Source organism: Vibrio sp. 10N.261.55.F4, assembly GCF_041470465.1.
Classification (GTDB): domain Bacteria; phylum Pseudomonadota; class Gammaproteobacteria; order Enterobacterales; family Vibrionaceae; genus Vibrio; species Vibrio crassostreae_C.
The window spans coordinates 115344-157303 of record NZ_JBFRMM010000014.1 but is presented as its reverse complement, the minus strand read 5'-3'; the positions used below and the strand labels follow the sequence as shown (position 1 = coordinate 157303).

Below are 41960 nucleotides of genomic sequence, written 5' to 3'. Positions count from 1 at the left end.
GCCACAGGAGCGACCGCGGACGTGGTGTTCAGCTACACCGCAAGCGATGGCACGGTCAACCAAACCAATACCTTAACCATTACCGTGACAGGCACCAACGATGCGCCTCAGTTAACCGCCGATGTGGGCGAGGTGAATGAAGACGCGACCTTAACGGTCAGTGCAGAAGACGGCGTGTTGGCCAATGACAGCGATGTCGATGGCGACTCATTGAACGTCACGGGTATTTTGAACGGTACTACGGGCACCGCAACCGCCGTGGCAGACAGTGGCGACACAGTGATAAGCAATGATTACGGCACATTGACCATTCGTGGCGATGGCAGCTACAGCTTTGTGGCGGACGGCAGCGATTCTCAAGCGTTGGCCACAGGAGCGACCGCGGACGTGGTGTTCACCTACACCGCAAGCGATGGCACGGTCAATCAAACCAATACCTTAACCATTACCGTGACAGGCACCAACGACGGTCCAGTAGCGATTGATGACACATATGAAACTCATAGTGAGACGCTGCTCTTCTCTGAGTCCTTTGAAAACATGACAAACACAGGTCGTTGGACTGTAGTAACTGGCGACGAACTAGATGATTGGGAAGCAACAAATGGTCTAGAGATTCAGCGTGACGGTCTCATAGCTGAAGCGACAGACGGTGACTACCTCGCTGAGCTTGATGCTCATCAAAACACCGCGATCACAACAAATATTAATACGTCAGACCAAGATAGCGTGCGTGTTGAATTTAATTACAACCCTCGACGAGACGGTAATTCATCTTCTGACATGACGTTTAAAGTCGGTGACACGTTAGTTACTGTTCACGCAGATGGATCTCTATCGGGTGCCGACGGACTTAATGTCCAAATAGGGCAACCTGACGCAAATGGTTGGTATAAGATCACGGCTGAGTTCGAAGTCCAAGGGGACGTTACGGACCTTACATTTGCAGGCGCTGGAGCTTCAGATAGCTACGGTGCGTTGTTAGATAACATTACAGTGACAGGTATTAATCAATCTAAACTTGTTACTGCTGAAGACACGTCTATCACGATTTCTTTTGATGAATTGTTAGCGAATGATACTGACATTGATGGTGATGAGCTCTCAATTGTTGTGGGTTCAATTACCTCCGCGACTAATGGTGAGCTGTTTGTCGACTACACAAACAATACAATTATATTCACACCGGATACCGACTATAACGGGGAGGCAACTTTTAAATATAAAGTGACCGATGGGAACGGTGGGGAAGACGAAGCAGAAGTTACGCTTAATATTACTCCTGTGAACGATGCACCAGTGCTGACAGGCGATCTGTTGGGTGAAGTGGATGAAGAAGGCAGCTATACCATTACGGCTGAGGATCTGGGCTACACGGACGTTGATGATACTGTCACAGGTGTGAACTTCACTGTCGGCAACGCGAGCAACGGCACAATTTTAGTCGGCGGTGTTCCGTCGAACCATTTCACTGTGGCGCAGTTGGCGGCGGGTGAAGTGACGTTCAAACATGACGGCAGCGAAACCAAGTCGGCGTCGTTCGATGTGAATGTTGAAGACGGCAACGAAGATGGTAGCACACCGGTAGACAGCACTTTCAACTTGACGGTGACGCCAGTGAATGATGCGCCGGAGCTGACAGGCGATCTGGCGGCGGAAGTGGACGAGGCAGGCAGCTACACGATCTCGGCAGCTGACTTGGGTTATACAGACGTTGACGATACAGACACAGGCGTGACCTTCACGGTCGGCAACGCGAGCAACGGCACAATCTTAGTGAACGGCGTCGCGTCAAGCAGCTTCACGGTGGCGCAGTTGGCGGCGGGTAAAGTGACGTTTAAACATGACGGCAGCGAAACCACGTCGGCGTCTTTCGATATTAACGTTGAAGACGGCAACGAAGATGGCAGCACACCGGTAGACAGCACGTTCAACTTGACGGTGACGCCAGTCAACGATGCGCCTGTAGCCATCAGTGATTCTTACAAAAACGTTCAAGAAACCATATTGCTCACTGAGTCATTCGAAAATATGGCAAACCCAGCGGGTTGGACGGTTGTTTCTAAAGACCCATCAGAGGTATGGGACTTTACTAATGGTATAGAGATTGAGCGAGACGGCTTAATTGTTGATGCTACCGACGGTGATTTTTACGCAGAGCTAGACCCACATAAAAACACGGTGATGACGACATCAATTGATACGTCGGATCAAGACTCTTTGAGGGTAGAGTTCGATTATAACCCTCGCCAAGACGGCAACTCGTCGTCTGATATGACTTTTACTGTTGGGAATACAACTATTACGCTGCATGCGGATGGAACAGTGACTGCTCCAGAAGGCATTTCTGTAACACTAGATGGTCCGGATAACAAAGGTTGGTATCAAGCAAATGCTGAGTTTGATGTTAGTAGTGATGCTACTTTAATCGCTTTTGCTGGTGCGGGTAAATCTGATTCGCTTGGTGCGTTCATCGATAACATTACAGTTACCGGGATAGATGCACCCAAACTCATAACGGAAGAAGATCAGGCTCTTACTATTAGTGGTAGTGAGCTGCTAGCCAATGATTTCGATGTTGATGGGGATGACATAACCATTTTTTCTGTCAACGCAACCGATGCTACAAACGGTTCTGTTCAGCTGATAGATGGCAATGTCGTGTTTGAACCTAACCAAGACTTCAATGGTGAAGCGACTTTCGAATACACCATTGTTGATACTCATGGTGAAAAAAGCACTACGACAGTGACCGTTAATGTAACACCAGTAAATGATGACCCTATCGCGAACGATGATTCAAGAGAATTAGGTGATAACCTGATCGTCAATGGTAGCTTTGAAGACTATGAATCGGTATCAAATGCCGGTTGGGGTTCTCGAATCGACCAACTAGATGGTTGGTCCTACGATGCAAGAACTGGTGCTTTAGATTCAGTTCAAGAAGGCTATGCTGTTGATGAAACAGACGGCGATCGTATGATTGATATGGAAGGTAATGGTGACAATGTAACCCTTACTCAACAAATTCAAGGTGTAGAAAGCGGTACCTTATACCAACTGTCTTTTGATACGGCAATGTACGAAAGATTGCCGAGTGCTGAGCTTGAGGTCATTTGGAACGGCGAAGTTGTTGCTACGATCACCCCTGAAAGTAACATAATGCAAACCCAGTTATTGGAATTATTAGGTGGGAGTGGAGATGGTTCAAATACCCTTTCATTTAGAGAAGTTGGCACTGAAGGCGACAAGAGTGGGACTTATCTAGACAATATCAAATTTCAAGAAGTGATTAAAAATCTTCAGACACAAGAAGATGTAACTCTCGATATACCTAGTAGCGAGTTACTTTCGAATGACTCTGATGTTGATGGTGATACGTTAATCATTTTAGATAGTTTAGTGATTGATCCAACATACGGTCAGGTTGAGTTAGTTGAGCTACAAGATGGTTCTCAGACCGTTCGTTACACTCCAGCGGATGACTTCAATGGTATCGCTACGTTTACTTACACAGTTTCTGACGGTAAAGGTGGTACTGATTCCGCCGTGGTTACGATTAATGTCACTCCAGAAAATGATGCTCCAATATTTGTCAAAGATGGAGTGCCGATTGGCGATACTGATCAAATAAGTGTATCGACTAAAGAGGATAACTCTGTATCTGGTAAGGTTACTGCAACCGATATTGACGACACTGACCTGACTTACACGGTGAGCCAACCTACAAACGGTAGTGTTGAGATCGACCCTGAAACGGGCGAGTGGAAGTACACTCCGAACAACGAGTTTGATGGAGATGATTCATTTGTTGTTGCCGTGTCGGACGGTAACGGTGGTACAGATACGGTTGTAGTGAATGTTGATGTATTACCTGTTGCTGAGCTAACAGTTACTGCTGGCCAACCAGTGACAGAAGCAGAAGATGCTTTCTTATCATTTGAAATCAACCTAGATGAGCTTGTCTCTGAGAACGTTGGTCTTGCTCTTACACTAGGGTCGGCAGGGGATACTGCAACTAAAGGTGTCGATTACGAAGACAAGATCTACGTTAAAGATGGACAAGATTATAAAGCGCTTTCAGATCAGGAGCTTGCCGATCTTATTATTGCTAGCGGCTCTGATAGCTTAGAAGTCTTCATCAAGGTTCTTGATGATAAATTGCTTGAGGGTGAAGAGACTGTAACTCTAAATGCTAGCTCAACTAGTGAGTTTGTTGAAAATGACAAACAGGACTCAGGTACAGCTAAGATTGTCGATGAGACAGACACAAACGACAAAGATACCGTTACAGTTGGGCTGACTGGTCCCGATTCAGTTATTGAGGGTGATAAGACAAGCCCATTTACGATTACGCTAAGTGAGCAAGTGCCTGAAGATAGTGTGGTTACTCTTCAGTACTCTTACACAAACGCGAGCAATGAAGATATTGTTGAAGTTATAACTGTAAACGTAGACGCAAATACAAATACAGCGACCTTTGAGATTCAAACTGAACAAGACAACGAATACGAAGTCGGACAAGAGTTTAACGTTAGTGTTGTATCCGTAACTCAAGATGGTACCGATGTATTTGAGAAGCTAGATACGTCTAGCGCTGATAAAAATGTAGCTATTGACGACAGCCATGATAACCCGCCAAAAGCTGAAGACTTCTCTATTTCTCTCAATGCAGATGGCTCTTCGCAAGTTATTTTCGATACCGGAATGGGAGCTATCGAAGGAGATGGTACAGACCATATTTCTGATGACGAAGATGATAACGATAATGACGCAGATACAAATCTCGGTGTGATCATCACAGAGCTACCTGATTCAGGAACTCTTTACTATGTCGATGGTAATAACAAGGTTGAAGTGGTAGTTGGGCAGACGTATGCAGATCCTAACAACATCGTTTATGAAGATGACCAAGAATCAACAGGCTTCTTCTTAGGTGTTGATGATACATCCACATTAGATAAAGGCCCTCATAGCACTGCAGAGTTTCATAGCTGGGGTGATGAAGTAGATGCGTATACTCGCGAACTGAAGTTTGATAATGGTGATGTCGTCACCATTACCTCGGAAGGTCGAAATAACGTTGACGCCAAGCCTTTAGTACAGAACAACAGCCAGCAAGGCCATATGGGTTTCGGTATTGCATCGACTAATCGCGGTATTCACCAAGATGAGGTAATCAACATTGATTTCTCTTCTCGTCCAGCGGACTCAGTAACGGTTGGTCTAAGCGGTTTGGGTGGCTGGTTTGCCCCAAATGCTGATGATAGTGTTCAATCAAGAGCCGAGATTACAGTCACCTTTGATTATGGTAATGGTGTCACAGAAGACAAAACCTTCCTTTATGATGACACCCACAATAATCAAAATGTCACGATTGTCGCTCCTGAAGGTGCTGAGATTGTTTCGGTGGAAGCAAGCACACAAGGACCAGGTAACTGGGAGCTGACTTCTCTTGAAGCTAAGGCGTCAGATTCATTCGAATATAAAGCGGTAGACAGTGATGGTAACGAAAGTGAAGTTAAGACAGTTACTATCGATAAGTCTGGTGACCTGAATGCGAATAACGATCCGCAAGGCTTCGAAGTTAAACTGGGTGAGTTCAGTGAAGACAACGACTCTCCATGGTCGGCTGAAGGTGCTGAGCTGAGTGCCAGCTTCAATGGCCAAGATAAAGACTTTGCACACAGCGGTATTAAGATTGGTGTTGCCGGCAAAGTGGGTGGATTGGGTGCTCAGATTGAATATGATCGTGCAGAACAGCAATCTGAGAAGTTTGAAATCAATTTAGATAGCCCTGCGACTCAGTTTACATTTTCAGTATCTAACTTGTTTAAAAACGAAGGTAATGACGGTGATTTCACTGATAACCATGAACAAGGCAGTTGGGTAGCGTACCTCAATGGCGTAGCGGTTGCAGGTGATACGTTTATTGCTGAAGACGGTAACAATAAAGGTACTTACGAAATAACACCGCTTACTCCTGATGGTACGCCAATCGCATTTGATACTGTGGTATTTGAAGCAACTGAGTATTCCAACCAAGCAACGCATGATAATGATGCGTCAGATTACTTCCTAACTGGTTTTAAAGCCTCTAGTGAAGGCGCATATGCAGTGAATCAAGGCGGCATTCTTGAGATTCCAACATCGAAGCTTGCTGGCATTATCGGTTCTGAGCTTCTAAATAACGATATCGATTCAGATGGCGACAATCTACGTATTACCTATGTATACGGTGAAACGGAAGGTAATGCGTATATCAAAGACGGCATCGTATACTTTGATTTAACTGGCGATGATTTTGTCGGTGAAACAACGTTTAAATATCAGGTTACTGATGATAATGGCCAAATCGCGAGTGCTGAAGTTAATGTTATCGTCAACCCTTTACCGACTCCTTCTAGTGTTGCGTCTGTAGACCTGCTAGCAGACTCAGTAGTTGAAGGTGATGAACTTGGCTTTAAAGTCACTTTGGATTCAAGTGCACTTGTTGAATCTGCGTTGGACGTTACTTTTGGTAAGAACACGGATGCTGCGAATGATTCGGGTGAAGAAAAAGATCTCGACTTGAGTCAGGTTCGTTTTACTAATGGCGTCACCTATGATCAGCAAAGTGGAAAACTGATTGTCCCAATTGGAGTGAAGGACTTTGCAATCTTGATTCCGACAATTGATGACAGTCTCCATGAGATCGCTGAAACCTACACCGTGACTGTTGATGGTGAATCTGCAGTGGGCAGCATTACTGATAACGATGAAGCTCCAACTATCGATACAGTGAGCAACGCGGTTAATCCAAATAATGAACAAGTAATTGAAGGCGATGTAGCTGTCTTCACCGTGAACCTAGTTAGCACAAGCAGTCAAGAGACTCGATTTGATTGGTCGTTAAACTCCGGTTCAGCTGAGCTCGGTGATAACAAAGATTTCACCAACAACGTAGAGTTCACTGAGGGCGTGACGCTTGTTAATGGTCAGCTTGTTGTGCCTGCGGGAGTAACGTCGTTTGACATCAAGGTACCAACTAACGATGACGGCATTGATGAGTTAAATGAGAGTTTCACGCTCGAAGTGGGTGGCAAGCAAGGTATTGCAACGATCATCGATAATGATGAAGCACCGCAAGCACAGGACTCACATGTCATTGGCGATGAGGCACAAGCCCAAGGTTCATCGATTACGTTTGAGTGGGCCGATTTCAACGTTTCTGATGCAGATTCTAGTGAATTGTCGATTGTTATCACTAGTGCTCCAGGCGCGGGTGATATGTATCTGTACAACGAATCTACTGATGAATGGGCTCTGTTAAATACTGAAACGATTGGCACAGGAGTATCAGTAAGCCAAGAGCAGGTTGAACAAGGTTTCTTGATATTCAACCCAGTAAGCTATGAATCTAGTACGTCAATGTCTGATGAAGAGAATGTAGTAACTGGTAATAATCAACAAGATTATGCTGAGTTTAACTACCACAGTTCGGACGGCATCAACACCAGCTCTAGCACGACGATGTCGATTGATATTCGCCCTGATACGACGCTTGCCAAGTTAGTAGTAGATACACCAAATGTAGATTTAGATGAAGGTTTTAAGTTAGAGCAATGGGAGAACCTAGACTTTGATTACAACAATGGTAGCGGTGTCGCTCCGGACGTTGTTGAACAAGCTATCGAGTCTGCAGGTGCTGCCAACACTTCAGAAGTCACACAGACGCCAGACTTTGGCACTCAGAACTCTCCAGCTATCGAAAACATTTCGAGCAAACTTACTGGTTTGGTATTCCTAGTTGCTGGTGAGTCATACGTGTTTAGTGGTCATGCAGATGATTCATTTAGACTTGAAGTCGGTGGTGAAACCATGGCCTCTCAAACTTGGGGTGGAGGTGGTACCTATGAGTCTTCAGCCTTTGTACCATCGGCATCAGGTTGGTACACAATTACTGCATTCCACGACAACGAGGCTGGTCCAGGTAATGCCACTATCAGTGTCGCAGTTGGTGGCAATGAACCCGTAGACTTTAACACGGACAACTTTGATATTGTTCCTGATGTAAGTTCGCTTGAGGATAAAGTTAATATCGGGACACAGGTTGAACATGAATCCTTAGAGGGTGGTTATTACCCAGCGTTCGATATTAATGAAGGGCTGGAAGATACCTTTATCAATGTCTCTAAGATCACTACGCAGCTTGTTGATACCGATGGTTCAGAGACGTTGAGACTCGTCGTGTCTGGTTTACCTGAAGGTTCAATTGTTAAACTTGGAGATCAGGAGCTTGTTGTTAATGCTGATGGTGAAGTTGATATATCTGCTTGGTTAACATCAAATGGTACTGCCGAAACAGTGCTCGCTGATCTGATGATTCAGGTTGATGAGCCAGGCACTTATAGCGTTAAGGTTGAAGCTATTTCAGACGAGATTGTCGGCGATACCAGTGAGATTTCGAATGGGGCCTTCGAGCTAATTGTCCATCCAGTACCTGTTGGACCAGATGCTGAAAGTAAGGAAGCCTTTGGACAGGAAGATACTATTTTAGTGCTATCGATTGATGATTTTGGGATTGAGTCTGGCAACGATGTAGTGATAACTCATCAACCACTCGATGGAGCGTTGGTGATTAACCTTGGCACTGATCAAGAGCCAAATTGGCAGCCACTAAACTCGAATCAGATTACATCGGCTCAATTAACTTCAGGCGTGATTGGCTTTAATCCGGATATTAACGAATCTGGTTATGACGGCTTTAATGTTGATGGTGTAGGCAATAAATCGAATGACTACGCTGAAATTAAGTTCAAGGCTGTAAACGAGAATGGTACGTCAGAAGAACATACGCTTACGGTAGATATTACGCCTGTGGCTGATGCTCCTGTTGTTACTATTACTATTGGTGATTTGAAAACAATTCGAGTGGAACCTAGCTTCGATACATCTGACGAACAGGCCGTTAAAGATCTATTTAATAATGGCACTCTACTAGAAATGGGTAACACGGGTAATATTGTTGAGGGACTCACCTCAAGTGGAGACGTGATTAATAACGCTGATACTACTGATGATCGTACTGACAAAGATGATTTGTTTATAGCGAAAGATCAGCGCAATCCAGATGATGTAGCATTGTCTCCTGTCCACTTTGTCGGTGATGTATCGGCGGGTACACAGGGAAGTGATACATTTATAGGAAGCGCTTATAACGACCACTTTGACGGAGGTATAGGCTCGATCGATGATCTTAACCAAGTAGACAGTGTTATTTATACAGGGGACATATCAGACTACGTTTTACGTTGGTTCCCTGCTGATGATCATAGTGAAGTTCCATATTGGATTGTCGAAGACAAACGTTTCATTGATACGGCCGACCAAGTAGGTGCTAGTGATAAAGAAGCTGGTGATCACCTTTATGAGATAGAGCAGATTGTATTCAAAGATACTATCGTGAGTTTGGACAATGAATCTGGCACTTATCAAATTCTAGAAGAGCAAGTTCTACCGATTGATGTGTCAGTTGCGCTTGTTGATGTCGATGGAAGCGAGACCTTAAGCGACAAAGTTGAACTAACCGGGATTCCTTCAGGGTTGAAGCTAGAAATAGATGGAGAGGCTGTAGAGCCAGTCTCATCTGAGAATGGTGTTGCAACTTATGAGTTAGATATTGATGCTGCAGGTAACGTTCTTGGAGATGTACAGATTCGAGTACCTTCTGATTATCAAGGCGACCTAGACTTTGAACTTAAGGCTACAGCAACTTCGGTTGAAGTGGATGGTACTTCACAGGACAGTTATGCCACATCTTCTGCATCAGTCCGCAATCACAGTATATTAATGGGTGAGAGTGGATCTGATAACATCATTACTGATGAAAACAGTAACATTGTCATCGGCGATACATCAGGCTTGCAAATTATCCCAGGGCAGGATTACAACATCGCGTTTATTTTCGACACTTCCGGTAGTATGAAGGGTACGATTGCCGACGCTAAGCCTGAATTGCAGGCGGCATTTGATAAGTTAGTTGAAAGTGCAGGCGGTGAAAACTCAGGTACTGTGAACGTGCTGCTAACACAATTTGAAACTAATGCGTCTCATGTCATTAGTATCGATTTGAGTTCAGCTCACCCTAAAACTCAGTTTGAGAACGCCCTCAACACGATAATTGATGACAACTCAGGACGAACCAACTATGAGGCTGGCTTCGATTCTGCGATAGACTGGTTTAATTCACTACCAGATAATGACGCGACTAATCATTCGTTCTTTATCACTGATGGTGAAATTAACCAAGCAACACAGGATGATTTGGACGATGATGAACTTGATCAGTTCTGGATGTATGCGGATAAATCTAAGGGTGAAGCTCTAAGCTTACAAGATATCCTTGGTTCCGATTTTGACTTAGCATCTTTACAGCCATCAGGAAGCATAGAAGTAAATGGTGTTAAGGTTGTTGAATATGACAATGGTCATGGCCATAACCATGCGCACGTATATTCACCTTATCTAGATAACAATGGTAATCGTGTTAGGCTTGGTAAGTTGAAAATTGATGGTAATGAGCTTGTATTTAGGGATAAATACAGCGCTTCCGATACAGGCAGCAATAAGGTGACCCCACAAGCCGTTCACATGTTTAATATTTTAGCTGGCTTGTCTGCGGTACAGGCTATTGGCCTTGGTGGTAATGTCGACAAAGACACGTTAGAAATGTTTGATACAGACAAAGTGGTTGACCACAACATCAAAGTAGAAGACCTTGCTGAAGCAATCGCTGGTGATACGGTACAGGCTGTTCCAGGAGAAGATACGATAACCGCACAAAGTGGTGATGACATATTGTTTGGTGATCAGCCAGTGCTGTTTGCTGATGACGGTTTGACAGAGCTAACGCTCCAAGAATACGTAGCTCAAAAACTCAGTTCGGGTTTAGCTGACGTTGATGCTAAGACGATTCATGATTACGTCACTAGTCACAAAGAAGAGTTCGGTACTGCTTCAGAAAACGATGCTGATGATGAATTGTCAGGTGGTGAGGGTAACGATATCTTGTATGGTCAAGGTGGAGATGACACTTTAGATGGTGGCTTGGGTGACGACTTCTTATTTGGCGGAGAAGGCAGCGATACATTGACCGGTGGGGAAGGAGCAGATTTATTCGCCTGGTTAGACGGAGACTTAGATGGAAGCGCTGATGTCATCAAAGATTTTGATGTGAATGAAGGCGATAAAATTGACCTTTCTGAACTATTTGAAGAGTTAGACTCAAGTGAAATCGATTCTCTTTTAGGTGATATTAAAGACTCAGTCTCATCTAATGGTAATGGTGGTTCTGTTGTTACCGTTACTAAAGGTGGTGATTCAGTATCGATTGAGTTTGAGGGAGTAGCGACGGATGACCTAGCCAACTACTTGTTTGACCAAAGTGGTCTAAAGTATACCGATGGGTAAATGAAAAGACCGAAGCATAAGCTTCGGTCTCTTGTCCAAACATAAACCACCTTTATATAAGGTGGTTTTATTTTTTGTGGCTATTATAAAACCTTACAAGCAAAGCCTTTCAGGTAGAAACCTTCTGGGTAGGCTGTGTCTGTTAGGTGGTCGGCTGCTTGCTCGAAGCGTTCTACGAACTTAACAGTGCGGCCTGCATCTAATGCTGCATCAGCAATGATTTTTTGGAACAAATCAGTACCCATTAAGCCAGAGCAAGAGTAGGTGAGTAGAGTGCCGCCTGGTTTCAGGATTTGCATCGCAAGCATGTTAACGTCTTTGTAGCCGTTAGCGCCTGAAGTTAGGTTATTCTTGCTTGAAACAAATTTTGGCGGATCCATGATCACGACGTCAAACTTAGTGCCTTGGTCACGATACTCTCGAAGCAGTTTGAAAACGTCAGCGTTTAGGAATACAGCGCGCTTTTTCGATATATCAAACTCGTTAAGTTCAGCGTTGAATTTAGCTGTATCAAGAGCTAGTTGAGATACGTCAGCGTTGATAACACGCTTCGCGTCGCCTTTAAGTGCGTAAAGGCCAAAACCACCTGTGTACGAGAAACAGTTAAGGACATCTTTGCCTTTAACGTACTTCATCGATTCTTTTCGGCTATCACGTTGGTCCATGTAGAAGCCCGTTTTGTGGCCTTCCATAATGTTCACGCTGATTTTGACGCCATTCTCTTCAATCACAATTGATTTAGGTGGCTCTTCACCATGAAGTACGCCCACAACTTGTTCTAGACCTTCTTTTTTACGAACCGCTACGTCTGAACGCTCGTAGATGTTGCAGTCAGGGAAGCACTCGATTAACGCTTCTACCAATACGCTTTTGTTAAATTCAGCGCCAGCACTTAGCAGTTGGCAAACAAGGAAATCTTGATATTTGTCGATTGTGATACCTGGCAGGCCATCAGACTCTGCTGCGGTAAGGCGGTAGCCCGTTAGACCATCACGTTCGATAATGTCCTCACGTAAAGACTGTGCGTCTTGAATTCGTTTTACGAAGAACGCCTTGTTGATCTCTTCTTTTTCAAATGTCCAAACACGAGCTCGAATTTGAGATTCTGGTGAGTAAGCCGCTTTTGCAAGCCACTGACCATTTTGAGCATATACGTCTACAGTTTCACCTTGTTTTGGTTCGCCTTCGACCTTATCGATACCGCGTGAAAATACCCAAGGGTGTTTGCGGCGTAGTGATTTATCTCGGCCTTTAGCTAGATGAATTGAAGGAGTCATAATTTACTCTGTTTGTTGAATTTGAAGGAGGGGTATTGTCGGGGAAGTACAGGTGAAAAGCAAATAAGAAAGGGCTGCAGAAGCAGCCCTAGTAATGATTAATCAACACATTGTGGTTGGAGAACAGTATTAAGCTTTAAGACCTGTCAGCAAACCTTCCATCGTATCGCTTTGTTTACGAAGTTGGTCAACATTGGAATTACTCTTACTGATCATCTCGCAGATGCTGTCTGATTGATGACGAATCTCTTCAACACTCTGTGCAATGTTGTCAGCGACTGCGCCTTGTTCTTCAGCCGCGGTAGCAATTTGAGTGCTGCTATCTGAAATAGACTGGTTCTTTTCCGCTAATGAACCGATCTCGACGTTCACTTCTGACATCAGTGTTTGGCCTTCGTTAGCATTGTTCACTGTGACTTCCATCAGCTTGGTCAGCGATTGACTGTTACGTTGTAATGATTCAATCATGCTTTGGATTTCAACCGTTGCTTTCTGAGTACGACCGGCAAGGGCACGAACTTCATCGGCAACAACAGCAAATCCACGACCTTGCTCGCCAGCACGTGCGGCTTCGATAGCGGCGTTCAACGCTAACAGGTTAGTCTGTTCAGAAATACCGTTGATGGTTGTGACTACTTCATCGATCTGCGCCGCGTTGGCATCCAGTTCTTCTACTGCTTGTGAAGCGGACTGGATCTCTTGAGATAGGCTAGAGATAGACTCCAGTGTATTTGAAACCTTGACTTGACCGCTCTGAGTAACGCCGCGAGCGTCCATCGTTTGTGAACTAGACGCATGAGCAAGGGTAGCGACTTCGCGAATGGTAGCCGCCATTTGTTCCGTTGCACTTGCTAAGCTATTCAGGTGTTCTTGTTGGTTACCTGAGATGTCTGAACTTTGTTGTGTTGACTGGTTCAAGTCCGAGCTGATCTGCTGCATGAGAGCGACAGACTCTTGGATTGATAGAACCATGTTTTGTTCACGCTCCGCAACTTTATCGATTGTAATCGCGATTTCACTGAACTCGTCACGAACTAAGAAGTAGTTCATGCGGCAAGTTAAGTCGCCATTCGCAAGCGTGTTCAGAGCTTTGTTCATAGAGAACATCGCGCCGCCAATAAAGGTCATGATGTAGTAAACACCTAGTGCGATAAGCGTTAGGGTTACAGCGATGATAGAAACCTGAGTCGTCGATAGAGCAGACCAAAGGTTTTGGTCATGGTTAGCAACTAGGCTGAACGCTCCATTCATCACTGAAACAGAACCAGCACCGTAGCCTAAAGAGATGGTTTCAGAGCTGCTGACAAGCTGAGCTACTTGATCTTTAGTGAGTTGACCCGCTTCGATAAGCCCTTTCATCAAGAGCATTTCTTCTTGATAAAGGTGAGCAAGTAAAGAGTCCGCGGCACTATCTAAAACGAGAGTTAATATAACCAGGGCGAGAAGAGGCAATAAGAAGAGTAGATAGAACTTTTCTTGGATTTTTAGGTGAATGAGATATTTGTCAATCCAACGAAATGGGATTTCTTTCATAATCGTTATACTCGAAGTAAGTCCACCAATAAGCGGTGAATGAATAGAAAATCGACTATATCATTCATATAATTTATGAGGCAACGTTATGGAAAGTTCACAATATATTTTTGTCGTGTCAGGCGTAGTTCAATGTGTTGGGTTCCGTTACCACACCAGTAGGCAGGCGCAAGCTATGGGTCTCTCAGGTTATGCAAAGAACTTAAATGATGGTCGAGTTGAAGTGTTAGTTGTCGGAGAGAGTCAGCAAATTGAGAAGTTACATGCTTGGCTCTATATTGGCCCTTCGAGCGCAACAGTAGACAACGTTGTGATGCATCAAGTTAAAGATAGTGAGCGCCAGGACGTACGCATAGGGGCGTTTAAAATACTGTAGTTGTAGCACTACAGTATTTTATATTGAACGTAACTTAATGACCTAAAGCGGGTTAGGTTTTACAAGCACTTTGCTGGTTTAGGTAAACCGGCGAGCTTGGTCGCTTGTTTTGCAGGGCCTTTTTTGAATAACTTGAAAAGGTACTTACTATTGCCTTTTTCTGGGCCGTGAGCTTTTTCCATTGCTTTAACGAGCATGCGAACCGCTGGTGAGGTGTTGAACTCTTCGTAAAAGCTCCTTACAAAATGTACGACTTCTAAGTGTGCATCTGTAAGTTCAATCGCCTCGTCTTGAGCAAGAATTTCAATCATGCCTTCTTCCCATTGCGTGTAATCCAATAGGTAGCCTTGAGCGTCGGTTTCGATTTGCTTGCCGTTATATTCAAACATGTTTAATCCAGAATCCAATTAACTATGCGGATAGGGTACATGACCAAGTTTGTCTTTCTCAACAGAAATTGTAGCTATCCAATGAAATATCGTACTTATAGATACAAAAAAGCCCAAGAGGTAGGCTCTTGGGCTAGATATTCTTCAATGATGGGAACGATTAGTCGTCGCTGCCCATGATGCCTAGGATGCTTAGTAGGCTGATGAAGATGTTGTAGATCGATACGTACAAGCTGATCGTTGCAGAGATGTAGTTTGTTTCACCGCCACGAATGATGTTTTGCGTTGTAAGCAAGATAACACCAGTCGAGAACAGGATGAACATACCGCTCATTGCCAATGATAGTAGAGGCATTTGTAGGAAGATGTTTGCAACCATACCTACAAGTAGTACTACGAAACCAGCTAATAGCATGCCATTAAGGAACGACAGGTCACGCTTAGTTGTTAGTGCGTAAGCTGATGCGCCCATAAACGCCAGTGCTGTACCGCCAAGTGCAGTTAGGATGACATCACCCATGCCTGCGCCAACGTACATGTTTAAGATTGGACCGATGGTGTAGCCTAAGAAACCTGTAAATAGGAATGTGAAGACTAGACCCATGCTGTTGTCACGGTTCTTTTCTGTTAGGAAAAGTAGGCCGTAGAAGCCAACTAGCATGATAATAAGACCCGGGCGAGGAAGGTTCATCGCCATGGATACGCCTGCTACAACAGCAGACCAAAGTAGTGTCATAGACAGTAATGCGTAGGTGTTACGCAACACTTTATTGGTTTGCAGAGCACTTTCTTGAGATGCTGTGCGTGAAAACATAGGGCTGTTCATAATCTTCCTCGTAAGGTGACTTTAATAGTTATTAGTACATTTATGGGGGTGAAAGTTCGAAAAATCAAGTCTCTCATTCCTCTTGTATACGTAAAATAATAATCAAAATAGTCGGTTAAGTGTTTCTGAAGGTGTAACAAAGTATTTCTTAAAGTGCAGTTAAGGTTCGTTGTTCAATTTTAATCGCACTGAATCGCTGTTTATAATCTTGAAAAACTAATTATAACACTGAAAACAAAGAGGCGACCTAAGCCGCCTCTGTAGTTTATGCATCATAACACATTAGTGGTGTAAGATTTGGCTTAAGAAGTTCTGCGTTCTGTCTGATTGTGGGTTTTCAAAGAAATCGACAGGGTTGTTCTCTTCTATGATTTCACCGGCATCCATGAAGATAACGCGATCCGCGACCTCTTTAGCAAAGCCCATCTCGTGCGTTACACAAAGCATCGTCATGCCTTCTTCTGCAAGCTCAACCATTACGTCTAACACCTCACGAACCATTTCTGGATCGAGCGCCGACGTTGGCTCATCAAACAGCATCACTTGAGGGTTCATACACAAAGAGCGAGCGATAGCTACACGCTGCTGTTGACCACCTGAAAGCTGACCTGGGAACTTGTCCGCTTGCTCAGGGATTTTTACGCGCTCTAGGTACTTCATTGCAATCGCTTCGGCTTCTTCTTTTGGCATCTTTTTGACCCAGATTGGAGCCAGAGTACAGTTCTCTAATACCGTCAGATGTGGAAACAGATTGAAGTGTTGGAAACACATGCCGACATCTCTACGCACGGCTTCGATGTTCTTTAGGTCTTCCGTTAATTCATTACCTGAAACGAAGATATGACCTTTTTGGTGCTCTTCTAATCGGTTGATGCAGCGGATCATCGTTGATTTACCAGAGCCTGAAGGGCCACAGATAACGATTTTCTCGCCTTTTTTAACTTCTAAATTGATGTTCTTAAGTACGTGGAATTCACCGTACCACTTGTTCATGTCTTTCAACTCGATCATAAGACCTTGAGAGTTGTTTTCTGTCTGCTGCGTCATAATACGTCCTTGATCTTGTTAATTATCGTTTGTGACCGGTGTGAAGTCTGTTTTCTAGCCATATCGAATATCTCGACATGCCAAAACAAAACACCCAGAACACTAACGCGACAAATACATAACTTTCTGTTGAATACCCAAGCCATTCAGGGTCGGTATTCGCGGCTTGGCCAATTCCTAGTACATCAAACATACCAATAATCAAAACAAGACTGGTATCTTTAAACAAACCAATGAAGGTGTTCACAATTGAAGGAATCGTGATTTTAAGAGCTTGAGGTAGAATGATAAGCCCGGTCTTTTTCCAGTAGCTTAACCCCAGAGCATCAGCTGCTTCGTATTGGCCTTTTGGTATTGCTTGTAGACCACCTCGAATTACTTCGGCCATGTAGGCTGCACTGAATAGAACTACCCCTACAAGTGCTCGAATGAGCTTATCGGTTTCTGTCCCTTCTGATAAAAAGAGTGGCAGCATTACTGAAGCCATGAATAGAACTGTAATGAGCGGTACGCCACGCCAAATTTCGATGTATACGGTACACATACTGCGAATGATCGGCATCTCTGAGCGACGCCCAAGAGCAAGTGCAACACCAATAGGGAGTGACACTACAATACCAACAAGTGCGATGACCAGTGTAACCAATAGGCCGCCCCATTTATGGGTATCAACAACTTCTAACCCAAAGACGCCACCGTATAGCAAGCCGGCAATGATAAATGGGTAGATGTTGACGAAGAACAACCAAATCCACGTACGTTTAGGTGTTTTTTCATAAGCCAGTAAGGCTACAAAAATGGCCAACGTTGCGTAGAAGAGGCGAGGTCGCCACAGTTCAGCTTCTGGGTAGAAGCCATACATGAATTGGTCCCAACGAACGCTGATAAAAACCCAACAAGCGCCTTCGCTAGTACAGGCATCGCGTGTGGTTCCTATCCAGTCTGCACTGATGAATGCCCAATCCGCTATTGCCCATAATAGGGTGAAAGCAAAGTAAGCAAGAATCACAGTGACGACGCTGTTAATAGGTCCATTAAATAGATTTTTTCTTAACCAACCGACTGGCCCAACGGTATTCGCTGGAGGCGGAAGATCAGGTTGAAATTGATGTGTACTCATCTTATCTCTCCACCAACGCTACTTTGCGGTTGTATATGTTCATTAGAGCGGACGTTAATAGGCTCAAGGTTAGGTAGACGCCCATTGTCATCGCGATTACTTCGATAGCTTGTCCAGTTTGGTTAAGTGTTGTTCCTGCAAATACAGAGACAAGATCAGGATAACCAATGGCCATCGCAAGTGATGAGTTTTTGGTCAGGTTTAGATACTGACTGGTTAGTGGTGGGATAATGATTCTTAATGCTTGTGGAATAATGACAAGCTTTAGAGTTCTAGAACGTGGGATGCCTAGAGACATCGCAGCCTCAGTTTGCCCATGGTTTACCGCGTTAATACCTGAACGAACAATCTCAGCAATGAACGCTGCTGTATAGATACTTAAAGCGAGCATCAATGCAGCAAGCTCAGGGATTATCGTAACACCACCCTTGAAGTTAAACCCTTTCAACACAGGGTAATCTGCAGAGATAGGCATGCCCATAACAAAGTAAGTTATCAACGGTAAGCCTAAAATCAACGCAGCTGCAATTCGCAACATCGGTGTTTGTTGGCCGGTCAGTTTCTGTCTGTTCTTAGCCCAGATGTTGATAATAAACGTAGCGATAATACCGACAATCAATGATGCGATGACAATGCTACTGCCTTGCTCAAAGACTGGAGCAGGGAAGTACAACCCGCGTACGTTCAAGAAAATTGCTTCACCTAGACTCATACTTTGACGAGCAGAAGGCAAGGCTTGTAGAACGGCGAAATACCAGAAAAAGATTTGTAATAGCAGAGGGATATTTCGGAATATCTCAATGTAGACAGCTGCAAATCGGCTAACTAGCCAGTTTGAAGAGAGTCTAGCGATACCCATACTAAAGCCCAGCACTGTCGCTAGCATGATGCCGAGTACTGAAACCAAAGCGGTATTGAGAAGACCGATAAAGAATGTACGACCGTATGAGTAGGTCTCGTCGTATTCAATCAGTGTTAAGCCGATACCAAAACCAGCTTCTTGTGAGAGAAAATCAAAACCAGTGGTGATACCACGGGAATCTAAGTTTGTGAGTGCATTATTTACAATCGTGTAAAAGAAAGCACAAAGCGCCCCGACGGCGATAATTTGGAAAATGATGGAGCGAAAAGTGGGGTTGTAAAATAAGTTGGCACTTTTGGGCTGTGGCTTTGCCTGAGCTGGAGAAATAGTTTCATTAGGTTTCATACTACTATAACCTCAAATCCATTTAATAAATAGGGCGGAAAACTCCGCCCTAATTGATGCTTGAAAATTTATTAACGGATTGGTGGAGCGTACATAAAGCCGCCCGCATTCCATAATGCATTTACACCACGAGAGATTTGAAGTGGAGAACCTGTACCAACAGTACGCTCAAAACTCTCACCGTAGTTACCAACTTGCTTAATTACTTGGTAACCCCAGTCGTCGCGAATGCCAAGGCCTTTACCTTTAGGACCGTCTACACCAAGAATACGTTTGATGTTTGGATCTTTTGACTTAAGCATTTCGTCTGCATTTTTAGAAGAGATGCCGTATTCTTCCGCGTTAATCATTGCTGAAAGTGTCCACTTAGCAACGTTAAACCATTGATCATCATCCTGACGAACAACAGGGCCTAGAGGCTCTTTAGAGATGATTTCAGGAAGTACTTCTGCAGATTTAGGATCAGCTAGGTTTAGGCGAAGTGCGTATAGACCAGATTGGTCAGTTGTTAGTACGTCACAACGACCTGCGTCGAAACCTTTCGATGTTTGTGCTGCCGTATCGAATACCACTGGCTTGTAAGACATGCCACTGTTACGGAAGTAATCGGCTAGGTTAAGTTCAGTTGTTGTACCTGATTGAACACATACAGAAGCGCCATCAAGCTCTTGAGCACTTGTTAGGCCAAGTTCTTTCTTAACCATGAAGCCTTGACCATCGTAGTAGTTAACGCCTACGAAGTTCAGACCTAGAGCAGTGTCACGATGTAATGTCCATGTTGTGTTACGAGATAGTACGTCGATTTCGCCAGATTGAAGCGCAGTAAAACGCTCTTTTGCTGTTAGAGGTACATACTTAACTTTAGTCTTGTCACCGAGTACAGCCGCTGCAAGAGCTTGACAATACTCAACATCAATTCCTTCCCATTCACCTTTTGAGTTAGGGTTAGAGAACCCTGGAAGACCGGTACTTACACCACAAGTTAGAAAACCTTGAGATGTGACTTTGTCCAGAGTGCTTTCTGCCGCTGATGCCGATGTTGCCATCATCGCAGTTGATGCAGCTACTACTGAAGCAAGAAGTGTTAGTTTATTTGTCATTTGTATCCTTCCTTGTTAACCAGGTGACACCTGATACTCGTGCTCGTTTGAGTTTCTCTTATGTGTTGCGTTTTCTATGACCTTGTTGTTCAAATTAAACGAGTTGCATTTTGCAAATGAAACTGTGTGCGATTTAAACAACTGTTTATAAGGTTAGGAAAGGATCCGTAGTTTCACAAATGTATAATTTAAAAAGAATTTTGAATGAAATCACAAATCCGAACACAATTAGAATGACCAAATGTTAAGTGAATGTAAATAGTGCAACGGTTCACACTGTTGGTGCAACGAGATTTAGATTTTTATATTGATAATCGACTAGATAAATATTCTGAATAAACATCACAATGATGAAATATTAAACTTAAGAAATGTTGAAATTTGGTCAATAAATATTTTTATTACACTTCGATAGTTATGAATATGCTCCAAATTTGGTAGCATGGCTGAATAGTTATTGAAGTAGTCTCAAGGAAGAACATGCGTTATTTCCCAATGTTTTTGGATGTAGAAAATAAGCCAATCTTAGTGGTTGGTGGGGGTGAGGTTGCTTGCCGTAAAGTCGATAGCTTACTACGAGCGGGAGCGGATGTGACTTTGGTGTCTCCCAAGGTAGCGCCTTACTTAAAGCAGCTTGTGGACGAGAACAAGCTTCACTGGGTTCAAAACTTTTACTCGTCACAGATCATATCGAAAAATTACTTGCAGGTTTGGGCCACAACAGACAACCCAAGCTTGAATCACCAAGTGTATAATGATGCGAAAAAACTGGGCATTTTAGTCAATGTGGTTGACGATCTTCCTTACTGCGACTTCATCACACCTTCGATGATAAATCGCGGCAGAATCCAAATTGCCATCTCTAGTGGCGGGGCATCACCTGTTTTAGTAAGAAATATCAGAGAAAAACTCGAAACGGTATTGCCACAAAACATAGGTTTGATAGCAGACTTCGGTGCATCAAAACGCAATTCAATCAAAGAGTCATTCCCAACCGTCGACGAGCGTCGTAAATTTTGGGAGCGTTTCTTGTCATCCAGCTTTATCGAGCAGGTGAATGACAGAGAGCAGTTAGAGTCTTACTACCAGCAAGCGCTAACCGAAGGCATTGATAGCGAAGGGCAGGTCACTTGGATTGAATTCGAGCAAGATGTCGAGCTGTTGTCTATGAAGGCTTTACGTTTGATGCAGGAGGCAGAGCTCGTACTTTCACCGAGCGATTGTCCATTTGAATTTATCGACCTGTGCCGCCGAGATGCAGAAAGAGAGAGCTACGCCAACAGCGGAGAGCTATCAACAAAGCTTGAGCAAGCAAGAGCAGAGAAATTACGAGTGTGTGTGTTTATTCCACCAGCAAGCGTAGAGTTTAATCTGTTGGTCGGCAAAGACCTAAAATTGTCAGCAGCCCAAGTACTCAGTTGAGGTAATTGCTTCTAGTTGAAATGAGAGCTTTCTGGTTGTTTGAAATCGGCTAGAGGCTCGGAATAAAACTAAAGCTGGACCAGATAAATAAAAAGCCACTTCAAAAGAAGTGGCTTTTTGCTATTTCAAACACGACATTGTGCTGATGAATGAGCAACCCAAATAGGCGGTCACTCAAACTCAAAAATTAGTCGCGGAAGTTGTCAAACTGGAAAGGTTGACCAAGTTCACCGCCGCGAACTAGAGCCATAACAGCTTGTAGGTCATCACGCTTCTTACCAGTAACACGAACTTTGTCGCCTTGGATAGAAGCTTGAACTTTAACTTTGTTGTCTTTGATTAGCTTAACGATCTTCTTAGCGACATCAGTTTCAATGCCTTGCTTAAAGATAACCGTTTGGTGCCAAGTGCGACCTGTTTGGTCTGCCGCTTTCGCTTCCATCGCGTTAGGATCAACATTACGCTTCGTTAGGTTGCTGCGAAGGATATCGCGCATTTGCTTCAGTTGAAAATCGTCTTGAGCAGTCAATTTTACTGATTCATCTTTGTAATCAAAGCTTGCGTCAACGCCGCGGAAATCGAAACGAGTCGATAGTTCACGGTTTGCGTTGTCTACTGCGTTACGCAGTTCTACTGCTTCTACTTCAGAGATAATGTCAAATGATGGCATTGTGTTGTTTCCTTAAGCTAAGTTTCTATCTTTAATTGCTGTTGCAAGCATGTCTAGCATTGTTGCAGTATCTTCCCAGCTTAGGCATGAGTCAGTAATCGACTTGCCATATTCTAGGTTGTTAATGTCTGTCATTGGCTGGTTGCCTTCAATAATGAAGCTCTCTGCCATAATGCCTGCAATTTGGTTCTTGTTAGATTTAATTTGCTCACAAATGTCTTGTGCAACTTCTAACTGCTTACGGTGTTGCTTCTGACAGTTAGCGTGGCTAAAGTCTACAACCAAACGTTGAGGTAGATCGAATTCAGCCAGTTGCTTACATGCAGTATCTACAGATTCAGCGTCGAAGTTAGGGCCTTTATCACCACCACGTAGAATAACGTGACCGTATGGGTTGCCAGAAGTACGGTAAACCGTCATGCGGCCGTTCTTATCTGGAGAGTAGAAGTAGTGTGAAGCATGTGCTGCACGAATTGCATCGATAGCAATCTTGATGTTGCCGTTGGTCGCGTTCTTGAAGCCAACAGGGCAAGACAGTGCAGAAGCCATTTCACGGTGAATCTGAGATTCAGTTGTACGAGCGCCAATCGCACCCCAAGTGATAAGGTCTGCAATGTACTGACCTGTGATCATATCAAGGAATTCAGTCGCGGTAGCTAGGCCAAGCTTGTTGATATCTAGCAGAAGCTTACGAGCTTTGTTCAAGCCTGTTTCAAGTGCGTATGAACCATCAAGGTTAGGATCTGTAATCAAACCCTTCCAACCTACAACAGTACGAGGCTTCTCGAAGTAGGTTCTCATTACAACGAACAGTTCATCTTTGTACTGGTCTTGAATTTTGCTTAGGCGCTCAGCGTAATCAAGTGCCGCATCTGTATCGTGAACAGAGCAAGGGCCTACGATAACTAATAGGCGGTTATCACGACCAGTTAGGATATCTTCGATTTGGCGGCGAGAATTTTTAATGCGCTCAGCAACGTCGTCAGTAATAGGGTGTGCATTGCCTAGTTCGGCAGGAGTTGGCATAGGACCCAGAGCTTGGGTTCTCAACTCATCAGTTTTTAATGGCATGTGATAGCTTTTTTATTCTATTGCGAAGTGGTTAAGATAACGGAATTGAACAGAGGAATAAACTCTATTGAGTCAAAGTTATCTCAGTTATTGCTAATATTCTTATTTTTATCAGCAGGCCAGCGTCAAATAAGGGATTTTCACTTGTATTAACAGGCAGCTATCGGTATTTTCGTTTGAACACAACATAAAAATGCTGGAGCAGCAATGACTCAAGAAAATCAAAGCACTTTGCACCCAGAACTCGTCTTAGGTGATGTGCTGCCTTCTTACAACGATAATAATAATTCTAACCACTTATACGTTTCATTATCAGAATTAGTGATGGATCGTGTCTTCTACCACCCAAGTATCGAGAGTCACTTAGATACTTTGACTGATATTGAAAAAACGTCTTTAGAAGCGATCCTTGGCGATAAAACAGTCGATGAGCATTTTGTTTCGACCTTAGTGATTGCCATTCAAGCTGCCGTTCAGCCAAATCACACTTCTGTTCGTATCGCATTAAGCAGTGCAGACAGCTATGGATTCCGTTCGCTGCTTGGCGGGAACTGTGAAGCAGAAGAGATTAACCCTGCACTAGGTGTTCGTGGCGTTGCTCGTTACGCGACACCAGAATACAGCAAGGCTTTCGCTTTAGAATGTCAGGTTATTAAGGCATTACGTGAGCAGGGCATCAACGTTGAAGTAGTTGTGCCTTACGTTCGTGCGTTAAGCGATGCCGCTAAGATTATTGACCTGCTTGCCGAGCAAGGGCTACCACGCGGCCTTAACGGTTTGAAAGTACTGTTCTCGTGCGATGTGCCGTCTGCAGTGCTACTGAGCGAACGTTTACTGCATTACTTCGATGGTGTAGTGGTAAACGTTGATAGCTTAGCGTCTTTCACTTTAGGCGTAGACAAACACAATGAAGCTCAGCAACACGCTTTTGATCCACAAAATGAGGCGGTCATTACTTTGTTGGATATGATTGTTAAAGCAACCCTGAACGCGAAGAAGCCAGTGCTGCTAGTAACTCAAGGCTTAGTGGATTACCCACGTCTACAAGGTTACATAGCTGATCTTGAAGGCGTAGAAACGGTCGTGACTGCATAAATCGGTTTGTTGTCTTAGTAAGTCAACTGGCTCTATCCGTTTATTTGAAGCGCTAAAGCTTTGAGAATGAAAGAGATATCATTATGCGATGATATCTCTTTTTTGTAACATTTTTTTGACATCTCTATCGCTAATCGATTAACTGGTCTGATGACTGATTTGACTAGGTAATCCGAATGTTGACCCCTCTACAAAAAGCAAATTTCTACTTAAGCATGTTTGGCTTTTTCAAAGTCCCACTTATCTGGTTGTGCCGACCAAAACTACTCGCGTTGGACAACCAACATGTTGAAGTGAAAATCCCGCTTAGAAGGCGTACTAAGAATCACCTTAACAGTATGTACTTTGGCGTTTTGGCTGTAGGTGCGGATGTCGCGGGTGGGTTTCTTGCGATGAGCAAATCTCAGCAGCAAGGTGAAAAGATCTCGTTGGCTTTTAAAGAGGTGACGGGTAACTTTTTGAAGCGCCCTGAAGGTGATGTGCATTTCACTTGTAACGACGGTGAGCTGATCAACACTATGCTGGCAGAAACCATGTCGACCGGAGAACGGGTCAATCAACCCGTAACCATTATCGCGACTTGCCCATCTTTACATGGTGACGAGCCGATGGCGGAGTTCACGCTTACGCTTTCAATTAAGAAAGTCCCTTCAAGAAAATAGCGATTAAATAATAGATTTTGGTTTAGAAGTCATGGGTAACGTTGAAGAGATAAAACAACGGTATGTGAATGGTTTCCACATACCGTTATAGAGAACTTTATAACGGCTCTATGACTCTTGAGTGATCTGCTCAATATCAACTATTTTTGAACGGTTCATAACGATCTTCCAACGGTAGTAGGTTGGTTCGTTATCATGGTTGTTCTCTTTAATGATCAGGTTGAGAAGATGACGCTTTTCTACTGATTCGCGGCTCACTTGTCCTTCATTCAAGCGGTAGATCTTGTTTGAGCCTTTATCCATCAACCGTGTCAGCGCTCTGAGGCTGATCGATAACGTTTCACGAGTCTCCTCATAACCACTCATAAAGGTCGATGTCGACATCTCAGTATGAGAGCGGTAATGCAAGATTTGCTCTTCACGTTGTACCACACGCTTTTTACGGATCGACTGAATGCGATCTGCAAGCTTAGAAAAATTTGCGTAGTCCAACCATTCCAGTTTATGGCCTACTGACTTGTTGGTCGTTGGATCATAGTAACGACGCTTCCATTTTGGCTTGCCTTTACGCAGCCAGCGCCAAAGGATGTCTCTCAAGTCATCTTTAAAGATCTCACGCAGTGCGTAAATGAAAGACATTGCCACGATGAAAGAGGCGGTAATCTCACCAAGAAAGTCACGAGCCAAGATCACAGTAGTGGTCACGACAACCATCACCAAACCGGTCGCGATGCCTTTCACGGCACGCTTAACGTTCTTACCCATCGACGTTGTCTTTTCTTTAAGCACGATAGGGTGTTCAATCAAACGACGCAGCAAACGCATCTTGTTACTCAAGCGGGTAACGTCCTCTCGAACTCTTGCTGAGTTGTAGCGGTTCAGTTTACGGTGCGCGGTCTCTTTATCACAAAGCGTTAAGAGTCGTTCTTTAATCGTTGAATACTCACTACCTCGTGGCATGTGTGAAACTAGCGATAGGAACTTTTGCTCGGTATACCAAGATAGGTAGTTATCGATATTAGCGTAGTAGCGCTTGAGATTTTCTTCGTAAGGGATGCTTCGGCGTAGCTTCTTCAAGATATCTAAAGCCAATTCAATGACTTCATCTACTTCATCAGCCGTTACGTCGTCACTATCAGTTTTATTTAAGCTGCTGACTGCTTTATCTAACGCGATAACATATTGGTAGGCAAACAGACTCAAACTGACACGATACTGTGTTGTAGATAAGCGTCCACGTTTTGCCAAGCGACTGTGTACCAAAGGTAAAAGTGTTTTGTCACTATAGTAGGCACGTTTTTGAGTGATTGAGCTGTAGAAAAAGGCACTTTCAGAAAGCACTTCAGGAGTCAGTCCAAGTTCACCGGGAATGAATAGATAAACGTCCATGTCGAGCTTTTTTGTCTTAGCCATGGCATGGTTAATTTTAAGTGTTATCGCATCTTGTTTATCAACGGTGATCAACGATGTCTCCTAGAATGTAAAAATATGAATGAAACTAGCGAAAGCATATCAGAGATCACGTATAATCTCCGCCAAATTTAAAGTAGAGACAACCTTGATGATTAATATTGGTCAAATAAACAACTTAGAAGTAGTAAAACAAGCAGACTTCGGTGTATTCCTTGACGCGAGCGACTATGGAACCGTGTTGCTGCCGAAACGATTTACTCCTGAAGGTGTTGAAATTGGTCAAAAGCTAGATGTTTTCTTATACATAGATTCTGACAACCAGATCGCTGCAACGACTGAAAAACCAATAGCTCAAGTAGGCCAGTTTGGTTTGATGACGGTTGAAGGTGTTAACAGCACTGGTGCATTCATGAGCTGGGGCGTGAAAGGTAAAGACCTTCTTGTTCCTTTCAGCGAGCAGCGTGGCCGTTTAAACGAAGGTCAGTCAATCTTAGTATATGTGTATATCGATAAAGCATCGAGCCGTATCGTTGGTACAACGAAGTTCAACAAATGGTTAGACAACACGCCTGCGACTTATAAGCAAAATGAGCAAGTCGATCTCATTATCGCTGAGCGCAGCCAGTTAGGTTACAAAGCGATCGTGAACGGTGAACACTGGGGTATGATTTTCCCATCTGACATCATCGGTAAGCTGTTCATTGGTAAAACACTAAAAGGCTACATTAAAAACGTTCGTGAAGAAGACGGTAAGATTGATTTGTCTCTTCAGAAGGTTGGTGTGGCTAAGATGGATGACCTAAGCACTAAGGTTCTTGACCTGCTTGAGAAGAAAGGCGGTTACCTGCCTTTGAATGATAAGTCTTCTCCTGAAGTTATTTTCTCTGCATTCAGAACCAGCAAAGGTACGTTCAAGAAGACAATTGGTGGTCTATACAAATCTGGCAAGATCACTATCGACAAAGAAGGTATCAGCTTAGTTAAGTAAGCGGTCCTTTCGGTCAAAAAAAAAGCCCAAACCTTCCTGTTTGGGCTTAGGGGAAAGGGCTCCGAAGAGCCTACGCTAATCGTTTTAATCTTTTGACTGTTAGATTGAAGTCTAGTTTAGATTCTCTAAAGTGCGATTTTTCTTTTTGGAAATAGTGACTTGAATTGATATTTATATAATTAGCTGTTGATTTACAAGCGCTTGCACACTGACTTATATGGCCGATAGAATAGAAAAAGCCCAAACAATTAACGTTGTTTGGGCTTTTTGTTTATTAAGGTGTATTCAGTGCGAACGCTTTTAGAAAAGGTTCTTATCGCGCACGAGTTCGCGTGGTAAACCGTTCTTCACTCGGTTGCCAACCCACTTACCAAGGCCGATGATTGCACCATTGTACTTCACTAGTACTTCACCTTTTCCTGACAAGTTTTCAGGGCGAACATCGCGGCCCATGAACCATTCACGAGCATCTTCAATACTAAGCTCTACAACATTAGCTTCATTACCTGTTGCGAGCGTTGTCGCTACTTGGTGCTGCCAGCGGTAACCTTTTTTATGGGTTTCAGCGATCTTGATTCCCATGCGAGAAAAACGGAACTCACCGATCATCGGCTCTAGCGCTTCTGGGAATAGCCAAACGTCTTTGTCGCGAATCCAAACCTGAGTATCGCTTGGCAATTCGATATCGAGAGTACTCATTAGTTGTTCAGCGACTTCTTGCTGAGTTTTCTTTGATGCTTTTTCAAATGGGAATTTACCCATACGTTTTTTAACTTCTGGTGGAGTAACAGACGCTAGTTTACGGATACGTGCAACAAAGAAACCTTCAGAGTCATAGACCTGTGGGAAGATGTGAAGAAAGCCTTCTTCTGTCGTGGTTGCTTTTGCGTTGTCGAATAGTGATTCCAGAGATTCGAATTCAACCGCATCACCAAAGGTTTCTTTTAGGTGATGACACACTTGTTGGTTCTCTTCGGTGCTAAGCGTACACGTTGAGTAAACCAAAACACCATTAGGTTTAAGAGCATGGAATGCACTTTCAATCAGATCTTTTTGCGTGTCGGCAATGTCGACCACTGATTGATACGTCCAGTTCTTCATCGCATCGGCATCTTTACGAATGGTGCCTTCGCCAGAGCAGGGTGCGTCTAGCAACACAGCATCAAACTGTTCTGGTAACCAACCACCAAAAACTCGACCGTCAAAGTTACTTAGAGCGGCATTACGAACGCCACAACGTTCGATGTTAGCGTGAAGGACTTTCACACGGCTTGCTGCATACTCATTGGCAACCAATACACCGCGATTATTCATTAGCGCAGCGATTTGCGTTGTTTTAGAGCCGGGTGCAGCCGCAGTGTCTAGCACCGCTTGGTAATCGGCTTCACCTTGGAAAAGTGCCGAAGGTGGCATCATCGAGCTTGCTTCTTGGATGTAGAAAAGACCAGACATGTGTTCTGCCGTATTACCTAGTGGAGCTTCACTTTCATCAGCTGTAATCCAAAAGCCCGTTTCGCACCAAGGTACAGGTTCCAGTTCCCAGCCTTTCTCTTTTGCTCGTACTAGGAAATCTTCAACACTGATTTTCAATGTATTGACTCGAATACTTTTACGAAGTGGTTTTTGGCATGACGCAACAAAAGAAGCCATATCTAGGTGACTAGGCATGATTGCTTCGATGTGCGTTAGGAATTCTTCAGGAATATATACGTTAGCGTGCAAAAGAGTATCTCGATTTATTGCATTAATGCGGGGAGTTTAAAGCAAAATGAGGCCGTCCTAAACCATATTTGCAGCAAACAACAAAAATGCAGCCTAATGGCTGCATTTTGATGAAGAATTAATCTTCTTGAAACGTCAGGGGATTCTCTCTATGGGCGAGGAATCGCGGTTCTCCATGATTTCCACTCTTCTTCGGCTTGAGGATAGAGATAGAAAGACTGATCTTCGCTTGCCACCGGTTGAAGTTCATTCGTCGGCGGAGTTGAGAATGTAATCCCACCTCTTAACAAGCTGTCTACCGTTCCGGCTTTGATGTTGGCGCCAGACAGACCGATAGAAACATCGACACCCGACACGTTCCAGAACACAGTATTTGCACGGATTAGATACGCGTAGTCTGGTTCTATTTGAATCGTAGAGATGATGCGGTCAGCAAACTCGCCTAACTGAACATCAATAACACTGCCGATTTCTAGCTCACGGAATAGGATAGGCGTGCCTTCAGATACCGAGCCTCGCGTTTCGCTTTGTAGCTGGAATATCTTGCCTTCAGGCTGCACAGGTCCCTTACTAAGCTCAAATTTCGTGTTTCTTTCACCTTTGCCCGGATCTACGTTGATGTGTTTAGAGAGGAGCGCAGAGACGTTTTTGATGCCGTTAAGGCCAATCTCAGGTTCTGCCAACCAGAAGTGACTGTTCGTTACGGCAATCTTGTCGACGTACTCAGGTAAAATACGCGCAGTAATCTCAATACCGCCTTTGTTGAAGTTCGGAATCACCAAAGTAACCTCACCAACAGTGACACCTTGATATTTGATCGCCATACCCTTGCTGACTTCTTGATCGCCAAAAGAGGTGATAGTAATCGCGCGGCCAAATTTTCGAGCGGATTTCGAATCTTTATAAAGCTTCCACACATCGCCGAGTTTGTTGTCGATTCCTGGCAGAGAGTCAAAAGCAATACCGCCTTGGATAAGAGTTTTAACTGGCGCCGCTTTAATGCTGATACCCGATAGCGACGCATCAACCTCAACGCCTGAACGGTTCCAGAAAACAGTGTGCTTGTTGAGTAAGTGCGTGTAACGATTTTCGATTGTGACTTTGATTCTTACGCCACCGTCTGCAAGCTGATAATCAGAAATATTACCCACTTGTAGGTTGCGGTAGAGGAGTGGGCTGCCTTTAGAAATTGAAGGTAACTCACTGGCAAACAAAGAAAGTGTCTTTGAACCAGACTGATTAAACTTAGCAATTTCTGCTAACGATTTACTTTGGAAAAGTTGGTAGTCCGTTCGAGCTTCAGATTTACCTTCACTCACAAAGCTAATCGAGCCGGTAAGAAGCTGTTTTGCTGGTGGGACCGTAACACTCAAGCCTGATTCGGTTAGCTCTGCAGTCGCACTACCTGTCACAAAGAAACGGTTGTGGCTTTTGATAAGGTGCGCGTACTCATTATCGATAAGTGCATCCATGAAGACTTCGTGTTTATCAGAGCCCGTACCAACACCATCAACTAATCCCACATGGATGATAGAGCCAACGGCAATGCCTTTGTAGAGAAGTTGTGTACCGACATCTAACCCGAACGAATTGTTCGACGTTAAGCGAATCGCAACGGATTTCTCTTGTTCCTGACTGAATTCATTTTTGCGGATTGCAGTAAATCGACGCGCCTTTTCACCTTCACCCGGTACCAAGGTTAAAAAGTTACCTGTCACTAAATTGGCAATGTTTTTCATGCCAGTAAGCGACAATTCAGCCTCTTCTAGAACGAATTTACTGCCGCTGTTTAAAAAGTCACTGAATGCCGGTTGGATAGCGGCAGATGCAACGACGTTTTCACGCCCTTCACTTAGCGATAAATCAGTGATTTGACCGATTTCAATGCCGCGATACATGATCGGAGCACCCGTTGCACTGATTTTATTATCATCGGGAACGGCAATCTTGATAGAGATACCTCGACCCGCTGTTTTCAGATCTGGGTAGAGTTTGAACTTAGTATTCATCTCAACCGGTTGGCCTTCTCCTGGAGAGTCGACCGCAATTGAACCGCCAAGCAATGCACTTAGGCTCTCTAAGCGAACATCAACACCAGAAAAGCCAATACTGGCACCTAAGCCACTTACATTCCAAAAACGGCTTTGATCGGTAATGATATGGCTGTATTCATCTTTAATTGACGCTTGAATGGTTACGGATTTAGCGTTGTCGTTTAGCTGGTAGTTGTAAACCTCACCAATGGGGATTTTACGATAAACGATTTGAGAGCCAACAGACACACCACCCAGATCTTTGGTCGTCAGTGAAATATTCAAACCTTCAGAAGCCAGCAAATCAGAAGGGGACGACTCTAAAGCCTGAAAAACGGTTTCTGGCTCTTCTTTAGTTTCGCTAGGGTGTATAGCGATATAGTTACCTGAAACAAGTGCATCTAACCCAGAGATACCAGACAAACTGGCCGTTGGCTTTACGAGCCAAAAACGTGTGCCTTTTGATAGTAGTTTCTTCGCTTCTGGGTAGATGTCAGCATCGACATAGATGCTCGATAGATCTTTGGATAAGGTGATGTCGCGCACCATACCCACCTCTAAGCCTTGGTAACGAATCGTTGTTCGACCTGCGACTAAACCTGCGGCATCTGAAAAGTATATCTGAACACGTTGGCCTGCATCGTGGATCGATTTCATGACCAACCAACCGGCTAATGCGACGGTTAATATCGGCAGAATCCACAAAGGTGAGATGCCTTTGTTTTTCCTTACTTCTGGTGAATATGACGTTTGTGATTGGTTATCGTTGTTCATTCACTGACTCATCTTTAGAGGTGTAGTTATCCCAAATTAGCCTAGGATCTAAGCTTTCCGCTGCTAGCATCGTGAGAACAACCACGACGCCAAAAGCGACTGCACCATAACCTGGTGTAAAGTTTAAAATTTGTCCGCGGTCGACCAAGGTCATCATGATCGAAATAACGAATAGATCCATAACCGACCATTTTCCCACCCATTTCACGATGAAATAGATGGTCATACGTTGTCTGTGGTAAATCGTACGCTTCATCTTGATACAGATTAAGATGTACGCGAGGCCCAGTATTTTCGCGACGGGAACGACGATACTGGCAATGAAAATGATCGCTGCAATGCCATACATATCGCTATTTATTAGCGACGCGACACCGGAAATTATTGTGTCTTCTAGCCTTTGTCCGTTGGTGATAAGGATAGAAATCGGAATGACGTTGGCTGGCACAATAGCCACTGATGCGGCAAACAACAGTGCCCATGTCTTCTGTATAGAGTAGGGCTTGCGGTGGTATAAGTCATGGTGACAACGCACGCAAGTATGCCCATCCGGTTGAGATAGGTGGCAGTTGTGACAGTGTACGTTCTTACTTTCAGTAAATGAGTAGTCAGATTCTTTTGTCCAAGCTTCCCAGTAGCGACGCACGCTGATGCGGCTTACCAACAATACACTGAAAAGCTGCAGAAGAATGAGGCCAACCAATCCAGGGCCGACAAAAATATCTGAGTAATCTTGCAGTTTGAAACATGAGACCGCCAAACTTACCAGAAACACATCCAACATCATCCAATGTTTTAATGTCTGGATGATGGCTAACGCATACCTAAATGGTGTAAAAAATTTGAATCGCAATGATAAATGGGTAATGAGTACCGATGTACACACGAGCAACGGAGCGATCGAACTGCAGAACAGGATCAGTAAGCCAAGCAGAGGGAAGCCTTCACCCATTAAAGTAAAGACGCCGGATGGTAATGTAGCAGGTATCATGACACCAATCAGGCGAATACTGATGAATTCAAAAAAGTGCGAGGGGATAAACAGCAATAAGCAGGTAATCGCAATTGCTAGGTTTCCAGAGAGGCTAGGGGTCCCGCCTCTATAAAGCTGAGTACCACACCTTGGACAGTAAGCAGATTTCCCCAAAGGGATGTCCATTTTATCTACGGGAAGCTCGCAGCCCTGACAAAGACGCACTGAGCTGCTATCGCATTGATGCTTCGTTGATAAAAGGGTGGTAACGGATGGGGAGGTCACGCGACCTCCCAAGTTGAAACGTTAGTCAGACTCGATGCCCGACTTAAAGACTCAGAACTATAAACATCAGGCGTGCGATTGCACACTGCCGTAGAGTGTTTGATAAAGTCCTTGTTGTTCAACCAATTCACCATGTGTTCCCGTCTGTGTGACTTGCCCATCTTCTAAAACATAGATTAGATCGGCTTGTTTCACCGCTGATAATCGATGAGCCACTATCAAAGTTGTGCGATCTTTCAAAAACTCGCTCAACGCTTTATGCAGTGCTGACTCTGTTGCTGTATCGAGTGCAGATGTCGCTTCATCAAGAATAACAAACTTAGGATTGCTCAGCACCATACGAGCTATTGCTAAGCGTTGTCGTTGACCACCAGACAGTCGAACGCCATTCCTACCAATTTGTGTATCTAAGCCATTGCTCAGTTGCTTGATGACATCTTGCATTTGAGCGACTTCAAGCGCACGCCACAACGACATTTCGTCGTATTCAGCACCAAGGGTCAGATTATGCCTTAATGTATCGTTAAAGAGTATAGGTTGTTGTAAAACAACGGCAATTTGATTGCGTATTACATCAAAGCTGATGTCATCGGTTGTTTCACCGTTATAGCGAATGCAACCTGAGTCTGCTTGGTAAACCCCAATCAGCAACTGGATTAACGTAGATTTACCCCCTCCACTCGCACCGACCAAAGCGACCTTTTTACCTGCAGGGATGTGCAGCGATAGCCTATTTAAAACAGTGTTTTCTAATGTGTAAGAGAATGTAACGTCTTCGATGTCAACTGTCACTTCTTGATCTTCAGTAAATGGGTTCACTTTACTGATAGGGCGCTTCTCTTCTTCTAACTGAAGAAGATCGTTGATGCGTTGCAGTGCCGCTTTCGCGCTATACCAAGAGAATTGAATCCCTAGTAGCTCTTGGACCGGGCCTAACATGAACCACAAGTAGCCAAATACCGCGAAAATCTGACCAATGGTTAAGTCACTGAATAACACCATTAGCATAGCGACGGCACGGAAAAGCTCGAAACCTAGTAAGAACAGCAGAAACGAAACACGGCCAGCAGCTTCAGATTGCCAAGCGTATTTGTCGGCATCGATTCTTACTTGGTTTGCTTGAACCTTAAGCTCATCGAGAAAGATACGCTCTTTATTCGCCGCGCGCAGTTGGTAAATGCCATCTAAGGTTTCCACCAAACGGTTTTGAAAGCGCTCAAAAGATTGGTTTTCGTATTTCTTAAGGTGTTTGACCCTGCTGCCTAGTTTACGGGAGAAATAAATCACAACAGGATTGACCAGTAAAATGAACAACCCTAAACGCCACTCTAGCCACAACAGCACGATCGCTGTACCGAACACGGTCAGGAAGCTGATGATAAATTTAGAAAGAGTCGAGCCAATGAACTTATCTATTGTCTCTATGTCTGTTATTAGGTGGGCGTTGATACCGCCGCTGCCTTTGGTTTCGTATTGTCTAATACTGATGCGACCAAGCTTATCTATCATCTTGCTGCGCATTTGATAGGTAATTGTTTTGGACACAAGCGTAAACTGACGCCCTTGCAGAATGTTCAACGCTTGGCTAACGGAGCGCATGATAATCACTAACAACAAAGTTAGTGCTATATAGCCAGTCGGTGTTTGTAATGAAGATGGAAGTAGGTGGTTCATCATCTCTAAGCCTGAAGCGGGCTTATCGAGTAATACTTCATCAACCATTAATGGCATGAGCAACGGGATAGGGACACTAATGAGAGTTGCAAATATGGCAATAATGTTAGCAAACAGTAATTTGGACTTGTGTTTTTTTACTTGAGTTATTAACCAAGAACGGCTAATAGTGTCTTCTGAATTGTTCATTGTAATGAGAATAAGTCCTATTTAGTTTGATGGCCGCATTCTACTGCGTTCTCTTGATAATGGAAGTCTCAATTTAATTGGAAGTTAATATGAAAATAGAACATTACCAACGCTTAACCAAACAAGCCGTTGCATTAATTGAATCAGAAACCGATCTAACTGCTAATCTTGCTAATATCAGTTCATTATTATTCATGGAATTGGATGACTTGAATTGGGCGGGTTTCTATTTAATGAAGCAGGATTTAGCTAAGGAAAAAGACGAACTTGTACTGGGCCCTTTCCAAGGTCAACCTGCTTGTGTTCGAATTCCGGTCGGGCGTGGTGTGTGTGGAACTGCGGTTGCGACGAATACAGTTCAGCGCATTCATGATGTTCATGAGTTCGAAGGTCACATCGCTTGTGACGCTGCAAGTAACTCAGAAATCGTTATTCCGTTCTCGATTGGCGGAAAAATCGCGGGCGTTCTTGATATTGATAGCCCAAATGTTGGTCGTTTTTCTCAAATTGACGAGGACGGATTGACATTTTTCATGGCAGAAGTGGAAAAGCTGCTTAATTCGCACGCGAACAAGGCATAAATTATTCTCTTACTGTGGTTTTTCCCAAGCATCTCTCTATAATACGTAAAAATATTTTCTTAATGCTCGCGGAAAACCGCAAAAACCAGGAACCCACATGGAAAACACTGAAAAGTTAAAAAACAGCAAAGAAGTTATCGCATATATTGCTGAATGTTTCCCTAAATGCTTTACTCTAGAAGGTGAAGCGAAGCCACTTAAAATTGGTATTTTTCAAGATCTTGCTGAACGTCTAAATGAAGACGAAAAAGTAAGTAAGACTCAGCTTCGTGCAGCGTTAAGACAGTACACATCATCATGGCGTTACCTGCACGGCGTAAAAGCTGGCGCAGAACGTGTTGACCTAGACGGCAACGCGTGTGGCACACTAGAAGAAGAGCACGTTGAACACGCTAAAGCTACACTTGCAGAAAGCAAAGCGAAAGTTCAGGCTCGTCGTAAAGAACAAGCACAAAAAGCTCGTGAAGAAGGCAAAGCGAAACCTAAGGCGAAGAAAGCTCAACAGCCTCGTCGTCAAGCGCCTAAAGCACCAAAAGTAGAAAAGCCTGTAGAAACACGCGCTTTGAACGCTGACGAATTCATCGCTGGCAAAGAAGTAAATGTGAACATGGGTAAAGGAAACATGGCTGCGACCATTGTTGAAATCAATAAGGAAGATGTGCGTGTTCAGTTAGCAAACGGCCTACAAATGGTTGTTAAAGCGGAGCACTTGCGCGCTTAAAGGAGATACTCCTACGCATGAAATGCCGTTCAAAATTGACACTGATTGCTGCTAGCTTTTGGCTAGCAGCTTCAGCTCAGGCTCTTGAAGCCAAATTAGATCAGGACGATTTACCTCTACTCGCTCCTGAGGTCCAACACGAAACTGCTAGTAAACGTGTTACTTCTCGATTTACTCGTTCTCACTATAAACACTTCAATCTCAACGATGATTTCTCTCAAGCTATCTTTAATCGTTACTTAGAGATGCTGGATTATAATCGTAATATCTTCACTCAAGCTGATATTGAATCTTTCGCTGCGTCATCTACACAAATTGATGATCAACTGAAAGCAGGCAATAACCAGATTGCATTCGATGTTTATAATTTGTCTATGCAGAAGCGTTTTGAACGTTTTCAATATGCATTGTCTTTGCTAGATACAGAGATTAAGTTTGATACCGATGAAAGTATTGAGCTCAATCGTAGTGAAGCGGAATGGCCAAAAGATATCGCTGAAGTGAATGAGCTTTGGAGAAAACGCGTTAAATACGATGCGTTGAATCTAAAACTTACTGGTAAAGAGTGGCCAGAGATTCAAGAAGTTTTGGAAAAGCGTTACAACAATGCGATGAAGCGTATTACGCAATCGCACAACGAAGATGCTTTCCAAATCTACATGAACGCATTCGCGCGTGAAGTTGATCCGCACACCAGTTACCTTTCTCCAAGAAATGCAGAACAATTCCAATCTGAGATGAATCTATCTCTAGAAGGTATTGGCGCTGTACTTCAGATGACAGACGACTACACCGTTATTCGTTCTTTAGTGGCTGGTGGCCCTGCTTCAAATAGCAAACAATTGAGCGATGGCGACCGTATTGTTGGCGTTGGTCAAGATGGCGAAGAGATTGTTGATGTTATCGGCTGGCGTTTAGACGATGTAGTGCAATTAATTAAAGGACCGAAAGGGACTAAAGTTAAGCTACAGATCTTGCCAGACGGTAAAGATGCAAAAAGTCACGTTGTCACAATTGTACGCGATAAGATTCGTTTAGAAGACCGCGCTGTTAAATCAGAAGTTATCGAGAAAGATGGCAAGAAGATTGGTGTACTCGAAGTACCTAGTTTCTATGTTGGTCTTTCTAAAGATACCGATAAACTGATCACCGAGCTTAAAGAGCAAGGTGTTGAAGGTATTATTGTTGATCTGCGAAACAATGGCGGTGGTGCACTAACGGAAGCAACCGAACTCTCTGGTTTATTTATCAAAGAGGGGCCTGTTGTTCAGGTTCGTGATAGCTACGGTCGTGTCAAAGTGAACAGCGATACTGATGGTGAAATCAGTTACCAAGGTCCGTTAACGGTATTGGTGAATCGCTACAGTGCTTCGGCATCTGAGATCTTTGCAGCAGCGATGCAGGATTACGGTCGTGCAATCATCCTAGGTGAAAACTCTTTCGGTAAAGGTACGGTACAACAACATCGTTCTTTGAATCATATCTATGATTTGTTCGATAAAGAGTTGGGCTACGTTCAATACACAATCCAGAAATTCTACCGAATCAATGGTGGCAGTACGCAAAACAAAGGTGTAGTACCTGATATTGCTTACCCAACGCCAATAGACCCGGCAGATACTGGTGAAAGTGTTGAAGACAATGCTCTACCTTGGGACAGCATTGATAAAGCAAACTACTCAGTGTTACAGCGTAACGATGAGCAAATTGCTGCTTTAACAGCTCAACACCAAGCTCGTATTGCGACAGACATGGAATTTGGCTTTATCGCGCAAGATATTGAAAAATATAAGGCAGATAAAGACGATAACGACCTTTCTTTGAATGAAAAGGTACGTCAGCAAGAGAGCGATGATGCGGATGCGCTTCGTCTAGATCGTATCAATCAACGTCAAAAAGCCGCTAAGTTAGAGGCATTTAAAACGTTGGATGATATTCCAAAAGACTACGAAACCCCGGATGCTTATCTTGATGAATCAGTTGCTATCATGCTGGATATGATCAAGAAATAAACAAAATACCTGTTATAAGGTGATTGTTTAAAGACGTACTATTTGAAAAGCGAGCTTAGGCTCGCTTTTTTTGTACCTGTGTTCTTGCCTCGAATAATGTCATGTTAACGGCATGCTTCCTCGCTTTTTAACTTGCTGCAGAACCACTGTTATTTGATTTTCGGCTGTGAAGTACACTGTAAAAATAACTAAACTTAAGTATTTTTTTTCGAGTGATAATGACATTTAAGTTACTTCGCACTTAAAATTTAGTGACTTAGATCATATTTTTTCGCTTTCTATTCATTACGTGCCTAAGCTTAAAGAAAACGAGGGGACGCTTATGAAATGGATTCTACTATTTTTATCTTGTTTAAGTTTTGTGGCTTTTGGGAGCGAGGTCGCTTCTAGCAGCCAACAATCAAAAAGTGATAGTAATCTATCTCATTTTGACCTTCCTCTGTTGCTTGGTGATTGGTATTTGATGAATCCAGATCCTGAGCAAGGTACTGAAAACTTTAGAGCAATCAAACTTACTCTCGATTCAAATTACTCATTCACTATCGATATCCAAAAGAAAGACTACAGTGTGGATCATTGGGAAGGTTTGTATAACGCCAATGAAGACACGATTATTTTGGGTTTGAATACTTCTGAGCCTCAGGTTTACGCGTACAGTAGTAATCATAATATGCTGAATCTTAACGGTGTTATGTTCACCAAAGCCTTGCCTAACGCCCTAGCTGGAATATGGTCAAGCGCCGAACTGTCTGGAAGCGATTTGCGTGCCAGCAACATTCAAAAAATGGATTTAGTGCTTCAACCAGATTTTATCTTCATGTTCCGAGTGTCCGATGAAGAAGGCGGAGAAGTCATTCGTCGCGGTGTGTATTACACAGAAGGCGATCAACTAGTGTTACTTTATGAGAACGGTGAACACGGCACTCGATATACACTGAACAGCGATGTGTTAACGCTGCAAGGTGAAGAGGGAGATATGTTTGCGGTACTCAATCGCATTCGATAATCGTGAGTTTTAGCAGTAACGGCGTACTCGTTGATAATATTGTGCACAGTTCATTTCTTAGGCGTTCCTGTCTGATTTGATTGATAAAATAGCAAAACATGGAGGCATTTTCTTACAATGCCTCCTTTTTTTAATATTCCCCTTGTTTTATTGGCGCTCAACCTTTAGATATATACAGTTAAAAAATAATTACGTATAACGATCAAAAGGAACCCGTCATGGCACATACACCTCAAGCCAAGTATCGTAAAGATTATCAATCACCATCTCACACGATTTCTGAAATCGATCTTACTTTCGATTTGTACGACTCAGCATCCATTGTTACGGCTGTTTCTAGTGTTAAGCAGGAGAAAGACAGCACGACATTAGTACTTGATGGTGAAGGCTTGAAGTTGGTTTCTGTTTTGGTTGAAGGCAACGAATGGACTCAGTACGAGCAGTCTGAAACTCAACTTACGCTGAATGACCTTCCAAAAGAATTTACTCTAACCATCGTTACCGAAGTTAACCCTGAAGGGAACAGTGCACTTGAAGGCTTGTACAAGTCGGGTGGCGCGTTCTGTACTCAATGTGAAGCTGAAGGTTTCCGCCGTATCACTTACTACATGGATCGCCCAGATGTGTTGGCGAAATTCACTACAACGGTAATTGCAGATAAAGCCGAAAACCCATTCTTATTAAGTAATGGTAACCGTGTAGATGAAGGCGAAGCTGAAAATGGTCGTCACTGGGTGAAATGGCAAGACCCACATCCAAAACCAGCGTACTTGTTTGCTTTAGTTGCGGGTGACTTCGATGTACTTCGTGACGCATACACCACACAATCAGGTCGTAATGTTGACCTAGAAATATTTGTCGACAAAGGCAACCTCGATCGCGCAAACCATGCGATGGTTTCTTTGATTAATTCAATGAAGTGGGATGAAGAACGTTTCAATCTTGAGTATGACTTAGACATCTACATGATCGTAGCCGTTGATTTCTTCAACATGGGTGCGATGGAAAACAAAGGCTTGAACGTATTCAATTCGAAGTTCGTTCTAGCAAACGACCAAACTGCAACGGATACAGATTACCTAGGTATTGAAGCAGTAATCGGCCATGAATATTTCCATAACTGGACCGGTAACCGAGTGACTTGTCGCGATTGGTTCCAGCTGAGCTTGAAAGAAGGCTTAACCGTATTCCGCGACCAAGAGTTCTCATCTGATCTTGGCTCTCGCGCAGTAAACCGAATCAACAATGTTCGTATTATTCGCGGGCCACAATTCGCTGAAGACGCAAGTCCGATGTCTCACCCAATTCGTCCAGAAAAAGTGATAGAAATGAATAACTTCTACACATTGACTGTGTACGAAAAGGGCAGTGAAGTGATCCGAATGATCCACACATTGTTGGGTGAAGACGGTTTCCAAAAAGGCATGACGCTTTACTTCGAACGTCACGATGGTACGGCTGCAACATGTGAAGACTTCGTCGCGGCAATGGAAGATGCGTCGGGCGTTGACTTATCTCAGTTCCGCTTATGGTACAGCCAGTCTGGTACGCCGACGCTGTCTGTTGAAAGTAAGTACGACGCAGAGAAGAAACAGTACACGTTAACAACTCGCCAAGTAACAGCGCCAACTCATGAGCAAACGGAAAAGCAGGCTCTGCATATTCCTCTTGATATCGAGCTGTACACAGCTGCGGGTGAAGTTGTTGAGTTACAATGTAACGGTAAGCCAGTTCATAATGTATTAGATGTGAAAGAAGCAGAGCAAACGTTCGTGTTTGAAAACGTTTCTGAGCAACCGATCCCATCATTACTTCGTGAATTTTCTGCGCCAGTGAAATTGGAATATGACTACTCAGATGAAGAACTGATCTTCTTGATGGTGAATGCTCGCAATGAATTCTCTCGTTGGGATGCGGGTCAAATGCTATTAGCGAAGTACATCCGCAGTAACGTGGAGAAAGTTCAGCAGGGTCAAGCGTTTGAGCTTTCTGATTCTGTTGTTGATGCATTCCGTGGCGTACTGCTGAGTGATTCACTAGAGCCTGCGTTTATTGCAGAAATGCTTTCTCTACCAAGCCACAATGAAGTATCGGGTTGGTACGAGCGCGTTGATATTGATGCGGTCGCATCGGTTCTTAACTCAATGAAAGTCACACTAGCTGCAGAACTTGAAGACGAGTTAGCGGCGGTTTATCACAGCCACGCACTAACAGAATACACGGTCGATCACGATTCGATTGGTAAGCGTACTCTACGTAAAGTTTGCTTAAGTTACTTAGCTCATACTGGGCAGGGTAATGACTTGGTTGTTGCGATGTATCAACAAGCGAATAACATGACAG

Annotated in this window: 26 protein-coding genes (1 of these 26 only partly in view); 11 read left to right on the top strand and 15 right to left on the bottom strand. The window is 43.7% G+C overall.

What is annotated here, in order from left to right:
- Positions 1-21: 21 nt before the first annotated feature.
- The gene (locus tag AB4249_RS08340; protein WP_372102816.1) at positions 22-11451 is read left to right on the top strand and encodes a tandem-95 repeat protein; all 11430 of its coding nucleotides are present in this window, start codon (positions 22-24) and stop codon (positions 11449-11451) included.
- Positions 11452-11534: 83 nt separating this feature from the next.
- Here AB4249_RS08340 and AB4249_RS08335 read toward each other — a convergent pair whose 3' ends face one another.
- Positions 11535-12728 (bottom strand): class I SAM-dependent methyltransferase, encoded by a 1194-nt coding sequence (locus AB4249_RS08335; protein ID WP_017059708.1) that lies wholly within the window; start codon positions 12726-12728, stop codon positions 11535-11537.
- 129 nt (positions 12729-12857) lie between these two features.
- Positions 12858-14261: a methyl-accepting chemotaxis protein gene (locus AB4249_RS08330; RefSeq protein WP_372102814.1), complete on the bottom strand. Its 1404-nt coding sequence runs from the start codon at positions 14259-14261 to the stop codon at positions 12858-12860.
- An 88-nt stretch (positions 14262-14349) separates the two neighbouring features.
- On the opposite strand from AB4249_RS08330, the gene yccX reads away from it, so the two are divergent.
- The gene (yccX, locus tag AB4249_RS08325) at positions 14350-14637 is read left to right on the top strand and encodes an acylphosphatase (protein WP_017059706.1); all 288 of its coding nucleotides are present in this window, start codon (positions 14350-14352) and stop codon (positions 14635-14637) included.
- A 59-nt stretch (positions 14638-14696) separates the two neighbouring features.
- Here yccX and AB4249_RS08320 read toward each other — a convergent pair whose 3' ends face one another.
- The 6 genes from AB4249_RS08320 to AB4249_RS08295 all read right to left on the bottom strand — a co-directional run bounded on the left by AB4249_RS08320 (position 14697) and on the right by AB4249_RS08295 (position 20326).
- Positions 14697-15026, bottom strand: a complete 330-nt coding sequence (locus tag AB4249_RS08320) for a TusE/DsrC/DsvC family sulfur relay protein (protein WP_017057205.1) — start codon at positions 15024-15026, stop codon at positions 14697-14699.
- Positions 15027-15186: 160 nt separating this feature from the next.
- Positions 15187-15852 carry a Bax inhibitor-1/YccA family protein gene (locus AB4249_RS08315; RefSeq protein WP_017057206.1) on the bottom strand — a complete coding sequence of 222 codons (666 nt, stop codon included), beginning with the start codon at positions 15850-15852 and terminating at the stop codon, positions 15187-15189.
- 282 nt (positions 15853-16134) lie between these two features.
- A complete protein-coding gene (locus AB4249_RS08310) occupies positions 16135-16899 on the bottom strand; it encodes an amino acid ABC transporter ATP-binding protein (RefSeq protein ID WP_017059704.1) in 765 nt (254 codons plus the stop codon).
- 22 nt (positions 16900-16921) lie between these two features.
- Positions 16922-18019, bottom strand: coding sequence for an amino acid ABC transporter permease (locus tag AB4249_RS08305; RefSeq protein WP_017059703.1), 1098 nt, complete (start codon positions 18017-18019; stop codon positions 16922-16924).
- Between the two features lies 1 nt (position 18020).
- Positions 18021-19226, bottom strand: a complete 1206-nt coding sequence (locus AB4249_RS08300; RefSeq protein ID WP_017063829.1) for an amino acid ABC transporter permease — start codon at positions 19224-19226, stop codon at positions 18021-18023.
- Between the two features lie 71 nt (positions 19227-19297).
- A complete protein-coding gene (locus tag AB4249_RS08295; protein ID WP_017059701.1) occupies positions 19298-20326 on the bottom strand; it encodes an amino acid ABC transporter substrate-binding protein in 1029 nt (342 codons plus the stop codon).
- A gap of 480 nt (positions 20327-20806) precedes the next feature.
- Between AB4249_RS08295 and AB4249_RS08290 the strand changes: the two genes are divergently transcribed.
- Positions 20807-21748, top strand: a complete 942-nt coding sequence (locus tag AB4249_RS08290; protein ID WP_017059700.1) for a bifunctional precorrin-2 dehydrogenase/sirohydrochlorin ferrochelatase — start codon at positions 20807-20809, stop codon at positions 21746-21748.
- 187 nt (positions 21749-21935) lie between these two features.
- Here the strand turns inward: AB4249_RS08290 and AB4249_RS08285 are convergent, their stop codons facing one another.
- Entirely contained in the window at positions 21936-22418 is a 483-nt protein-coding gene (locus tag AB4249_RS08285; protein WP_017063832.1) for a YajQ family cyclic di-GMP-binding protein, read from the bottom strand.
- A gap of 12 nt (positions 22419-22430) precedes the next feature.
- Complete coding sequence (locus AB4249_RS08280) at positions 22431-23489, bottom strand: 3-deoxy-7-phosphoheptulonate synthase (RefSeq protein WP_372102812.1); 1059 nt, start codon at positions 23487-23489, stop codon at positions 22431-22433.
- A gap of 207 nt (positions 23490-23696) precedes the next feature.
- Between AB4249_RS08280 and AB4249_RS08275 the strand changes: the two genes are divergently transcribed.
- Both AB4249_RS08275 and AB4249_RS08270 read left to right on the top strand, forming a co-directional pair.
- Positions 23697-24584, top strand: coding sequence for a putative PEP-binding protein (locus tag AB4249_RS08275; protein WP_017059697.1), 888 nt, complete (start codon positions 23697-23699; stop codon positions 24582-24584).
- Between the two features lie 176 nt (positions 24585-24760).
- On the top strand, positions 24761-25246 hold the full coding sequence (locus AB4249_RS08270) for a PaaI family thioesterase (RefSeq protein ID WP_017059696.1): 486 nt from the start codon (positions 24761-24763) through the stop codon (positions 25244-25246).
- Between the two features lie 108 nt (positions 25247-25354).
- Here AB4249_RS08270 and AB4249_RS08265 read toward each other — a convergent pair whose 3' ends face one another.
- Complete coding sequence (locus AB4249_RS08265; protein WP_017063834.1) at positions 25355-26710, bottom strand: hypothetical protein; 1356 nt, start codon at positions 26708-26710, stop codon at positions 25355-25357.
- 28 nt (positions 26711-26738) lie between these two features.
- On the opposite strand from AB4249_RS08265, the gene AB4249_RS08260 reads away from it, so the two are divergent.
- Entirely contained in the window at positions 26739-27647 is a 909-nt protein-coding gene (locus AB4249_RS08260; protein WP_017059694.1) for a S1 RNA-binding domain-containing protein, read from the top strand.
- A gap of 300 nt (positions 27648-27947) precedes the next feature.
- On the opposite strand, the gene rsmF is transcribed toward AB4249_RS08260, so the two are convergent.
- From rsmF to AB4249_RS08240, 4 genes are all read right to left on the bottom strand, one after another.
- A complete protein-coding gene (gene rsmF / locus AB4249_RS08255) occupies positions 27948-29369 on the bottom strand; it encodes a 16S rRNA (cytosine(1407)-C(5))-methyltransferase RsmF (RefSeq protein ID WP_372102810.1) in 1422 nt (473 codons plus the stop codon).
- A gap of 149 nt (positions 29370-29518) precedes the next feature.
- Complete coding sequence (locus AB4249_RS08250; protein WP_372102808.1) at positions 29519-32176, bottom strand: MlaD family protein; 2658 nt, start codon at positions 32174-32176, stop codon at positions 29519-29521.
- A complete protein-coding gene (locus AB4249_RS08245; protein WP_372102806.1) occupies positions 32163-33446 on the bottom strand; it encodes a PqiA/YebS family transporter subunit in 1284 nt (427 codons plus the stop codon). The genes AB4249_RS08250 and AB4249_RS08245 overlap by 14 nt, the downstream gene beginning before the upstream one ends.
- A 54-nt stretch (positions 33447-33500) precedes the next feature.
- Positions 33501-35297, bottom strand: coding sequence for an ABC transporter ATP-binding protein (locus AB4249_RS08240; protein ID WP_017059690.1), 1797 nt, complete (start codon positions 35295-35297; stop codon positions 33501-33503).
- A gap of 89 nt (positions 35298-35386) precedes the next feature.
- Between AB4249_RS08240 and AB4249_RS08235 the strand changes: the two genes are divergently transcribed.
- The 5 genes from AB4249_RS08235 to pepN all read left to right on the top strand — a co-directional run.
- On the top strand, positions 35387-35878 hold the full coding sequence (locus AB4249_RS08235; RefSeq protein ID WP_017059689.1) for a GAF domain-containing protein: 492 nt from the start codon (positions 35387-35389) through the stop codon (positions 35876-35878).
- Positions 35879-35975: 97 nt separating this feature from the next.
- A complete protein-coding gene (gene proQ, locus AB4249_RS08230) occupies positions 35976-36599 on the top strand; it encodes an RNA chaperone ProQ (RefSeq protein WP_017057223.1) in 624 nt (207 codons plus the stop codon).
- Between the two features lie 17 nt (positions 36600-36616).
- Positions 36617-38611, top strand: coding sequence for a carboxy terminal-processing peptidase (gene prc, locus AB4249_RS08225; protein WP_372102804.1), 1995 nt, complete (start codon positions 36617-36619; stop codon positions 38609-38611).
- A gap of 322 nt (positions 38612-38933) precedes the next feature.
- Positions 38934-39617 (top strand): hypothetical protein, encoded by a 684-nt coding sequence (locus AB4249_RS08220; RefSeq protein ID WP_017630022.1) that lies wholly within the window; start codon positions 38934-38936, stop codon positions 39615-39617.
- A gap of 218 nt (positions 39618-39835) precedes the next feature.
- Positions 39836-41960: the 5' portion of an aminopeptidase N gene (gene pepN / locus AB4249_RS08215; protein WP_372102802.1), read on the top strand. Its footprint extends 482 nt past the window's final position; 2125 of the gene's 2607 nt are visible here — the first part of the coding sequence; the start codon lies at positions 39836-39838; its stop codon lies off the right edge, out of view.

What these genes read in the sequence shown, in the direction of transcription:
- AB4249_RS08335 (WP_017059708.1), bottom strand. Translation starts at nt 12,728, where the DNA reads ATGACTCCTTCAATTCATCTAGCTAAAGGCCGAGATAAATCACTACGC.
- AB4249_RS08330 (WP_372102814.1), bottom strand. Translation starts at nt 14,261, where the DNA reads ATGAAAGAAATCCCATTTCGTTGGATTGACAAATATCTCATTCACCTA.
- yccX (WP_017059706.1), top strand. Translation starts at nt 14,350, where the DNA reads ATGGAAAGTTCACAATATATTTTTGTCGTGTCAGGCGTAGTTCAATGT.
- AB4249_RS08320 (WP_017057205.1), bottom strand. Translation starts at nt 15,026, where the DNA reads ATGTTTGAATATAACGGCAAGCAAATCGAAACCGACGCTCAAGGCTAC.
- AB4249_RS08315 (WP_017057206.1), bottom strand. Translation starts at nt 15,852, where the DNA reads ATGAACAGCCCTATGTTTTCACGCACAGCATCTCAAGAAAGTGCTCTG.
- AB4249_RS08310 (WP_017059704.1), bottom strand. Translation starts at nt 16,899, where the DNA reads ATGACGCAGCAGACAGAAAACAACTCTCAAGGTCTTATGATCGAGTTG.
- AB4249_RS08305 (WP_017059703.1), bottom strand. Translation starts at nt 18,019, where the DNA reads ATGAGTACACATCAATTTCAACCTGATCTTCCGCCTCCAGCGAATACC.
- AB4249_RS08300 (WP_017063829.1), bottom strand. Translation starts at nt 19,226, where the DNA reads ATGAAACCTAATGAAACTATTTCTCCAGCTCAGGCAAAGCCACAGCCC.
- AB4249_RS08295 (WP_017059701.1), bottom strand. Translation starts at nt 20,326, where the DNA reads ATGACAAATAAACTAACACTTCTTGCTTCAGTAGTAGCTGCATCAACT.
- AB4249_RS08290 (WP_017059700.1), top strand. Translation starts at nt 20,807, where the DNA reads ATGCGTTATTTCCCAATGTTTTTGGATGTAGAAAATAAGCCAATCTTA.
- AB4249_RS08285 (WP_017063832.1), bottom strand. Translation starts at nt 22,418, where the DNA reads ATGCCATCATTTGACATTATCTCTGAAGTAGAAGCAGTAGAACTGCGT.
- AB4249_RS08280 (WP_372102812.1), bottom strand. Translation starts at nt 23,489, where the DNA reads ATGCCATTAAAAACTGATGAGTTGAGAACCCAAGCTCTGGGTCCTATG.
- AB4249_RS08275 (WP_017059697.1), top strand. Translation starts at nt 23,697, where the DNA reads ATGACTCAAGAAAATCAAAGCACTTTGCACCCAGAACTCGTCTTAGGT.
- AB4249_RS08270 (WP_017059696.1), top strand. Translation starts at nt 24,761, where the DNA reads ATGTTGACCCCTCTACAAAAAGCAAATTTCTACTTAAGCATGTTTGGC.
- AB4249_RS08260 (WP_017059694.1), top strand. Translation starts at nt 26,739, where the DNA reads ATGAAACTAGCGAAAGCATATCAGAGATCACGTATAATCTCCGCCAAA.
- AB4249_RS08250 (WP_372102808.1), bottom strand. Translation starts at nt 32,176, where the DNA reads ATGAACAACGATAACCAATCACAAACGTCATATTCACCAGAAGTAAGG.
- AB4249_RS08240 (WP_017059690.1), bottom strand. Translation starts at nt 35,297, where the DNA reads ATGAACAATTCAGAAGACACTATTAGCCGTTCTTGGTTAATAACTCAA.
- AB4249_RS08235 (WP_017059689.1), top strand. Translation starts at nt 35,387, where the DNA reads ATGAAAATAGAACATTACCAACGCTTAACCAAACAAGCCGTTGCATTA.
- proQ (WP_017057223.1), top strand. Translation starts at nt 35,976, where the DNA reads ATGGAAAACACTGAAAAGTTAAAAAACAGCAAAGAAGTTATCGCATAT.
- prc (WP_372102804.1), top strand. Translation starts at nt 36,617, where the DNA reads ATGAAATGCCGTTCAAAATTGACACTGATTGCTGCTAGCTTTTGGCTA.
- AB4249_RS08220 (WP_017630022.1), top strand. Translation starts at nt 38,934, where the DNA reads ATGAAATGGATTCTACTATTTTTATCTTGTTTAAGTTTTGTGGCTTTT.